Below are 56,546 nucleotides of genomic sequence, written 5' to 3'. Positions count from 1 at the left end.
TGGCCCCGAGTCGGCCCGTCTCCACGCGGGACATCGAGCACTTCGCGGCCACCGTCCGCGGCTACGAGTACTGGGGTCTGCCGGGCGACCAGAACGACTACGGCCTGGGTGACCTGGGCGGCTGGGCGCTGGACCTCCTGCAGCTGTGGGGCTCCTACCAGCACGCCAAGGCCGCCGATCCGAGCTTGGATCTGGCGGTGTACCTGCGCGCGCGACTTGGGGTGGTCGATGGAGAGGGTGGCTTCTCCTGGGGCGACGTCGTCGCGGACGCGGACGCGTACCTGATCTGGCGCGCGAAGCAGGAGAGCGGGAGCAGCAGCTTGTCGGGCGCGGCCCGCGGGCTGCTGAAGCTGACCGACAAGCAGCGGGTCCGGAAGTTCTACACCGACCGGTTCGGCGGCTCGGCGGACAACCTCGCCCAGGCGTTCGTGAACCTGACCGACAACGGCCCGGTCGGCCTGCCGCCGGACTTCGTGCTCGAGGAGTTCGCCGGGGCGGAGAGCCTGCCGTCCGCGGACGAAGCCCGGACCTGCGCTCTCGTCTACGCGCAGCTGATGCAGACTCAGGGCTGACCGATGACCCTTCTGCCCGGCCGGGAGACGCTGCTGATGACTGCGGACCGTACGGACGACCGCGTGCTGCTCCGCCGGGACCGGGCCGAGATCGGGCTCCTGGTGGTTCCGGCGGTCGGGGTGGTGCCGTTGCTGCTGGCCTGGATGGTGCTCGCGCAGCTGCTGGCGCAGGTCGATCCGAGCCAGGACAGCGTGGGGATCACCCGGGACGGCGACCCGCTCGGGGTTGGGGCGCTGGTGGCGGTCGTGGGTGCGGTGATGGTGGTGCTGCTCTTCGCGGGCCTGCCCCGGCCGGGGCGGCTGCGATCGGCAGCGGGTAGCACTCGGGGCGCCATCGCGCAGGGCGTTGGTGGCGTGGTGGTCGCGCTCGAGGCGTTCCTCATCAACCAGCTGCACTTCTACTTCAACGGACCTGGCGACGGCTGCACCTACCCGGGGTGCTGGCCGCTCCACGAGCAGTCCGCGGCGCTCGCCGCACCGGGAATCGTCACCGGGCTGTCCATGCTCCTGATGGCTCTGCTCGTACGCCGGGTCCCCTGGTGGATTCGCGCGCTGGTGCCGGTGGTCGTGCTGCTGGCGACCCTGGCCGTCCAGTACGCCGTGTGGGACTCGTACCTGATTCCGATCTTCGAAGGGGCGCCGCGATGATGAGACGACGGACCGTGCTGCAGGGGGCGTTGGCGGGGTCGGTGCTGGCCGGGGCCTCTGTTGACGTCGCGGCGGCGGCTCCAGCGGCGGGCATCACGCCGGTGGGGCCGGGCGGTGCGCGGGTGGTGCACGCGCCGGACGGTGCTGCCGTGGAGGTGCCGGCTGACCTCGGTGTCGAGCTCACCAGTACCGGCGTACCGGCTGGGGCGGTCATCAGCCTCTCGTACGACGAGCGCCTGTACGCCGCTGCCGCGCGGCCGGTGCTTGTGCGAGGCAAGCAGGTCGTAGCGCTCCAGGCAACGCAGGCAGCGACCGGTATCGCGCACGGGCGCCGCTTGGACCTGCAGCTGCCGACGCTGGCGCCAGGGACCTACACCGTCCACGCCGGCGGAGTAGCGCCTGCCCGCTACCCGGCTGACCTCGTTGCTGACCCGCTGGCGACCGAGGTGAAGGTCTCGCAGGGTGCAGTGACCGCCCGGGTGCTCAGCCGACCAGTGGCCGACCAGGGCCTGCCCTGGGGTGTCCAGCTCGGCGCCGGGTGGACCAGGGCGAGCTGGGGCGACGGCTACTACGTCTGGCGGCCAGGACTCGTGGCACTGCATTCCGTCGGGCCGGGCGTCGTACCGGCCGGGTCTCGCGTCCGGGTGACGCTGGACCGGCAGGTGTTCGAGTCGGTGCAGGTGACGAAGGTCCTGGGCCCTGACGGCGAGCAGATCGGTGGTGTGGGTCGCCGGAGCACGCTGGCCGGGCAGCCGACGGCCAGCTGGACCCTGCACGCTCCGCTCGCGGCAGGCGCCCGGATCGCCCTGTCGTTCGCTGCCGAGGCCCGCTCGCTGCAGGGCGCGCTGGAGTACGTCGAGCCGTCGCTGGTCGAGTTCATCGCGCCCAAGCAGTCCAGGACGCCTCAGCGCCTCACCGGCGCCGAGAGCCAGACCCGGGTGGACGACGTGTACTCAGCCGCCACCCAGGCCCGGTACGCCGGTAGCTAGGTGTGATGTCCAGGGACGTTGTCCTGCTGGTTGGCGGTGAGTCGGTCTGACAGATGAAGGCCTCCGGTTGTGAAGTGGAGCTGTCTAGTTCACCGCTTCACCCGACCGGAGGCCTTCGTGTCCCACGTTAACGCGACTCTGACTCCCCGCACCCGACTGCGCCTGGCGCGCCTGATCGTCGAGGACGGCTGGGCGTGCTCAGCGGCAGCGAAGATGTTCATGGTTGCCACCAAGACCGCCCGCAAATGGGCTCAGCGGTACAGGGACGAAGGAATCGCCGGGATGGCCGACCGCAGCTCCCGTCCGCACCACAGCCCCACCAAGACACCACCGCAACTGGTACGCCGGATCGTACGGTTGCGGTGGCGCCGACGGCTCGGCCCGGCCCAGATCGCCGGCCGGCTCGGTGTCACGGCCTCGACCGTGCACGCCGTACTGGTCCGCTGCCGGATCAACCGGCTGTCCAGGATCGACCGGATCACCGGCGAACCCCTGCGCCGCTACGAACACGACCACCCCGGCTCACTGATCCACGTCGACGTCACCAAGTTCGGCAACATCCCCGACGGCGGCGGCTGGCGCTACGTCGGCAAGCAACAAGGCGGCAAGAACAAATCCGCAACATCACGCCGAACCGGCCAGTGGAGCCCCGACCAGCACGCCCGAACCGGCATCAGCTACCTGCACACCGTCATCGATGACCACTCCCGCGTCGCCTACGTCGAAATCTGCTCCGACGAGAAAGCCACCACCGCGATCAGTGTCCTGCAACGCGCAGTGGCCTGGTTCGAAGGCCACGGCGTCACCGTCGAACGCGTCCTGTCCGACAACGGCGCCGCCTACCGTTCCCACGCCTGGCGCGACACCTGCACCGAACTCGGCATCACCCACAAACGCACCCGCCCCTACCGCCCCCAAACCAACGGCAAGATCGAACGCTTCCACCGCACCCTGGCCGATGGCTGGGCCTACGCCCGCCTCTACACCTCAGAAACCCAACGCCGCCAAGCCCTGCCTGACTGGCTCCACTTCTACAATCACCACCGAGCCCACACCGCAATCGCAGGCCAACCACCCATCACCCGCCTGACCAACCTCCCTGGACATCACAGCTAGGCGCCCAGCTGGCGCTTGACCTCCGCAGAGACCGCGCCGCCGTCGGCCTTGCCCTTCACCTTGGGCTGCAGGGCGCCCATCACCTTGCCGATGCCGCGCGGGCCCAGCTCGGCCGCGCCGGTGGCGGCGATGGTCTCGGTGACCAGGGCGGCGATCTCCTCGGCGGTGAGCTGCTCGGGCAGGTACTCGGCCAGGATGTCCGCCTCGGCCTGCTCCTTGTCGGCCAGCTCGGCGCGGCCGGCGTCGCGGTAGGCGGTGACGGACTCGCGGCGCTTCTTGGCCTCGGCGGTCAGGACGTCGAGCACCTCGGCGTCGGACAGCTCCCGGGCCTCCTTGCCGGCCACCTCCGCCTTGGTGACCGCCGTCAGTGCCATCCGCAGGGTGGACTTGCGGATGTCGTCACGGGCCTTGAGGGCCGCGGTCATGTCGTCGTGCAGGCGCTGCTTCAGCTCGGAGTTGGACATAGGGGAGATTGTGGCAGGCTGGAGCAATGAGTCTTCGGGGACCGGCCGTCACGGCACTGAAAGCCGCGGGCGTGATCGGCGCCGTCGGCGCCGCCTGCGTCGGGTACGCGGCGGCGATCGAGGTGCGCTGGTTCACGCTGCGCCGGTTCACGGTCCCGGTGCTGCCGCCCGGCGCGGACCCGCTCAAGGTGCTGCACCTGTCCGACCTGCACCTGATGCCTTCCCAGGAGAAGAAGATCCGCTGGGTCAACGAGCTGGCCCAGCTCGAGCCCGACCTGGTGGTCACCACCGGCGACAACATCTCCTCCCCCGACTCGGTGCTCCCGCTGCTGCGCGCGTACGGCGGACTGCTCGACCTGCCCGGCGTCTTCGTGTTCGGCTCCAACGACTACTGGAAGCCGCACTTCAAGAACCCGGCGAACTACTTGCTCCCGGCCAACAAGCAGAAGCACAAGCCGCACGGGCCGGACCTGCCGTTCGAGGAGATGCGGGCCGCGTTCACCGACGCCGGCTGGGCCGACCTGAACAACCTGAAGACCACCCTCAAGGTGAACGGGCTGCGCCTGGACTTCGCCGGCACCGACGACCCGCACATCAAACGCGACCGGTACGCCGAGGTCGCCGGCGAGGTCGACCCCGCGGCCGACCTGTCGATCGGCGTCACGCACGCGCCGTACCAGCGGGTGCTGAACTCCTTCACCGGCGACGGGTACCCGCTGATCCTGGCCGGGCACACCCACGGCGGCCAGCTCGCGGTCCCGCTGTACGGCGCCCTGGTGACCAACTGCGACCTCGACACCTCCCGGGTCAAGGGCCTCAGCACGTGGGGGTACGACGGCCGCCAGGCGGCCCTGCACGTGAGCGCCGGGCTGGGCACCTCGCCGTACGCACCGGTGCGGTTCGCGTGCCGTCCGGAGGCGACTTTGCTCACGTTGGTGCCCCGGATTCACGGTGCCGGCTAACTCGATTTCGTCCCAGCCGGGTGCGCATGTAAGCTGACTCCGGCTTCGGGCTGTGGCGCAGTTTGGTAGCGCGCGTCGTTCGGGACGACGAGGTCGCAGGTTCAAATCCTGTCAGCCCGACAGAAGAGGGCGGTGACTCGCGAGAGTCACCGCCCTCAGTCATTTCCGGGGCCGATCTACAGTGGCCGGGTGACGGCGTTGCAGCGGGTTGACCTCGGTGAGGTCGAGTACGAGATCGCGACCAAGGACATGGCGACCTGGGTCGCGGAGCGGTCCGACGGGAGCGCCGGGGACCGGTTGTTCCTGCTGAGTCATCCGCCGGTCATCACCTACGGGCAGCGGACCCCGCCGGCCGACCTGCCGCCCGAGACCGCGGGGATCCCGACGGTGGGCGTCGACCGTGGCGGCTTCGCGACGTACCACGGTCCTGGGCAGCTCGTCGGGTACCTGGTGATCGACCTGAAGCAGCGCGGGCCGGTCGACATCGTCCGCTGGGTCGAGAACGGGTTGATCGCGGCTCTGGGCGAGCTCGGGTTTCCGCTGGTACGGCGGGAGACGCCGCGCGGCGAGAGCAGCCTGGTCGGCGTCTGGACCGAGGACCACCGCAAGCTCTGCTCGATCGGGATGCGGATCCGGCGCGGGGTGACCAGCCACGGGTTCTCGATCAACGTCGACCCGGCGATGGACGTGTTTCACACGTTCACGACCTGCGGGTTGCACGACGTGACGATGGTGTCCCTGGCCGAGCTCGCCGCCGAGCGTGGTGTGCCGGTGCCGACCGACGCGCAGGTCCGCGACGCGGTCGCGACCGCCCTCGGAGCCGTCTGACCCAGTAGCCTGCGGCCATGGGCGACGCGGACGACGAGGTCACCCGGCAACTGCCGGAGGAGACCGGCGAGGCCCCCGGGACCGCCGAGGACCGGGGCCGGCGGTTCGACGTTCCGCCGCTGCCCCCGCTGCTGATCCTCCCCGTCGTCGGGATCCTGGCCGGGTTCGTCACCATCGGCGCGGTCTGGCTCAGCGAGCGCGGCTGCGAACGGTTCCGCGACACGTCGAACTGCGGCGCCTGGGGATTCCCGCTGCTGGTGCTGACCGTCGTCGTCGCGATCGTGCTCGGCGCGACCGCGCTCAGCCGGCTCGCGATGCCGCACCCGAAGCTCGTCGCGTTCCTCGGCGTCGGGTTCATGCTGCTCGTCGTACTGGCCTTTCTGGCCGACAACCTGTTCAGCACCTGGACCCTGCTGGTCGTCCCGGTGCTGACTGCGGTTACCTTCCTGCTCGCCCACCTGCTCGCCGGACTGCTGGAGCGCGCCGATGCCTGATCTGCCCCGCTACAAGGCCCACCGCACCACCACCCCGCCGTCGCTCGACGGCACGCTGACCGACCCGGCCTGGGCGGAGGCGGCCTGGACCAGCGACTTCGTCGACATCCGCGGCGACCAGCCGGCTCCGGCGTACCGGACCCGGGCGAAGCTGATGTACGACGACCAGTACCTGTACCTCGGCGCCCAGCTCGAGGAGCCGCACGTCTGGTCGACGATGACCGAGCAGAACACGTTCCTGTACGAGGAGAACAACTTCGAGCTGTTCCTCGACCCGGACGGCGACCGGAACAACTACTACGAGTTCGAGATCAACCCGCTCGGGACGATCTGGGAGCTGACCCTGCCCAAGCCGTACGCCGACGGCGGCGTCGCGATCGACCCGACCAACCTGCCTGGGCTGCGGACCGCCATCCATGTCGACGGGACGCTCAACGACCCGAGCGACAGCGACGCCGGCTGGACCGTCGAGGCGGCGTTCCCGTGGGCCGAGCTGGCGGCGTACAACACCGGAGCGACGCCGCCCGCGCCCGGTGACGAGTGGCGGATGAACCTGATGCGCGTCGAGTGGTCGCACGAGGTGGTCGACGGCGGCTACCGGAAGGGGTCGCAGCAGGACTTCTGGGTCTGGTCGCCGCAGTGGGCCGTCGACATGCACAAGCCCGAGCACTGGGGCGTGCTGGAGTTCTGAGGACCCCGTGCTCCGGTGGTTTGGCACCGGGGTGACAATGAGTGATGTGGAGTTCCGGGGCGGCGGGTACGACGAGGACCTGTCGTACCTGATCGACCTGGTCGAGCACCCCGATCCGTTGCGCACAGCAACGAGCTCTGCGCGGGCTGCTGTGCGTACGGCGGCCGAGGGCGATCAGGTGGTCGCCGCGATCGAGCGGGCCTGTGAGAGCGACCCGCGGATGGCGCTGCGGCTGGTGGCCGGGCTGTCGAGCTACTGGTGGTCGCGTGGGCTGCAGGACGAGGCGGCGGCTGCTGCTGAACGCGTGCTCGGGATGCTGGGGCGGACGGTGCCGGCGGGGTTGGAGGAGGAGTACCTGCTCACGGTGCTGCACGGGGCGTCGTCAGCCGAGCAGGAGCAGCTGGAGCTGGCGCAGCAGGTGGTGCTGGATGGTGCGGGGCCGTTCAAGTACCCGGTGACGGTGCTGCTGTGGGCGCTGGTCTTCGGGCCGTTCGAGTCAGCAGCTGTGGTTGCCGACGTACTGGCCAGGCACGAGCGAGACGGCGACGCGTGGACCCGGGCTGCTGTGGAGCTGATCAAGGGCTACCCCGGCCTGGTCGACATCGCACCTGCTGAGGCCGAGCAGTCGCTCCGCATCGCTCTGGCCCGCTTCCGCATGCTGGAGGACCGCTGGGCCATGTTCCTGGCGCTCACCGGCCTCCGCCAGATCGCCACCGACCTCCTCCCGATCACCACCGAGGCCGTGGACCTGGCGTCCGAGCTGGGCCTGGAGGAGGAAGCCGGCCTCCTCCTCTGCGAACGAGCCGAGCTCCACCTCCGCACCGCCACCCTGGACCAGGCCCGAGCCGACTTCACCGAGGCGCTGTCACTAGCCACCACCACCGACAACGCGGAGGCGGTCGCCGCCGCCCAGATAGGCCTGGCCCGCACCGCCCGCCACGCCGGCAACCTGGTCTGCGCCCGAGAACACCTGGCCCAACTCCTCGCCACCTGCCCGGACGACCTCCCCGACGCCCGCGAGGAAGCAGCCCACGAGCTGGAGGCCATCTGCGCCGCGGAGGCCACGGCCTAGCCGAACCGCGCCGCAGGCGCGGGGCGGGCGGGACATGTGGTGGGGTGACAGCAGCACCTGTGGGCGCGCCACATACCGCCGTACCGGCTGTGTTGGTGGCCACAGGGTGTGGGGGTCGCCGGGATGTGGTCGGCTGGTTAGAGTCGACTGATCTAGCCCTCGAACTGCAACGGAGCAGCGGATGGACAAGACGTACGGGTCGCCGCGGGACGCGGTGGACGACATCGGTGACGGGGCGAGCCTCGCGGTGGGTGGGTTCGGGCTGTGCGGGAACCCGATGCAGCTGATCGACGCCATCCACGCCAAGGGGGTGAGCGGGCTCAGCGTCGTGTCCAACAACTGCGGGGTCGACGACTGGGGGCTCGGGATCCTGCTCGCCGACAAGCGGATCGCGAAGATGACCTCGTCGTACGTCGGGGAGAACAAGGAGTTCGCCCGCCAGTTCCTGTCCGGGGAGCTCGAGGTCGAGCTGACGCCGCAGGGCACGCTCGCGGAGAAGTTGCGGGCCGGCGGCTGCGGGATCGCCGCGTTCTTCACGCTGGCCGGTGTCGGCACCCAGGTCGCCGACGGCGGGCTGCCGCAGAAGTACAACACCGACGGCTCGGTCGCGAAGGCCTCGGAGCCGAAGGAGACCCGCGAGATCGGCGGTACGACGTACGTGCTGGAGGAGTCGATCACCACCGACTTCGGGCTGGTGCACGCGCTCAAGGGCGACACCCACGGCAACCTGGTCTTCGACCGCAGCGCCCGCAACTTCAACCCGCTGGCCGCGATGGCCGGCCGGATCACGATCGCCCAGGTCGAGGAGCTCGTCCAGCCCGGCGAGCTGGACCCGGACGAGATCCACCTGCCCGGCGTCTACGTCCAGCGAGTGGTTGCTGTCGGCAAGGACATTGAGAAGCGGATCGAGAAGCGTACGGTGCAACCGCGCGCGGCGTACGACGCCCAGCGCGAGAAGCTGGAGGCCTGAGCCATGCCGCTGACCCGTGAGCAGATGGCCGCCCGCGCCGCCGCCGAGCTGGAGGACGGCTCGTACGTCAACCTCGGCATCGGCCTGCCGACGATGGTCCCGAACTACATCCCGGACGGCGTCACCGTGGTGCTGCAGTCCGAGAACGGCATCCTCGGCGTCGGCCCGTACCCGGTCGAGGGCGACGAGGACCCGGACCTGATCAACGCCGGCAAGGAGACCGTCACGACGTTGCCGGGGGCAAGCTTCTTCGACTCGTCGCTGTCCTTCGGGATGATCCGCGGCGGTGCGATCGACGCCGCGATCCTGGGCGCGATGCAGGTCTCGGCGACCGGCGACCTGGCCAACTGGATGATCCCCGGCAAGATGGTCAAGGGGATGGGCGGCGCGATGGACCTGGTGCACGGTGCCAAGAAGGTGATCGTGCTGATGGAGCACGTCGCCAAGGACGGCTCGCACAAGATCCTCGCCGAGTGCGACCTGCCGTACACCGGTCGCGGCGTCGTCAACCGGATCATCACCGACCTCGCCGTGCTGGACGTGACCGACGACGGCCTGCGGCTGGTCGAGCTCGCCGAGGGCGTCACCTTCGACGAGCTCCAGGACAAGACCGGCGCGCCGATCAAGCAATGAACCGGACGTCCGGGTGCTTCGGTGAGTCTCGCCAGGTGCCCGGACGGTTCCGGAGGTGCTGGTCGAAGAACGCCGGCAGGTAGGTGTTCAGCGTGTGCAGGATCCGGCGCGGGTCGACGGTGCCGATGGTGTTCGCGACCAGCTCGGGCGGGACGGTGAAGTGCCGCTGGAAGTGCGGGATCAGCGCCTGGTGGTCGATGAACGTGTAGTGCTGCCCGCGCGGGACGTTGAGGTCGCGCTTCCAGCCGGTCGAGTTGTTCCAGAAGCCGCGCCAGGAGGGGTCGGTGCGGTGGGTCTGCGGGCCGCCGTCCGGCCCGGTGCCGCCCGCACCGACCAGCAGGAACGGCCGATCGAGGCCCTGGGCAACGACCGGGCAGTCGGCGGGGTCGTCGTACCCGTAGCCGAGGGTGCCGTCGAGGTCGATCCCGGCTCGGACGCGCCGGTCGACGAGCATCACGTCGGCCGCGGTGATCCCGCCGGCCGAGTGGCCGTACGCGCCGACTCTGGTCAGGTCGAGGATCCCTCCCAGCCCTTCCGGCAGCCGTCGCCCGTCGGCATCCGGGTTCCTCCCGTTCGCCAGTTGTTGCAGCGCATCAAGCACGTGCCGTACGTCGGCCACCCGCGTCGCCCGCGCCAGCCGCGCGTACGGCTCAGCCGGCAACGTCTGCACGGCGACCCGCCCACCGGGGAACTCGACGGCGGCGGCTTCGTAGGTGTGGTCGACCGTCACCACGACGTACCCACGACTCGCCAGCTCGGCGACCATGATCGACCCCAGCCCACGCGGTACGCCGAAGCCCGGCGAGAACAGCACCACCGGTCGCCGCCCGCGACTCACCGGCGCCGACAACCCGGCGTACACCCGGGCGCCTGCCCAGTCGACGGCGTCGACGGGCTGTTGCAGCGCGATCGCCGCGCCCTCGGCGTACACCTGCGCGGTGAGCGGCGGAAGGTACGCCGCCCGCTCGGCCGGACGAGTCGCGGGGTACCAGACGCTGATCATCAGCTCCCGTGGACGCCCGGGAACGAAGGGGTCGTCCCGCCCGGCGTCGACGAGGTGGAGTTCGGTGGTGCCGACAGGAAAGGGGCCGGTGGGCCGAGAGAACCGCAGGGCTACGGGCGGTCGCCCGCCCGCTTGCGGGCCGGGCCAGTAGGCGCTTGGCTTGTGTAACCCCGAGGCCGAGGCCGCCGTAGGCGGCGAGGCGAGCAGGGCGGCGGTGCCGGCGAGGAGGACGCGTCGGGTCAGCATGGGCCCGAGCTTGTCCTCCTCGGCGTACGCCCGGCTGCTGTCGATCGCCAGTCAGCGCACCTGACGAAAGTCAGACCTGCTCGAAGTGGAAGCTCCGGATGAAGCAGTCGCGCGGCTGGTTGACCGCGAACAGGATGCACTCGACGACCGATTGGGCGGTGAGCGGCGAGCCCTCGTCGCGGGAGCCGTCCTGGGTGAAGTCGGGTGGGAAGAGGGAGATCACACGAATACCCTCGGGCCGCAGCCGGGCGGAGAGGATCTCCGCGTAGCCCGCCTGCGCATGCTTGGCCGCATAGAAGGCGGGATGCGCGGCCGAGCGGTGCTGACCAGGCTCCCCAGCAGCGGAGATCAGGTTCACCACGTCCGCGGCTCGCGATCGCCGGAGCAGCGGCAAGAGATGCTCGGTCAGCAGCACCGTCCCCGTCGCGGCCCCACCGATCGTGTCCGCGATGTCAGCCGGCGACGCGTCGCCCTCCAGGTAGCGCGCGCCGCTGTTCACCAGGACGTCGAGCCGCTCGAACTGCAACGCCGCGATCGACTCCGGCGACGACAGATCCAGTACGACGGCCCGAGCCGATCCCCCGGCGGCCCGGATCAGCGCAACCGTCTGGTCGGCGGCGGACGCCGTACGGGCGGCAGCGACGACGTGCGCACCCGAGGCGGCGAACGCGAGGGCGAGCAGGCGTCCGGTGTCCCGGCCGGCGCCGGTGATCAGCACGTGTTTCACACCGGCCAGGAGATCACTTCAAGGGCTCTCGAGGTCAACTCTGCTTCAAGCTTCCGGCCGCTGATCTTCTGTCGCTTGCCCGGCTCGGTGAGGATGGACGCATGGGGCTCGACGTGTTCGTGATCGGTGGGGTGGGGATCGACACGGTCGTCCGCGTCCCGGGGCTTCCGCTGGCCGACTGGGAGACGATCCACGTCGAACCGGTCGAGTCGTACGTCGGCCACACCGGCCACGGCGTCGCGCTCGGCTGCCACCGGCTCGGGCTCGACGCCGGTCTCGCCGACGTGCTCGGCGACGACGCGGAGGCGCAACGCATCCGTACGACGTACGAGGAGCTCGGGCTGCCGCTGACCTGGGCCGTCCACCCGAGCGGGACGCGGCGCAGCGTCAACCTGGTCGCCCCCGACGGCCTCCGCACCTCCCTGTACGACGGACGCCATCCCGCCGGCATGCGCGTCGACCCCCGGCTGTGGCGCGGCTGGATCGAGCACTCGCGGCACGTGCACGTCTCGATCATGGACTTCGCGCGGCGCGCGCTGCCCGACGTGCTGGCGGCCGGCCGCACGCTGTCGACCGACCTGCACGACTGGGACGGCGACAACGAGTACCACCGCGACTTCGCCCAGTGCGCGGACGTCGTGTTCGTGTCGACCAGCGCGCTGCGCGACAAGGCGGTCGACTGGATCTTCACCTGCGGCCGCGCGCAGGTCGTGATCGCGATGGCCGGCGCGGACGGCAGCTACCTGCACGTGCGCGGCGAGCCGCCGGTCCACGTGCCCGCGGTCAAGATTGCGGGGCGCCCGGTGGTCGACACGAACGGCGCCGGCGACGCGTACGTCGCCGCGTTCCTGACCACGTGGCTGGACGGTCGCTCGTACTACGAAGCCGCGACGGCGGGCACGATCGCGGGTGCGTGGGCGTGCGGTTCGCCGGGGACGCACACGGACCTGATCACCGCCGAGCAACTGATGCTGCTCAACCGCTAGCCCCGCGTCAGCGGTGGGTGCAGCGTGACCGCCGGGCCGCGGCGGAAGAGCTGCGCGGGGCGGCCGCCGTCGCGGGTAGTCGTCGCGCCGAGCGGTTCGACGAAGCCTTCGGTGCGGGTCGCCTTGCGGTGGAAGTTGCGCGGGTCGAGCGGCACGCCCCAGACGGCCTCGTAGACGCCGCGCAGCTCGGAGACGGTGAACTCGTCCGCGCAGAACGCGGTCGCGAGCGGTGAGTACTCAAGCTTCGCGCGGGCCCGCTCGACGGCGTCGGTGAGGATCCGGTGGTGGTCGAACGCGAGCCGCCCGGGATCGACGAGCACGTCGGCGACGGGGATCCAGGACGCCGAAGCCGCGTCCGACCCCGCCACCGGGGTCGGTAGATCCGGGACAAGTGCCAGGTGAGCAACGCTGACGACCCGCCCCCGCGGGTCCCGTCCAGGTTCGCCGTACGTCGCCACCTGCTCCAGGTGAATGCGCTCGGAGCCGACCCCCGTCTCCTCCGCCAGCTCGCGCCGCGCCGCCGCCTCCAGTCCCTCGCCCTCCCGCACGAACCCGCCCGGCAGCGCCCACCGCCCCTTGTGCGGCGGGATCCCGCGCCGGATCAGCAGCACCTCGAACGACCCGGCCTGGACGGTGAGGATCACCAGGTCTGTCGCCACACCCATCGGCTCGAAGTCCATACCGACCACCTTAATCGTCACCTTGACGAAAAGCGATCCGACGCCTTATCGTCAAAGTGACGACAACGAGGCCGGGGCGACCGGCCGTGAGGAGAGCACAGCGATGGCCGACATCACGCGGTTCCGTTTCATCAGTCACCTGCGGGCCAACCCGACCACCCACGTCCGGCACCTGCGGAACGGGAAGCTGGTGCACGACGGCGCCGGGCAGGCGTTCTGGTTCCGGGCGCTGAACTCGTCGCTGAGCGAGGTCCCGGTCGACGACCGCGAGCAGCCGCTGCTGTTCCACGGGCGGACCGTCGACTTCCAGGACGTCGTCGTCCAGGCGACCGTCACCTACCGCGTCACCGACCCGGCGCTGGCCGCGACCCGGCTCGACTTCGGCATCGACCCGGACACCGGGCGCTGGCGGGCGACCCCGCTGGAGCAGCTCGGTGGGCTGCTGACCGAGCTCGCGCAGCAGACCGCGCTCGACCTGCTCGCGCGGATGTCGCTGACCCAGGCGCTGTCCGAGGGGATGGCGTCGCTGCGGCTCGCGGTGAGCACGGGACTGCGCGAGGACCAGCGGCTGAGCGGGCTCGGTATCGGCGTCGAGGACGTGCGGGTGGTCGCCGTACGGGCGGAGAACGACGTGGAGCGGGCGCTGCAGACGCCGACCCGCGAGATGGTGCAGCAGGCGGCCGACAAGGCGACGTACGAGCGGCGCGCGATGGCGGTCGAGCGGGAGCGGTCGATCGCGGAGAACGAACTGCAGAACCAGATCGAGCTCGCGCGGCGGGAGGAGCAGCTGGTCACGCAGAAGGGCCAGAACGAGCGTCAGCGCGCGACCGAGGCCGCGGCCGCCGGCCGGATCGAGACCGAGGCGGCGGCGTCGCGCAAGCGAGCCCTCAGCCAGGCCGAGGCCGACGCCAAGCGCGTGATCGGTGCGGCCGAAGCCGCCGCGGAGAAGGCGTTGCTCGACGCGTACGCCGAGATGGACCAGGCCACGATCCTGGCCCTGGCGATCAAGCAGGGCGCCCTGCCGGAGATCGGCACGCTGAACCTGACGCCAGATCTGATCACCCCGCTGCTGAGCAAGCTGACTGGTGACCAGGCATGAGCCTCCCACCTCGCGCAGTACTCGTGCACCGAGCTACCGAGCTCAATGAGCTCGTAGCTCGGCACGGCACGCGCCAGCAGGCTGGGTTCTTCCTGCAGACCCGCGGGCGGGACCTGGCCGAGCTGGACGAGCGGCACGAAGCGCAGCAGAAGGCCCTCGCTGCCGTGTCGAGCGCTGTCCCGCTCGACTGGCGGCGGGCGGTGGTCGAGCGGGCGGATCTCGATCGCTTCGTCTTCGGCCCGGAGGACGTGGTGGTCGCGGTCGGGCAGGACGGGCTGGTGGCGAACGTCGCGAAGTACCTCGACGGGCAGCCGGTGATCGGGATCAACCCCGAACCCGCCCGCAACCCCGGCGTACTGGTCCCGCACGAGCCCGAGGCCGCCGCCGACCTGCTGCGCGCCCAGCACGTCGAGGAGCGCACGATGGTCGTCGCGGGCACGGACGACGGCCAGCGCCTGCTGGCGCTCAACGAGGTGTACGTCGGCCACCGGACCCACCAGTCCGCCCGCTACCGCCTCGCCTCGCCCGAAGGGCTGGAGGAGCGCCAGTCGTCCTCCGGCCTGCTGGTCGGCACCGGAACAGGATCCACGGGGTGGTGCCGCTCAGCCTGGCAGGAACGCCACAGCCGGCTCGCACTGCCCGGCCCGCTCGACCCGGCGCTGTGCTGGTTCGTCCGCGAGGCCTGGCCGTCGCCCGCCACTGGTACGTCGTACACCGAAGGCGTCCTGGCCGCCCGCGACCACCTCACCGTCACCGCCGAGGCCGACCTGGTCGTCTTCGGCGACGGCATCGAGGCCGACGCCCTGACCATCACCTGGGGGCAGCGCCTCGACATCACCGTCGCCGAGACCCGGCTGCGCCTGGTCCGCTGAAGTTTTTCCCGTGATCTCCACGGATGGTGACCGTCCGGGTGAGTTCCGTGCTGACAGCGGTGTCAGATCGCGCATAAGGTGCGTTCACCACAACGGCCCTGTCGAGGGAGGGCCGTGGTGCTCCACCCACCGCCCACAGGGGAGCTACTTGCATGCGCAGATCTCGATCGAGCACGGCCTTCCGTACCGGAGTGGCCCTGCTGGCGACCGCGGCGCTGGCGCCGATCGCGTCGCTGTCCGCGACCGCCGGTCCGCCGGCCAAACCGTTCGTCCAGGGGACGCAGACGGTCGCGGCGTACGACTACGACAACGCGATCCGGGAGCGGATCCAGGTCGACGTACCCGGTGTCGACGCCGACGCGAACGGTGTCAAGGACCAGGTCACCGTCGACATCATCCGGCCCGGTGAGGCCGCCCAGGCCGGGATCGACGTCCCGGTGATCATCCAGGCGTCGCCGTACTACGCGGGTGACCCGAAGAACTACTTCGACGCCGCCGGCACCCGGCAGGTGTACGGGAGCTGGCTCGACAACTACTTCGTCCCACGCGGGTACGCCGTGGCCTTCGTCGACATGCCGGGTACCTTCCGCTCGACCGGCTGCAGCGACGTCGGCGCGGACTACGAGGTGCTCGGCACCAAGGCCGTCATCGACTGGCTGAACAACCGCGTCCCCGGCCAGACGCCGGACGGCGCCAAGGCCAAGGCCGACTGGTCGACCGGCAAGGCCGGCATGATCGGCGTCTCCTGGAACGGCACGATCGCGAACTCGGTCGCCAGCACCGGCGTTCGCGGGCTGGAGACGATCGTCCCGATCGCGGCGATCTCGTCCTGGTACGACTACACCCGCGGCTTCGGCGTACCCTTCTACGACGAGTACATGGGCTTCCTGCACGACTACGTCAGCAACGACGCGTCACCGCGCTGCGAGGAGCTGACCGGCGAGATCGAGCAGGACTCCGACACCCGCACCGGTTCGTACAGCAAGTTCTGGGACCCGCGGAACTACCGGCTCGACGCGAGCAAGGTCAAGGCCAGCGTGTACGTCGTGCACGGGCTCGGCGACGAGAACGTGAAGACCCGGCACTTCGGCGAGTGGTGGGACGAGCTGGCCAAGCGCGGTGTGCCGCGCAAGATCTTCCTGCACCAGGGCGTGCACCTGGACGGCTTCAGCTTCCGCGACGAGTGGGTCGACAAGCTGCACCCGTGGTTCGACTACTGGCTGCAGGGCCTGAAGAACGACGTGATGAAGACGCCGCAGGCGACCGTGCAGCGCGAGGACGGTTCGTTCGTCGACGAGGCCCGCTGGCCGGCGGCCGGGGTCAGGACGACGAAGCTGAACCTGAGCAAGCCGCTGAACGCCAAGACCGGTGGGCTCTCGATCGCGGCCGCGTCGTCGGACCCGGTCAGCTTCACCGGGACCAGCGCGGAGTCCGTCGACTCCGTCGTACTGGACCCGACCACGCAACGGCCGGACCGCGCGGTGTTCCTCAGCAACGACCTGGAGCAGTCGGTCCGGATGTCCGGGACCGGTAAGGTCACCGTCCGGGTCAAGGTCAACAAGGTTGCCGCAGGCATCAAAGCGCGGCTGGTGGACTACGGTACGGCGACCCGCTACCGCGACGTCACCAACGTCCCGAACACCAGCGTCTGCTGGGGTGACGGCAACACCCTCGACACCGGCTGCTACGCCAAGACGCAGATCAACACCGCCGTCTCCGACGCGTCGGTCGCGGTCCGCACCCTGGCCGACATCGGCCACTACAAGTCGCTGAACCGCAAGGAGTCCCTGCAGTCCGGCAAGTGGTACGACCTGAGCTTCGAGCTGAACGCCGACGACGTCGTCTTCGCCGCCGGTCACCGCCTCGGCCTGGTGCTCACCGTCGAGCCCGACAACCCGTCCGTTCCCTTCACCGGTGCGACCGTCACCCTCGACCCGGCGAAGTCCTCCCTCACCCTCCCGCTGACCAGCGCCCCGGACCTGACGACCGCGGACACCCCGCAGTCCCGGATCCCGGCCGACTCGCTGGCCCAGCCGGAGCCCAGCCACGACCCCGTCGAGCTGATGCGCCAGTTCGTCGAGGCCAGCCGCTGATCCGGTGACAACACGAAGCCCCCGGCCTGGATCCAGGCCGGGGGCTTTGTGGTGCTGGTGTCAGGAGCTGATCGACCAGGAGTTGATGTAGCCGGTGTCGGCGCGGGCCACGTCGCGGACCTGGAGCTTCCAGGTGCCGTTGCGGGTCTCGTTGCTGACGGTCGCGGTGTACGTCGTGTTGACGTTGTCGGCCGAGTCGCTGCTGCTCGAGTTCTTCAGCCGGTACGACGAACCGTCGGGCGCGATCAGGTCGATCACCAGGTCGCCGCGGTAGGTGTGGACGATGTTGACCGCGACCTGCGCCGACGAGGTGTTTCCGGTGCAACCGGTCGCCGTCGCCGAGCTGGTGACGGCCGCGCCGGCGTCCGGGATGTTCACGTCGGTGTTGTTGGTGAACGGCCCGCAGGTCGGGCTCGGTCCGCCGCCGCCGAGCTGCGCGGCCGCGGCGGCGATCGCCGACGCGAACGTGCTCACCTGGGTGTAGACACCCGGCGCGCTCGGCCGGGCACACCCGTCGCCGTGGCTGACGATGCCGACCTGGATCCAGGCGCCGGCGTTGTCGCGGCGGAACATCGGGCCGCCGGAGTCACCCTGGCAGGTGTCGACGCCGCCGGTCGCGAGCTGACCGGCGCACAGCTCGGCCGGGAAGATCAGGTCGCTGTAGTAGTCGCCGGCGTCGCGGCACGACACGTCGTCGACGTACGGGACGTTCGCCTTCAGCAGGTAGCGCTGCTGCGCGCCGCCCTCGCTGGCCGCACCCCAGCCGGCCACCGTGAAGGTGCCGGTGTCGTACGTCGTACTGGTGGTGATCGGCAGCGTCGCCACACCGGTGATCGGCGTCGCGAGCTTGATCAGCGCCCAGTCGCCGCCGGTGCTGGTGCCGTAGGTGGGCGAGCGGTGGATGTACGTCGACTTCACCTTCGTCGCCGACGTGTCCTGCAGGTCGACCACACCGACGGTCGCGGTGACCGAGGTGTTGTTGCCGGTGGAACCCACGCAGTGCGCGGCGGTCAGCACGAGCTGATTGGTGTACATCGCTCCACCACATCCCATGGACAGCCTCACCATCCACGGAAACTCGCCTTGCAGCGCGCGGGTTCCACCGACGACTCGGGGGCCGGGCTCACCGTGGGCGGTGGTGGGCGCGGCGCTCGCCGAGTGGGCGGGCACGATGACCAGGGCGGCGGTCATCGCGCTCAGTACGGCGGATCGAAGGAACTTGGTCAGAAGCATGGGCGGTGCCTCCTCGAAAACTGCCTCGGTTGCACAGTTTGTACACCCTCCGGCACAGCCGGTGATGGCACGGGAGTGCGAGGGCACCGATGCGCCGGGATCGAGACCCAACCGAAACGGGCTACGCTGCCGCGGCCGCGAACTCAGGCCAGAATTGGAACAGCAGCCCGGCGGCGCTCAGGTGGTCCGTCGCCGGGCTGCTGGACCTCAATTCTCGCTCACAACTGCGCGGAAATGGTGGCCAGATGGTGACACGGCACAAGAATGCTGACAGGACAACAAATATCGCTCAGCGCAGCGGTCAGAACACGGACAGTGCGATCCGGATCTTGCGGGTCGTTCTACCCTGGAGTGGCGGTAGCCCACGGTGACCGCGCTCGGGAGGGAGGGGACAGCGATGAGCTCGACCGACACGGAGCGTGCCGAGCACCTGCGGGTGCTCGGGCTCAACGACGACGAGATCCTGGTCTACCAGCACCTGCTCCGGGCCGGCCCCTCGTCGATCGGTGAGCTGGACGGGGCCGTCGCCGGCCGCGCGGCCGGGATCGACGACGTGCTCGGCGGCCTGGTCCAGGCCGGGCTGGCGCGCCGGTCCGGGTCGGACCACTCGCGGTTCCTGCCGGTGCCTCCCGACGCCGGGCTGGAGGCGCTGACACTGCGCCGCGAGTCCGAGCTGAAGCAGGCGCGGATCGAGGTCCTGAACGCGTACGACGAGTTCCGCCGTACCGTGCACAACGAGTCGACCACGCACCTGATCGAGGTCGTCACCGGGACGGCGATCGTCGAGCGGATCAACCAGATCAAGGGCAGCGCACAGCGCGAGATCCTGGCCATCGACTCCCCACCGTACTACCTGGGCGCGGGCCCGAACCAGATGGAGATCGAGCAGCTGAACCGGGGCGTCACCTACCGGATCGTCTACTCGCCGGAGTCGGTCGAGGTGCCCGGCTACCTGACCGAGAACATCCTCCCCTGCGTCGAAGCCGGCGAGCAGGCGCGCGTTCTGCCCGACGTACCGGCGAAGCTGACCATCATCGACGGTTCGATCGCGTTCGTGTCGATGTCGGTGCGCGACACCGACGTGAACCGGTCCCTGCTGATCATCCGCCCGAGCAGCCTGCTCACCGCCCTGATCGGTATGTTCGAACTCTGCTGGCGCAACGCGCTGCCGCTGCACGCATCGGTCGGCGCCGAGGACGACCGCCTCGAACCCATCGAACGCCGCCTCCTGGCCCTGCTGGCCACCGGCGCCGCCGACGACACCATCGCCCGCACGCTCGGCATCAGCCGCCGCACGTTCTTCCGCTACCTCGAACGCCTGATGAACCGCACCGGCGCCAGCACCCGCTTCCAGCTCGCCCTGCACGCAGCCCGCGAGAACTGGTTGTAACGCTAAGAAAGCTGTAGCGGTGACGCAGATTCCGGCAAGCTGATCGCGAAACGTGCGGCACAGGATGCTCGCGAACAGGCTTGCCGGAATCTACGGACCTACTCCTCCTCCTCTTCCTCGAGGCGGCGGAAGTCCGTGACTTCTTCGTCCATGATGCGCATCCTCACCCTCCCTTCCCCCCAGCGAGATGTGCGCAGTCGACACCTAGAAGGCGACTGCCCGCATAGCTACAGTAAGACTTCAGACACAAGGGGGGAAGGCCGAGTTGTCGATCTTCATTCAAGGCGTCGTTACCAGCCTAATTGCTTCGATATTTTTCCTGTTCCTGCTGCGCATTATGCGACCTTCGATCAGGATAGCTCCACAACTCTCTGCAATGCCGAGAGATGAAGATGGAAGTATCCGCTACCGAGTCAAGATCTATAACGCTTCTCGTCGCTCCGCAGTAGATGTCAGGGTTTCAGTTTATCGAGTCCGGCGCCGCATTGTCCCCAACGGAGAGATCCAGGTGATGAAGGAAATCGACGTCATCGGGAAGCAGCCATCACCATTGTTACCAGGTCGTCGATCACTTAGGAGAGATCCCGAGCAACGATACGTAAAGAGGTATCGAATACGCGAGGACCTTCGTTCGGAGTGGACCGACGACCAGACCCAGTACATGCTAATCCGCGTTTACGCGAAGGACGAGTGGTCTGGGCTCGGCCGAACATTCGAACAGGTGTATCGAATTAGAAGTCTCTCAATAATCGATGGCACCTACGGTGTCGGATCCGACTTGGAGGTGCACGCGGTGGCGCCGTCAAGCTCCCTGAACTAGCGCGTTGTGAGGATTTTCGCGCGAAACCTCGGCGATCTGGTTCGTATCGAGCGCTGCTGGCTCTCACCGCCGACCGAAGCCCGAGTGAGCGGGCTTCGCCTTTGCTCAGCAGCAACTGCCGAGGAGCCGGAGCGAATCCGTTGGCTAACTCTTCATCGGGCCTGCGGACTTGCTGACTGGCCTTTCCTTAACAACAGCTGCCGGTGTCCCCGCAAGGGGCGCCGGCAGCTGTTAGTTGTTTGGCTCAGGCAGCCGGGGTGAACTCCTTGGCGACGACCTCGGCGATCTGCGCGGTGTTGAGCGCCGCGCCCTTGCGGAGGTTGTCGCCGCAGACGAAGAGCTCCAGCGCCTGCGGGTCGTCGAGGGACTTGCGGATGCGGCCGACCCAGGTGGGATCGGTGCCGACGACGTCGGCGGGGGTGGGGAACTCGCCCTCGGCCGGGTTGTCGAACAGGATCACGCCGGGGGCGTCGCGGAGAACCTCGCGGGCCTCGTCGACGTCGACCTCGCGGCCGAAGCGGGCGTGCACCGACAGCGAGTGGGTCGTGATCACCGGCACCCGGACACACGTCGCGGAGACCTTCAGGTCGGGCAGGTTGAGGATCTTGCGGGACTCGTTGCGGACCTTCAGCTCCTCGGACGACCAGCCGTCCTCCTTGAGCGAACCCGCCCACGGCACCACGTTCATCACCAGCGGCGCCGGGAACGGCCCGAGCGCGTTGCCGATCACCCGGCGTACGTCGCCGGGCGTCGTGCCGAGCTCACGGTTCCCGGCGACCTTCATCAGCTGGTCGTACAGCGCGTCGATGCCTTCCTGACCGGCGCCCGACGCGGCCTGGTACGACGCGACGACGAGCTGCTCCAGCTCGTAGCGGTGGTGCAGCGCGCCCATCGCGACGATCATCGACAGCGTCGTGCAGTTCGGGTTGGAGATGATCCCCTTCGGCCGGTTGCGGGCGGCCTCGGCGTTCACCTCGGGCACCACCAGCGGGACCTCGGGGTCCATCCGGAACGCACCGGAGTTGTCCACGACGACAGCGCCCTTCGCCGCCGCGATCGGCGCCCACTGCGCGGAGATCTCGTCCGGTACGTCGAACATCGCGACGTCGACGCCCTCGAAGGCGGCCTTGGAGATCGCGACCACCTCGACCTCCTCGCCGCGCACCTTCAGCCGTTTCCCCGCGGAACGCTCGGACGCGATCAGCCGGATCTCCCCCCAGACGTTCTGCCGGGTGGAGAGCAGGGTGAGCATCACCGTGCCGACGGCGCCGGTCGCGCCGACCACCGCCAGCGTGGGCAGGCCCGCCCGTTCGTCGATCGTGGGGTCCGCAGCGTTCACCGGGGTCACCGTCCTGTTCCTCCGTAGACGACGGCTTGGGTGTGCTCGTCGTCGAGGTCGAATGCGGTGTGCGCCGCGGTCACGGCGGCGTCCACCAGGTTCTCGTCCACCACCACGGAGATGCGGATCTCCGAGGTCGAGATCATCTCGATGTTCACGCCGGCGTCGGCCAGCGCGGAGAAGAACTTCGCCGAAACACCCGGGTGCGAGCGCATCCCGACGCCGATCACCGAGACCTTGCCGATCTGGTCGTCGTACAGCAGCTGCTCGTAGCCGACCTCGTCCTTCATCCGGGCCAGCGCGGACATCGCCCGCGAACCGTCGGCCCGCGGCAGCGTGAAGGAGATGTCGGTCCGGTTGGTGGCGACCGCCGACACGTTCTGCACGATCATGTCGATGTTGGTCTCGGCGTTGGCGACGGTCTCGAAGATCCGGGCCGCCTCACCCGGCTTGTCGGGCACGCCGACCACCGTGATCTTGGCTTCGCCGCGGTCCTGCGCGACGCCGGAGATGATCGCCTGTTCCATTTGATCCAGTTCCTTCGCATCGACGACCCAGGTGCCTTCCTTCTGGGAGAAGGAGGAGCGCACGTGGACAGGGACGTTGTAGCGCCGCGCGTACTCGACGCAACGCAGGTGCAGCACCTTCGCGCCGCACGCGGCCATCTCGAGCATCTCCTCGTAGGAGATCTTCGGGATCTGCTTGGCGGCCGGCACGATCCGCGGGTCCGCGGTGAAGATGCCGTCCACGTCGGTGTAGATCTCGCAGTAGTCCGCCTCGAGCGCGGCGGCCAGCGCGACCGCGGTCGTGTCGGAAGCGCCGCGGCCCATCGTGGTGATGTCCTTGGTGTCCTGCGCGACACCCTGGAAGCCGGCCACGATCGCGACGTGGCCCTCGGCGAGGGCGTCCTCGATCCGGCTCGGCGTGATGTCGATGATCCGGGCGTTGCCGTGCGCGGAGGTGGTGATCACACCGGCCTGCGAACCGGTGAACGACCGCGCCTCGTAGCCCAGGTTCGCGATCGCCATCGCCAGCAGCGCGGCCGAGATCCGCTCACCCGAGGTGAGCAGCATGTCGAGCTCGCGCGGTGGCGGCAGTGGTGAGACCTGCTGGGCCAGGTCCATCAGTTCGTCGGTGGTGTCACCCATGGCGGAGATGACCACCACCACGTCGTTCCCGGCCTTCTTCGTCGCGACGATCCGTTGGGCCACACGCTTGATGCAATCGGCGTCAGCGACCGAAGAACCGCCGTACTTGTGCACGACGCGTCCCACAGCTGTGTCTCCTCAAAGCTCGGTTCCCCAGCAGCACACACTGGTTGCGGTTACGCCGTGCTGTACGTCATTGGGCTGCATCAGGCGTGTTCTACGGTCTCATTCTAGCCGTGACCGCTTCGTTGTCTCCTGCCTGACCAGGACCTGGGCGACCCGTTCGGCGGCCGGCGGCGCGGCGCGCAGGAACGCGGGCCGCGGTCGGCCGGCGCCGGAGACCTTCCGGGCAGCGGAGCACTTGTTCATATAAGTCATGACTGAAATACTGGGCAGATGCACGCTTTCGACATCCTCGGGGACCCGGTCCGGCGCCGGATCCTGGAGCTGCTCGCCGACGGCCAGCTGCCGGCCGGGCAGATCGCCGCCACCATCGGCAGCGAGTTCGGGATCAGCCAGCCGGCGGTCTCCCAGCATCTGCGCGTGCTCCGCGACAACGGCTTCGCCACCGTCACCGTCGACGGCACCCGCCGCCTGTACGCCGTCGACACCGATCCGCTGCGCGAGATCGACGCCTGGCTCGACCGCTACCGCAAGTTCTGGACCAACCGCCTGGACGCTCTGGACACAGAGCTCCGCCGAGGGCGCCGCACCCAGCCGGAAGACTGAGGAGCGCCGCGAGAGGACGGCACCGGCGCGCCGCTCTGCACCTGAGCAGGTCAGGCAAGGGCGCAGGGTCCGCGAGGGAGCAAGTGGACGAGCGAGCAGGGTCGGCGAGCGGGGTCGGCGAGCGAGCAGGTGGGCGAGCGAGCAGGGTCCGCGAGCAAGCAGGTGGGCGAGCGAGCAGGGTCCGCGAGCAAGCAGGTGGACGAGCGAGCAGGGTCCGCGAGCAAGCAGGTGGACGAGCGAGCAGGGTCGCCGAGCGAGCAGGGGTCGGCGAGCGAGCAAGTCGGGCAAGGGCACCCGGGGGCGCCTTCGAACCTCAGGCGACCGCAACCTCTTCCACCGTCACCTCATCCGCCGGCCTGTGCGGTGGGATGTGCAGCAGCGACACCGTCGCCAGCAACGTCAGCACGGCCGCCATCAGCCACACGTAGCGCACCCCGAACGTCTCGACCACCAACCCGGCCAGCGCCGAGCCCAGCGCACCGCCGACCATCGCGCCGCTGCCCATCCAGCCGAAGATCTCCGTTCGCACCGAGTCAGGCGTCATCGCCCCCAGCCGCTCGTACAGCGCGCCGACGGTCGGCGCCAGCACGCAGCCCGACAGCAGCAACGCGACAGCGAGCGACACCGGCGACCAGGTCGCGAACACGCAGGCGAGCATCCCGACCGACACCAGCAGGCACCGCCGCCAGACGAACGAGTTCCGCCGCCCCGGCAGCGTCCCGACAACCAGACCGCCGAGCAGGCTGCCGACAGCCCACACCGTCTCCAGCACCCCGGCGATCAACCGGTCCCCATGGTCGTCGGCGAACGCGACGATCCCCAGCGACACCGACGCGAAGGCCGTCACGCAGAACGCGAACGCCAGGATCAGCGGCAACCGATGCCGGTGCCAGAGCAGTTGCGGCGCCGTCAGCCGCCGGACCGTCTCGTCGTGCCGCATCGCCGGCTGCTGCTGTACGCCGTACCACCACACCGACACCAGCGCGACCCCCGCGGCCGACAGCACCCCGGCCCGCGGGTTCACGAAGCTGACCACCAGCGCTCCGAGCATCGGCCCGATCGCGAACAGCACCTCCTGCGCGGTCGCGTCCAGCGCGTACACCGCCCGCAGCCGCGAGCCCTGCACCAGCCGCGGCCAGGCGGCCCGCAGCGTCGCGGTGATCGGCGACACGAACGCCCCGGCCAGCGCGGACACCGCCGGCATCAGCCGGTACCACTCGTTCGGCAGCAGGGCGAGCACGATCATCGCCAGGCTCCACGCCATCCCGGTCCCGATCACCACCCACTTGCCGCCCCGGCGGTCGGCCAGCCGCGACCAGATCGGCCCGCCCAGCGCCGTACCGATCGAGTAGGCGCCCGCGACCACGCCGGCCCAGCCGAAGCTGCCGGCCGCGTCCTTGGCCAGGAACGACATCGGCACCGCCGAGGCCATCACCGGCAGCCGCGCCACCAGCGCCGACGCCAGCAGCGAGGCCACCCCACGAGTTCTCCAGAGCGCGCGGTACGCCGACAGGTCCATAGCCCGCATTCTGTCCTGTCACTCCGACCCCCCGCCTCAGGATTTCTCCCTATCCGAAACAAACACTGTCCCTAGCTGCTAGCCAGAGCATATGCGAACATGTGTTCGTGTCCCAAATCGCCTCCATCCTGCACGCCGACCTCGACGCGTTCTACGCGTCGGTCGAGCAGCGGGACGACCCGCGCCTGCGGGGCCGCCCGGTGATCGTCGGCGCCGGCGTGGTGCTCGCCTGCAGCTACGAGGCGAAGGCGCTCGGCGTCCGGACGGCGATGAGCGGCGGTCAGGCGATGCGCCGCTGCCCGCAGGCGATCGTGGTGCAGCCGCGGATGTCGGCGTACTCCGAGGCCAGCAAGGCGGTGTTCAAGGTCTTCGAGGACACCACGCCGCTGGTCGAGGGGCTGTCGATCGACGAGGCGTTCCTCGACGTCGGTGGCCTGCGCCGGATCTCCGGTACGCCGGTCGACATCGCCCGCCGACTCCGGGCCGACGTGCTCGCGAAGGTCGGCCTGCCGATCACCGTCGGTGTCGCCCGCACCAAGTTCCTCGCGAAGGTCGCCAGCGGCGTCGCGAAACCCGACGGCCTGCTCGAGGTCCCGCCCGACCAGGAGCTCGCCTTCCTGCACCCGCTCGCCGTCGAGCGGCTGTGGGGCGTCGGCGAGGTCACGGCCGAGAAGCTCAGGTCGCGCGGGATCAGCAAGGTCGGTGACGTCGCGATGCTGCCCGAGGCCGCGCTGATCGCGATGCTCGGCCGCGCCTCCGGCCGGCACCTGCACGCCCTCGCGCACAACCGGGACCCGCGCCCGATCGAGGTCGGCAAGCGCCGCCGGTCGATCGGTTCGCAGCGCGCGCTCGGCCGCTCACCGAAGTCGGCCGAGACCCTGGACGCGATCCTGGCCGGCCTGGTCGACCGCGTCACCCGCCGGATGCGCTCCGCGGGACGCTCGGGCCGGACGGTCACGCTGCGCTTGCGCTTCGACGACTTCACCCGTGCGACTCGCTCCCACACGTTGCCTCAGGCAACCGATCACACGCGCACCCTGCTGGTCACCGCCCGCGCGCTGCTCGCCGAGGCGACACCGCTGATCGAGAAGCAGGGCGTCACCCTGGTCGGCATCGCGGTCGGCAACCTCGAGAACGAAGCGGCCCAGCAGCTGGCGCTGCCGTTCGACAAGGCCAGCAACGACGAGCTCGACAGCGCCCTCGACCACGTCAAGGACCGGTTCGGCACCAACGCGATCACCCGCGGCATCCTGCTCGGCCGCGACCAGGGCCTCACCGTCCCGATGCTGCCCGACTGACCTCGCCCCGATCCGACTCCCGTACGCCGTCCCGCCGCCTCCCCGCCACCGCAACCCCGACCGTCACCAGCGCCAGCACCCCGAACCCGGCCCCGATCCACCCCAGCACCGAGTACCCCGCACCGGCCTCGAGCGCCAGCCCACCGACCCACGGCGCCACCGTGATCCCGACGTTGAACGCCGAGATGTTCACCGCGGCCGCCAGCGTCGGCGCGTCCCCGGCCAGGCTGAACACCCGCGTGTTCACCGCCGGGTTGGTCGCGAACCCCGCCGTCCCGAGCAGCGCGATCGCGGCCACCGCGACGACCGGCTGCGCGGTCCAGATCGCCAGGACGACCGACAGCACGACCACACCCACCAGTCCGGCGACGAGCGTGCCGAACGGTCGCCGGTCAGCGTTCCGCCCACCAATCGTGATGCCCACCAGCGCTCCCACGCCGTACAGCGCGAGCACTCCCGGGACCCACTCGTCGGTCAGCCCGGTCACCTCGACCAGCAGCGGCGCCAGGTAGCTGAAGATCACCAGCAGCGCGCCGACCGACAACGCCGTCGTCCCGTACGCGAGCCACAGCTTCCCGTTGACCATCGCCCGCAGCTCGTCCTTCATCCGCGGGATGCTGTCCGCCGCACGACCGCCCGGAACCGTCGCCACCACCCCGGCCATCGCGACCGCGGACATCGCCGCGACTCCCCAGAAGGCCGCGCGCCACCCGAGATGCTGGCCGACCACCGTCCCCAGCGGCAGGCCGAGAATGGTCGCCACCGTCAGCCCGCCGACCAGGATGCTCATCGCGCGGCCACGCCGGTCGGCGGGCACCAGGCCGACGACCGTGACCGAGGCGACGGCCCAGAACCCGGCGTACACGAAGGCTCCGACGACGCGGGTGACCAGCAGGATCTCGTAGTTCGGCGTCAGCGCACCGGCCACGTGCGCGAGCACGAACACCGCGAGGAAGCTGAGCAACGCCGTACGCCGTGACCAGCGCAGCGTCGCCACCGCGAGCAGCGGCGCTCCGACGAGCATGCCGATCGCGAACGCGGAGATCAGCAGGCCGGCGCTCGGGATCGAGACGCCGAGATCGGTCGACAGCTCGGGCAGCAGCCCGGCGAGCATCAGCTCGGAGGTCCCCTGCGCGAAGATGGCAAGGGCCAGCACGAAAATGGCAGGCGGCATCGAAAATCCCCTTCGAAAGAACAAGTCAGACCAGCGCGGTCAGCGCGGTCGCCGCGACCGCGGCCAGCGCGGCCCGGTCGGTCCCACCGCGGGCCAGCACTCGCATCCCGCTGATCGTCGCGACGACGAACTGCGCCAGGCTGCGGGCGTCCTTGTCCGCAGCGATCTCCCCGTCACGCTGGCCGGCCTCGATCACCGTCGTCAGCGCGTTCAGGCGGACCACCTCGTCGGCCCGCAGTTGCTCGGCGACCACCACGTCGTACGCCGCGAGCTCGATCAGGGTGTTGACCACCAGACATCCAGGCGGCTCACCGGCGGGCGGGTCGACGGCGGCGTCCAGCACCGCGCGGAGCTTGTCGAGCGCCGGACGCTCACCGGCCAGCAGAGCCAGCGTCGCGCCGGTCTTCGCGTCGATGTACCGCGCCAGCGAGCGCTCGAACAGCTCGTGCTTGCCGGCGAAGGTGTTGTAGATGCTGCTCCGCCCGAGCCCGGTCGCCGCGCACAGGTCCTGCGTCGAGGTGCCCTCGTAGCCGTTCGCCCAGAACGCGCGCATCGCCGCGTCGACCGCGGCCTCCTCGTCGAACATCCTCGGTCGGGCCATGACAACGAGCGTAGCACGGTTTTGGATCGACCAGTTCAAAACTCCCGCGGGTAGCCGATCTCGGCCAGGTCCTCCTTGAGGTCGGCCAGCTTCCGGTTGCGGTTGAGCAGCGTCACGACGTACTCGGTCAACGGCATCAGTGCGTACACGTGCCGGATCGCGTCGAGGTCGAGCGCCACCTCGTAGCGGTCCTCCGCGAGCGGCAGGTAGCCGTCCGGCCCTTCCGTGAGCACCCCGAAGAGACGCTCGGCGCCGTCGTCACCGCTCGGCGCGACCGGCCCGCTGACCCACCGGTCGTCGGCGGGCGTCCGCCAGAACGCGACGGTCGCGTTCAGCAGCCCGTCCTCGGCGTCCCGGAAGGCCGGCTCGTCCCGCGCCGCGTGCAGCACGTCCGGTACGCCGTCGAGCAGCCCCGGCCACAGCTCACCGTTGTTCCCGTACGGCGACATCTCCGACTCGTGGGCGAACCCGCGCGCGAAGACACCCTCCGGCGCGAACACGATCGAGAACTCGTCCCCCGACCCGTCGACCATCAGCGCGGCCTCCTCGGTCTCCGACCAGCGCGCGTCGAACGAGTAGTACCGGTACGCCGGGTCCTCGCAGACGATCAGGTCGAGGACGGCGAGCGCGCGGCTGATCCGCCGTACGGTCGCGACGTCGGGCAGCCGGGGCAGCAGTTCGTGAACAGACACGCCGCCATTGAAGCGGGCCAGTCATCGATGCCGTGAAGCACCCCGGGACCGCGGCCGATTTCGGCCGCGGTCCCGGGGTTCGTGCGATGGTCAGCGGACCAGCTTCCACGGCCCGTTCGGCGTTCCCGGAACCTGGTTGCGGGTGTACCACTTGGCCTCGTACACGTGGCCCTGGTAGCTCACCCGGTCACCGCCCTGGTACACCTTCGAGGCTGTCCACGCGGCCGGGCTGTTGTCCGGCGGCGTCGGCGCCAGCTCCTCCCAGGGCCCGTTCGGGTTCCCCGGGGCCTGGTTGCGGGTGTAGTAGCGAGCGCGGAACGTCTTGCCGTCGTGCAGCACGACGTCGCCGCTGTTGAAGATCCGCGACGCCGTCCAGATGACGTCACCGTCCTCGGTGAGCGCCAGCTCCTGCCACGCACCGTTCGGCGCGCCCGGCGTGCTGCCCTTCGACGTCCACGGCGCCAGGTACGGCTTGCCGTTGTAGCTCACCTTCGCACCGGCCTGGTAGAGCGTGCTCTTGTTCCACGCCGGAGGCAGGTTGACCGTCGCGGTGACAACTCCCGCCGCCGCCTCCAGGCTGTCGCTACCGGAGTACGACGCAGTCAGCGCGTGCGTGCCCGCCGCGAGCCCCACCGGCAGGGCGAACGTCGCGCTGCCGTTGGACAGCGTCGCCGAGCCGCGCACCGTCGTACCCTCGCGCAGTTCGACCGTACCCGTGACCGGCAGCGCACCCGCGGCGACCTTGACGGTCACCTGCGCCGCCGTACCCCAGTCGACCGGCGCCGACGTCGCGGTGACGGTCGGCTTGCCCTTCGGCGTCCGGAAGACCGCGGGCTGGGCGACCGCGACACCGTCGTCGGCGCTCTTGGCCGAGACGATCCACGCGTACGACGTCGCGGGCGCGAGCCCGCTCCACGACACCGTGGCCGTGCCGTTGGCCGCGACCTGGTCGGTCCCGACCACCCCGGTCGGCACGTACGCCGCCAGCGAGTCGGTGGTGAACGAGGTCTTGCGGGTGGTCAGGTCGACCGGCAGCGTCAGGTTGTCCTCCGAGCCGTTGTAGCGCGGCTTGGCCTGGCTGCCGTCCTGGCGCAGGTCGTACTCGGTCGCCCCGAAGTTGCCCAGGAACGGCGAGTAGGTGTCGATGTGCAGCTCGGACCGGGCGACGTCGAACTGCAGCAGCCGCAGGAAGCTCGCGCCGAACTGCAGCCGGTCGGTCGCCTTGTGGTCGGGCTTGCCGTCGCCGTTCACGTCGATGTTGCCGGCGGCATCGACCTGCTTCGGCCACAGCTCACCGGCGGGCACCGTGTAGAACTGGTAGTCGGCGAGCAGCTCGACGACGTCGTGCGTAACGGTCGCGCCGATGTTCGTCTTCAGGTTCGTGCCGACGCCGTGCTCGTGACCGGCCAGCACCAGGAAGACGTTCGGGTTGCTCTCGACGACCTGCTTGTACAGCGGAGATCCGTCCGGTGCCGAGAACGCGGCACCGCGGCCGTCGGGGTTGGCCGACGGCTTCAGGTAGTCGTGCGACAGCAGGATCCCGTTGCGGTCCTTGAACCGCTTGAAGATCGAGTCCGCCCACTTGGCCTCCTGCGGCGTCACGCCGTACGAGACACCGACCGCGACGAAGTCCAGACCGCCGGCCGAGAACAGCACGTAGTTGTTCTGGTTGTCCTTGCCGGGCGTGATCGATCCGTCTGGGTTCGTGACCTCGTCCCATGCGTGGTACTCAGTACCAGTCGGCCACGACTTGGCCACCTGGGTGTAGCGGTCGGCGCTGAACATCTTGCTGAATCGCGACTCCGGACCGGTCTCGGCGCCGAGCTGGTTGTCGTGGTTGCCCGCGATCACCTGGTTGACGACGCCGTTCTTGTCCAGGATCTCCTGGTAGCCGGAGGCGACCTGGAGCTCCTTGTCAACCTCCTCGTTCAGCCCGGGCCGCTGCAGCGAGCCGTCCGGGTTCTTGGCCAGTGGGTCGTAGTAGTCGTTCTCGATGATGTCGCCGGTGTGGGCGGCGTACGCGATCTTGCGGCCGGCCGCGTTGTCGGCGATCCACTGCATCTCGTTGCGGTACGCCGACGCCCAGATCGCCTGCTCCTCGGCGGTCATCACGTCCGACGGCTCGGCCTTGCCGTCGAAGTCCTCGTACGTTCCGCCGGCCGCGCCCTCGGTGATGTACTGCGTGTCGGTGAAGTGCGCGAGCGAGAAGTCGTACGTGCTCGGGTCCTCGAACCGGTCCTTGTCGTTCTGCGCCGTCGCGTCCCGCGGCGACAGGTCGTCGGCGAACGGGTCCTCGCCGGTGACCAGGACGTGCACGGTGTCGCCGTCCAGGTACTCCGCCGGCAGCTGCGCGGTCAGAACGGTCGAGTGCTCGGCCTGGCCGCGCGAGCTGGTCAGCACGACCCACTTGCTCTTGTCCCAGACCCGCAGCCCGACGACGCGCGTCGGGTCGATCGTGCCTTCCCAGCGCAGGGTCGGGGTCTGGTTGGTGGCACCGAGCTTCACGTCGTACCGCTGGAAGACGACGTCCCGCGACGACACCGAGTCGATCGTCTTACCGTCGAGCGGCTTGAGCGAATCGACCGCCACGTTGGCGTCGTGGGCCACGTCCAGCGTCGTCGGAACCGCCGAGGCCTCACCCTGGTAAACGGCCGTCGGCAGGACGACGTCCGCCTTGGTGAACGTCGCCGTCAGCGGTACGCCGGCCTCGCCGGGCACCTTCGCCGACAGCGTCGCCGACTGGTCGTTGACCCCGGCAACAGTCGCCGCGAGATCGGTCGGTACGTCGGGGATGCTGGCGCTGCTGAAGGTGATCTGCCGGGTCGCGATGTTGCCGAGGACGTCGGCCGCCGTGACCGCGAGCACGTGGTTGCCGGCCGGGAGGCCGTGACCGATCTGGTCGCCCTCCTTGACCGCCTTGCCGTCGAGCGTGAGCACCGGCGTACCGGCGACGCCGGAGGCGTCCTTGACCTTGACGGTCAGCGCGACCGTCGAGGTGAGCCGCTGGCCCTGCGCCGGGACGCTGTCGTCGACCTCCGGCGCGGAGTTGTCGACGGTGAAGCCGCGGGTCGAGACCTTGTCACCCACGGTCGCCTCGACGGTGTGCGCGCCGTCGGCGAGCTGCTTCGTGTCGACGTCGGCGCGCAGGCCGAGCGGCTTGGCCGGCGTACCGTCGGCGGCCGTGACGTCGAACAGGATCGTCTTGTCCAGCACGGAGTTGTGGGTGCTGCCGCAAGTGCCGTCACCGACGTACACGGTGACCGGCGTACCGGCGGGGTAGCTGCCCGAGCCGATCGTGACGGTGGTCTGCGCGATCTCGTGGCTGAGCAGCGTGGCCTTGCCGCCGGCCGGCGCGAGCTCGAAGTCGCGCAGGGTGAAGTCGTCGTAGTTGTCGCAGCCACCCGGCTTCGCGCTGCCGTGGTCGCTGCCCGCGACGAACTCGAGCACGTTGACGCCCGGGACCAGCCACTCGTTCGGGAAGGTGAGGTCCGCGGTCTCCTTCTCCCAGATGCCCAGGTCGAGCGGGATGCCGTTGATCCGCACCTTGTTGTCGAACCCGTTGTCGGCGCCGTTGCCGCCGATGAACACCCGCAGGTGCGCGTCGCCGCCGCTGCCGAGGGTCGCGATCGAGCGCGTGGTCGGCGCGCCCGCGATGTCGAAGTGGAACTCGGCCTCGTTGTTCGGGCCGCAGGTCCCGTCGCCGAGCGCGAGCGTTGCCGCGGTCGCCTGGGCCTTCGTCGTGGTCGTGCCGGTTGTCGTGAGCAGGTACGTCGTACCGGCGGTGACCGTGCCGTCAGCGCTGAGGGTCGGCTGGGTGACCTTGAAGTCGTCGTGGTTCGCGCAGGTCGCGCCGTTGGCGGTGCCGTTGTAGTCACCGGTCTTCAGCTGGACGACGTTGTCGCCTGGCTTCAGGAAACGCTGCGGGAGCTTGATGCTGACCGTCTCGGTGCCCTTGACGCCGTAGTCGCCACCGAGGTCGACGCGGTTGCCGTTGACCAGCAGGTAGTTGTGGTACCTGGCCTCGACCGAGTTGCCGGCCTCGACGGTGACGCCGAAGGTCGCCGTACCGGCCTGCAGGGTCTCCGCGTTCTCCGCGGGCTTGTCGTCGATCGCGAGCGACTCGACGACCTCCTGGCCGCCGTTCGGGATCGCGGCGATCACCGGCTGGGCGCCGCGGATGACGGAGCCGTCGGCCGGGGTGATCTTCGCGGCACCGGGCGGCGCGTTGTTGACCTGCACGGTGACGCCGCGGGTCGCACCGGACGCTGTGGTCGCGACGACGGTGTGGGAGCCGTTGGAGAGCGCAGTGGTGTCCAGGTCCGCGCTCAGCCCAGCAGTAGTGCCGCCGGGCTCGCCGGAGACGATGAACGTGAGGTCCTCGGTCAGCGGGTGCTTGCCGCTGCCACAGGTGCCGTCGCCGAAGCTGTAGCTGAAGGCGTTCTGCTCACCGTCGACCACCACGCCGAGCAGGCTCAGGCTGATGCTGCTGAGCGGGAAGTCGTCGTAGTTCGGGCAGCGGGCGCCCTCGCCGTTCGGCAGCACCTCGTAGCCGACGGCGGCTGTGTTGGTCGTGTCGACCCAGTTGGCGCCGGCGTGCACGGTCACCGTGTTGCTGCCCGGGTGGAGCCACTCACCGGGGAGGTCGAGGGTGCCGACCTGGCCGCCGGGGATGTCCGGGAAGTAGACCCGGTCCGCTTCCGCCGTACGGCCGTTGACGGTGATGTAGTTGTGGTAGCGGGCCTCGGTGCCGTTGCCGCCCATGTCGAAGGCGAAGTGCGCCGTACCGGCGGTCGGCTGGGTGTCGGCGGCGATCCCGTCGACGGTCAGCGCGGTGACCGAGTCGTTCTCGACGGTCGGCTCGGCGACGACCTTGACCGTCCCCTCCAGGGTCTGGCCGTCGCGCAACGTCAGTGTCGGCGCGTTGGTACTCGGGGGCGCGACTTCGGCGCCGGCGACGGACGGCACCAGGACGGCGCCGGATCCGGCCACGAGCGCGCAGGCGAACGCGGCCCAGAGGACCCGCGTCCGCTTCCCTCCCGCGCGCGATCGGTGAGTCATGGCTCGATGTCTCCTTAGGTGGCGAGCAGATGGATCGCGGCGGTCGCGGTCAGGCCGGCCCCCGCCAGCGTGATGCCGACGGCCGCGAGAACAGGGGCGACCTTGGTCGCGCGGGCGAGCAGCGTGTGGGTGCGGCCGGCGGTGACGACGACCGAGCTGCCGGCGACGGCGAGCAGGCCGACGCCGAACAGGACGACGGCCATGCCGAGGCCGAAGGTGATCACCAGGAGCAGCGCGAAGCCGGCGCGGCCGATGAAGAGGCCGGCGACGAGGATGAGGAAGGCCGACGGAGAGGGGGTGAGGCCGCCGGAGATGCCGAGCATGAGGAGGCCTGGGCGCTTGGTTTGCTCGTGGCCGTGGCCGTGGCCGTGCCCGTGTCCATGTCCGTGGCCGTGGCCGTGTCCGTGGCTGGTGCTGCTGTTGCGGAGGTGGCGGCGTACCAGCCAGATGCCGGTGGCGACGACCAGCAGGCCGGCGACCAGCTCCAGCCAGGTGGTGAGCTGCTGCAGCGACACGACGTCAGCCAGCTGCAGGAACGTCCACGCCAGCGCGATGACCAGCACCGACACCGTGTGCATGACCGCTACCGATCCGCCCAGCCAGGCGGCGTCCCGGACGCGTCCCCGCTCTCCCACCAAGTACGCCGCCGCCAGGCTCTTCCCGTGCCCCGGCATGACCGCGTGGCCGGCTCCAGCGATGAACGCCAGCCCGAACGCGACCGGCGGCACGCCCGGCGAGTGCACGAACGCCTGCAACTGCTCCGACAGGTTCATGCGATCGCCTTGCGTCGCCGTACGACGAAGAGTGCCGCTGCTGCAGCCAGCACGACGCCACCGATCACCGCTGACAGCTGGATCGCAGCACTACGACCTGTCTGTACGGCGACCTGCTGCTGCTCAGCTGGCACGTCTCCGAGCAGCCACTCGTGCGTGGTCCGGTCGCTGCCGTACACCGCGCGCTCGCCAGCCGGCCCGGTCGCCAGCGTCTGATACGCCGGATTCAGGTCGGTCAGCGTGCGGACGTCGACCAGCGCCTTACCCACCGGACCTGTGCAGGTGTAGTCGACGATCGCGCCGGCTTTGGCCACGTCCTTGACCGGCTGCACCTTGCCGACGCAGCGCGCGTCGCCGCTGGTCACCGAGATCTGCCGCAGCAGGTAGTCGGCGAACTTGCCCGACGGCCCGACCGCGGCCGCGTCGGACGGCCGGAAGAACACGGCGCCGTCGAGCATCACCCGGTCGCGCGGCAGCAGCTCGAGCGCGATCCCCAGCAGCGTCAGGTCGTCGAGGCCGCCGACCTTCCAGTGCACGCGGACGACGTCCGGCCGGGCCAGCGCGACGGTGACGGTCTGCGGGTCGCCGAACGGGTGGGCCGCGGCCGGCGTGACCGATGCCGCGGCCAGTCCCGCGGCGAGCACGGCGATCGCCGGGACCCGCTTCCATCCGGACAAGGGCAACGCTCCAGGTCAGAGGATGCTGCAGCGTCAACAAACGCGAGCGGCTGAACTCTGTCCGGCAGGCGGTAACTCGGTCCCGCGCTCCAGTGACCCGGACGCGACCGGACGGTGAACGTCTGGCGGGTTGACCTGCGGATGCGGTCAGTAATTGACGTCGAACAGGCGTCCGGCGTACCAGTTGAGGGCTGCGCGGAGCTCGCCGATCTGGCGGAGCCGGCGGCGGCTGGTCGCGCCGTGGGCGACCGGGAAGACCCGGTGCCCGCCGTGGAACCGGTGCGGCGACGCCGGCAGCTCGGCGGCGCGCGCGGGGTCGAGCCAGACGACCAGCCAGACGCGGCGGGGTCTGCCGACCAGACGGATCCGCGACACCGCCGACCACGGGACGGATCCGGTCCGGCCGGAACGCGTCGCTGTCAGCCCGTCGGCGTTCACCACGAGGCGCACCGTGCGGGCGAACAGGAACGGCACCCGGAACGCGAGGACGGCCAGGCCGATCAGGCTGAGCAACCACCAGAACAGGGCCTGACCGTGAAAGCCCACTTCCGCGGCGTACGAGGAGAGGTAGCCGGTCGTGCTGGTGAACGCCAGCAGCCACAGGGTCATCAGGACCGACCAGGTGCGGCTGGTGCGGAACGTGGAGCCGACGGGCTGTGGTTCGGTCGGCGGACGTTCGGCGGGCAACAGTCGGGTTGGTGCCACGGTCTGCATTATCGTTGCTGTTGGCAACTGAACCGCCGGGCTCAGCATCCCCAGCACCTGTTGCGGCGTCGGCCTGTGCTCCGGCCTCCGCTCCAGGCACCCACGCACCACCGCCGCAACCTCCTCGGGCAACGGCGGAATCTGCGCCTGCCCCTGCACCACCCGAGCCATCATCACGCTCAGCGGCCCCCGCCCGAACGGCCCCTGCCCGCTCGCCGCGAACACCAGCACGCCGCCGAGTGAGAACAGGTCCGACGCCGGCCCGATCGGCTCGCCGGTGATCTGCTCGGGCGACAGGTAGCCCGGCGTACCGACGACGATCCCGGTCGCGGTCAGGTTCACGTCTTCGAGCGCCCGAGCGATCCCGAAGTCGATCACCCGCGGCCCGTTGTCGGTGAGCAGGATGTTCGACGGCTTCAGATCGCGGTGCACCACCCCGGCGCGATGGATCGCGACCAGCGCCTCGGCGAGCCCTGCGGCGACGTACCGGAGTCTGTCCGGCTGCAACGGCCCCTGCGCGTCGACCGCCTGCTGCAACGTCGGCCCCGGCAGGTACTCGGTCGCGAGCCACGGCCGCTCGGCATCGGGATCAGCGTCGACCACGGCCGCCGTGTACGCACCGCCGACCCGCCTGACCGCCGCGACCTCCCGCGCGAACCGCGCCCGAAATCCCGGATCGTCGGCCAGCTCCGGCCGAACCACCTTCAGGGCGACCAACCGGCCACCCGGCGACCGCGCGAGATGCACCGTCCCCATCGCGCCGCTCCCGAGCCGCCCCTGGACCACGAACGGACCAACCACCGCTGGACCTTCGTGCTCCACGCGCGCCCCCTCGCCCTCACCGGCGCCTCACGCTATCCCACCCGGGGGAATATCCGGAGGCCTTCTTTTGCTCCGTTGAGGCGGTTGGTCGTTTTGGTTTCTGAGAGGGATGATCGTGGTGAGCGCACCGGCGTTCCCGCTGAACTACTTCGGTATCGCGTTCGGTCTGACCGGCCTGGCCGGCACCTGGACGGCCGCGAGCGACGCACTCGACGTCAGCCGAGCCGCGGCCAACGTGCTCTGGCTGGTCGCCCTGACAGTCTGGCTGGTCAGCCTGGTCCGCTACTTCCGTGGAGCCCGTACGCCGAGGCAGGTGCTCGCCGACCTCGAGCACCCGGTACTCGGCCCCTTCGGCTCCCTCGTGCCGACCGCCGGCATGCTGTACGGCGCGGCGCTGAGCCACTACGCCTTTGCTGCTGGGCGCGCGGTTGTGCTGGTGATGTTCGTGCTCGGTCTGGCGGTGGCGACGCTGTTCTTCACCCGGCTGCTGGTCCGGCAGCGTGACATCGACCAGCTGCACGCCGGGTACCTGCTGCCGACGGTGGCGGCCGGTCTGATCGGTGGGCAGAGCCTGGCGACCGTCGGACTGCCTCAACTCGGCTACGGCTCGTTCGGCGTCGGCATCCTGATGTGGCTGCTTCTCGGCGCTCTGCTGCTCGGGCGGCTGGCCTTCCGGCCGGCGCTACCCGCGGCGCTGGTCCCGACGCTGGCGATCTTCGCGGCGCCGCCCGCCGTCGGCGGGAACGCCTGGTTCGCTCTCGAAGGGCGACCGGACCTGTTCCAGCACGCGCTGCTGGGCGCGTTCGTGCTGCTGGTCCTGGTGCAGCTCGCGCTGGTCCCGACGTACGCGCGACTGCCGTTCGGGCTGGGCTTCTGGGCGCTCACGTTCACCACCGCGGCCAGCGGCACGTACGGCATCCACTGGCTCGTCGCAGCCGGCGTACCGGGCGCGGACGTGCTGACGGTCGTCGTACTGGTGCTGGTGACCGCGGTGATCGGCTGGATCGCCGCACAGTCCGTGCGGCTCGTGCTCAGCGGCGCTGGACGGCTTCCTCGGCGACCTCGACCAGTTCGCGGTCGGACGCCTCGGTCTCCGCGTCGTGCGCCGGCTCCAGCCGGTCATGCGCGATGAGCGACTGGATGGCGCGCAGTACGGCGCTGGCCGCCGCGCCCCAGGTGGAGACGTAGGAGAACTGCCACCACCACAGCGCCTCGATGATCCGGCCGGACTGGTAGTGCGCGAGCCCGTGCACCAGGTCGGTCGCGATCGCGGTCAGGTCGTCGGAGAGCCGGTTCACGGTGATCTCCGGCGGTGCGGCGTACGGGTCGAAGACCTCGGCGTACTCGTCGAGGCCCTCGAACAGCACCGCCAGGCGGTCCCGCATCGCGTCGAGGTCCGGGTCGGGCCCCGCGTCGCTCTCGAAGCGCTCCGCCGGGACGAAGTCCTCGAACGCACCGAGGCGACCGCCGGCCAGCAGCAGCTGGCTGACCTCGAGCAGCAGGTACGGCAGCGAGGCGAGTCCCTCGTCGACGCCTTCCTCGTCCGGCTGCGCCGCGATGTCGCGCACCGAGATCAGGAAGCTCTGCACCTGGTCCGCGATCTGCTCGGCGAACTCGGTCAGGTCCTCGTTGTCGGTGTCCAACGCGCGTTCCGCAATATCGGTTGATTCAGTCATCGATCGATCGTCGCCCTTCAAACGCCCGTCCGAGTGTGACCTCGTCGGCGTACTCGAGATCACCGCCTACAGGTAGTCCACTGGCCAAACGAGTCACACGCAACCCCATGGGCCTGAGCAACCGGCTCAGGTACGTGGCGGTCGCCTCACCTTCGAGGTTCGGGTCGGTGGCGAGAATGATCTCGGTCACCTCACCGCTGGCCAGCCGTTGCATGAGTTCGCGGATCCGCAGCTCGTCCGGCCCGATCCCCTCGATCGGCGAGATCGCCCCGCCGAGCACGTGGTACCGGCCGCGGAACTCACGGGTCCGCTCGATCGCGACCACGTCCTTGGCTTCCTCGACCACGCAGATCAGCGCGAGGTCGCGGCGCGGGTCACGGCAGATCCGGCACTGCGTCTCCTCGGAGACGTTGCCGCAGATCTCGCAGAACTTGACCTTCTCCTTCACCTGGACCAGCACGTGCGCCAGCCGGCGGACGTCGGTCTCGTCGGCGGCGAGCAGGTGGAACGCGATCCGCTGCGCGGACTTCGGACCGACGCCGGGGAGCCGGCCGAGCTCGTCGATGAGGTCCTGGACGGCCCCTTCGTACACGTCAGCCCTGGTTCTGACCGGGCTCGGAGCCCGGCCGGGTGAACCCGAAGCTCGGGCCCTGGTCGTTGCCCGGCAGCTGCTTGCCCGCCTGGTTGCCCGGCAGGCCACGGTCGGCGCCGTCGTCGTTCGGCACCACGTCCGCACCGGCGCCACCACCGAAACCGGGCAGACCTCCACCCAGCCCACCGGCCAGCGGCCCCATCGCGCGGGCCGCGACCTCCTTGGCGTTCTCGGAAGCATCCCGTACGGCGGCCACGATCAGGTCGGCCAGCGTCTCGGTGTCGTCGGGGTCGACCGCCTGCGGGCTGATCGACAGGCTGAGCAGCTCACCGGTCCCGGACACCATCGCGGTCACCAGCCCACCACCCGCGGTGCCTTCGACCTCCTGGTTCTCCAGGTTGGCCTGAGCCTCCATCAGCTGGTTCTGCATCGCCTGGGCCTGCGCGAGCAGCTCGGACATGTCAAAGCCCCCGCCCTGCCCACCGCCACCGTCGAACACGCGCGATCTCCCGTCGGCCTCTTCCGCTTGCCCCTGAGCCTAGCCGGTCGCCCCGACAACCCCAGCGCCGGTCAGTGACCGAGCGGAAACCGATATGTGTCCACATCCTGTGGACCTGGTTTATCCACAGGATGTGGACAACATGTGCACACTCAAGCGGCGAAGCCGCCGCTCAACTTACCCACACCCCGTCCCCAGCCCTGTGGACAACCTGTTGAAACAAAACAGCCTGCCCCCTTCCGGGACAGGCTGCCTCAGCTTCTGGGATGGCTCAGTTGGGTTCTTCGTTGATGATCTGGGCCCCGAGCGTCTCCCGCAACAGATCGGTGTGCGACCGGGAATCCTCCTCGAGTACGACGTCGTCGTCCCCGATCGCCTCGGCCTCTTCCTCCGGAGTCAACGGCGCCTCCTGAACCTCCGGCGCCGCCGCAGCCTTCCGAGCCTGCTCAGCCGCCACCGCAGCCTCAGCCGCCCGCCGCTTACTGGCGGCCTGCCGCTCCACCTCCGGCGCCGCCGAAGGCGCCGGCGGACCGCCGGCTTGCTGCCCGGCCTGCACCGGCACGCGAACCTCAGCCGGAGGATCCGCTACAGCAACCCCGGCACCGGCCGCACCAGCCACAGCTCCGCCTGCCGCAGGCCCGCCCACAGCCCCAGCACCACCGCTGCCGGCGCCGCCATGACCCGCACCAGCCCCAGCCGCCGCTCGGTCACCCGCACCAGCCCCGGTCCCGGCACCGGCCCCGGCCGCTACTCGGCCATCGGCACCGACCCCGGCACCCACTCCTCCAGCCTCCGGCCCCGCAGCCGCACCCGCTCCAGCACCCGCCGCCCCGGCGCCATCCGTACCAGCCGCAGGCCCACCCACAGCCCCAACTCCACCAGGCGCTCCACCACCGTCAGCCGCGCCATCCCCCCAGCCGGCACCCTGGTGACCGTCGGCGCCCGCGTGACCAACCTCCGCACCGCCAGCACCCGCGTGACCAGCCGATCCACCACCCGGCCCTACCGGACCACCACCGTTCCCCGCCGCAACATCACCGTGCGCAGCCCCACCGGCACCTTCACCCCAGCTCGCAGCATCGCCACCACTAGCCGACCCAACCGAGCCCGGCGCCGAGTCACCCCAGCCACCGCCCTGTCCAGCACTCTGGTGCACGCCACCCGGCCCAGCACCGCTCATCCCACCCGCAGCATCCGCACCGCCGCCGAACCCACCGGCCCCACCAGCAGACCCCGCATCCGCACTACCTCCGCCGTACTGCCCCCCGTCCTGCGTCCCCTGATCCCAGGAAGAATTGGAAGGCGCGCTAGGCGGCGCGGAGGGCGGCGGCACAGCCCCCGACCCAGCCCCCGGGTCCGTCGAAGGATCCACCACGGCCTCGACCCGCCGGTTCAACCCGATCGTGTCGATCATCGCCTGCCGCAGGATCTCGTCACTGCCCGACCGAGCGAAGCTCTCCCGAGCCCCCGCGTTCACCAGCCCCAACGTCAACGTCTGGTCATCAACAGCGATCACCTGAGCGTTCTGACTCAGCATGATCCAAGCAAACCGCCGCTTGCTCTTCACAGCCTCGAGCACCTCAGGCCACAACCGCCGAACATCAGCCAGCCCCACAGCCCCCGTGGAAACCGGCGCCGCAACAGCCGGCGCCACCTGAGCAGCCGCTGGCGACTGCCCACCTACTCCAGCACCAGCCCCCGATTCATCCCCCCAAGCCCCACTCCGAGAAGCCCCACCCGAACTCCCGACACCCCCAGAGCCACTGGCCCCCGCTCCCGCGAACTGGCCACCACCAGCGCCACCACTCCCGGCTGCGGCGGCCTGGCCGCCGCCTACCCCGCCGTTCCCCGCGCCCCCGGCTTGCGCACCACCCGCTCCCGTGGCCTGCGCACCACCCGCGCCACCAGACCCCAGTCCAGCGCTCTGGGCACCACCCGCTCCAGCAGACTCCACGCCACTCGCACCCGCCGAGCCGCGTCCGCCTGCTGCACCTGCTCCACCGGACTCCGCACCAACCGCTCCCGCCGAGCCGCCTCCACTCGCCGCCGCAGCCCCGCCACCTACGCCACCGGGACCCGCAGCCCCAGCCGCGCCAGCTCCCCCCGAGCCCGCACCAGCGGACCCCGCGCCGCCAACTCCGCCCGCACCCGCAGCCCCTGCAGCTCCAACTCCACCCGCAGCCCCTGCGCCGCCAGCCCCAACCGAGCCTGCACCACCAGAGCCCGCGCCCGCTCCACCAGCCGGCGAACCTCCACCAACCGCTCCATCCCCCGCGCCACCAGCGACCCCACCCGCCGACCCAGCGCCACCGCCCGAACCCCCAGGCCGAGCACCCGCCCCAACACCCCCGGGACCGCCCGCACCAACAGCCGCAGCACCGGCAGACCCACCCGCAGGCACCCCGGCACCAGCGCTCCCCACCGACCCAGCGTCCGCCGTACCAGCCGGCACCCCGATCGTGAGCCGCCGCTCCATCCGATCCAACCGAGCCTGAATCCCGTTGGTCGAGTCATCAGCCCCCGGCAGCAGCACCTTCGCGCAGATCAGCTCCAGCTGCAGCCGAGGCGCAGTAGCCCCCCGCATCTCCAGCAACCCAGCGGCCACGATGTCCGCCGCGCGAGTCAGCTCAGCCGCACCGATCCCGGCAGCCTGCACCTGCAGCCGCTCGCCCTGATCCTCAGCCGCCTCGATCAACCCCGACGCGACAGCGTTCGGCACCGCCGACAGGATGACCAGATCCCGCAGCCGCCGCAGCAGATCCTCCGCGAACCGCTTCGGATCCTGCCCGGTCTCGATCACCTTCTCGACAGTCTCGAACACGGCCCGGCTGTCGTGCGCCGCAAACCCGTCAACACAAGCGTCCAGCAACGAGTCCGGCGTGAACCCGAGCAGCGCCACCGCCAGCTCGTACGTCACACCCTCCGGCCCAGCCCCACCGATCAGCTGGTCCAGCACACTCAGCGAGTCACGCACCGACCCGGCACCGGCCCGTACGACCAACGGCAGCGCGGCCGGCGCGATCGCCACACCCTCCGCCTCGCACAGCGTCGCCATGTAGTCCCCGAGCGCCTTCGGCGGCACCAACCGGAACGGGTAGTGGTGCGTCCGGGACCGGATCGTCCCGATCACCTTGTCCGGCTCGGTGGTGGCGAAGATGAACTTGAGGTGCGGCGGCGGCTCCTCGACCAGCTTCAGCAGGGCGTTGAAGCCCTGCGTGGTGACCATGTGCGCCTCGTCGATGATGTAGATCTTGTACCGGCTCTCGACCGGCGCGAAGAACGCCCGCTCGCGCAGGTCCCGCGCGTCGTCCACACCACCGTGCGACGCCGCGTCGATCTCGATCACGTCGATGCTGCCCGGCCCACCCCGCGCCAGGTCGGTGCACGACTTGCACACCCCGCAGGGCTCGGCGATCGGCCCCTTCTCGCAGTTGATCGCCCGCGCCAGGATCCGCGCACTCGTCGTCTTCCCGCAGCCGCGAGGCCCAGAGAACAAGTAGGCGTGGTTCACCCTGTTGTTGCTCAACGCGTTCCGCAACGGTGCCGTGACATGGTCCTGCCCGATCACCTCGGCAAACGTCTCCGGGCGATACCGGCGGTACAACGCAAGAGGTGCTTCCACGCCCGCAACCCTAGCGCCGCCCGCCGACATTTCCTCCCCAGCCCACCACCCCGCGATTCCAGCGCGCGAGACGGCGACCACCGGCTGCCGACCGGCTCAGCCCAGCGGGCCGTCTTCCTCCAGCAACCCGTGCAGGTACGTCCCGTACCCCGACTTCGCCAGCGTGTCCGCGCGCGCCAGCAGCCCGGCGTCGTCGATGAACCCGCGTCGCCAGGCGATCTCCTCCGGGCACCCGATCTTCTGCCCCTGCCGCATCTCCACGGCCCGGACGAACTCCCCGGCCGCCATCAACGAGTCGAACGTCCCGGTGTCCAGCCAAGCGGTCCCCCGCGGCAGCACCTCGACCTGCAGCCGCTTGGCCTCCAGGTACACCTCGTTCACCGACGAGATCTCCAGCTCACCGCGCGCCGACGGCTTGATCTCCTTCGCGATGTCCACGACATCCGCGGAGTAGAAGTACAGCCCCGGAACCGCGTAGTTGCTCTTCGGCTCCTTCGGCTTCTCCTCGATGCTCAGCGCCCGCCCCTCGGCATCGAACTCGACCACCCCGTACGCCGTCGGGTCCGCGACCCGGTAGGCGAACACGACGCCGCCGTCGACGTCGTTGAACGTCTGCAGGTGCACCCCGAGCCCGGGCCCGTAGAAGATGTTGTCGCCGAGTGCCAGCGCGACCGGCTCGTTCTGGATGAACTGCTCACCGATCAGGAACGCCTGCGCGAGCCCGTCCGGGCTCGGCTGTACGGCGTACGAGATCTCCATCCCGAACTGCGAACCGTCCCCGAGCAGCCGCTGGAACTGCGCCGCGTCGTCGGGCGTGGTGATGACCAGGACCTCGCGGATGTTGGCCAGCATCAGCGTCGACAGCGGGTAGTAGATCATCGGCTTGTCGTACACCGGGAGCAGTTGCTTGCTCGCTGCCATCGTGAGCGGGTGCAGTCGGGTGCCGGAACCGCCGGCCAGGATGATCCCTCGCATGCGACCGCACCTTACCGACGTTCCCGGTCCATGCCACATCGACCACTGGTCCGCCCGCGGCATCCGGTCACGGCCGGAACGCCGCCAGCGTCAGTACGCCGTACCGTCGCCACACGACCGGGTCCCGGTTCTCCAGCCGGTTCAGCTGCAGCACGGCCCCGCACAGCAGCACGCGAATGTCGATGACCGACAGGTCCGCCCGCACCTTGCCTGACGGTTTCGCGGCGTCGATCAGCTGCCCGTACAGGTCCAGCACCGGCGCCGGCCGGACGGCGCGCAGGTCAGTCAACGCGTCCGCCAGCAAGCGATCTCCGGCCATCCGCTCGAACAACTCGAGGACGCAGCCCGCGAACGCCTCGTAGGCATCGGGCTCCGACAGGGCCGCCCGAGTCCGCTCCTCCAGCAACCGAAACCTGTGCTGCACGACGGCCTCGACCAGCGCTTCCTTGGTCGGGTAGTTCCGGTAGATGGTCGGTTTCGTCACCCCGGCCCGCTCGGCGACCTGCGTCATGCTCGCCCGCAATCCGAGCTCCGCGAAGACCTCGTGCGCAGCATCCAGGATCCGCTGATGGTTCCGCACCGCGTCCACTCGTTTCAACGGTCTGTCGGACACTCGCCACCCTTCGCTCCGGACCACCCGAAATAAACGTACCCCAAGGTACGTTTAATCGTTGTCGATCTCGTTTCACTGTCTGGAGAACTAGAGCATGGATCTGCACCTGTCCGGCAAGACCGCCCTCGTCACCGGCGCCTCCCGCGGCATCGGCGCCGCGATCGCCGAGTCCCTGGCCGAGGAGCAGTGCAACTTGCACCTCGCCGCCCGCAGCGGACCGTTGCTGGAAGAGCTCGCCGAGCACCTCCGTACGACGTACGGCGTGACCGTCGCGACCACCGTCGCCGATCTGCGAGACCCGGACGACTTGGCCCGCCTCGCCGCCACGGCCGCCGACGCGGACATCCTGATCAACAACGCCGGCGACATCCGCGGCGGCACCCTCGACGCGATCACCGACGAACAGTGGCGCGACGGCTGGGAGCTGAAGGTGCACGGCTACATCAACCTCACCCGCCTCCTGTACGCCGAGATGAAGCGGCGCGGCCAGGGTGTCGTCATCAACATCATCGGCAACGCCGGCGAGAACCCCGACAGCCGCTACCTGTCCGGCAGCACCGGCAACGCCGCCCTGATGGCGTTCTCCCGGGCTCTCGGCGGTCGCAGCCTCGCCGACGGCGTCCGCGTCCTCGGCGTCAACCCCGGCCCTGTCGCCACGGACCGCATGGTCGCCCACCTGAAGGCGGCCGCCGCAACCAAGTTCGCCGACGAGAGCCGGTACGGCGAGCTCACGGCGCACTACCCGCTCGGCCGCCCCGCCGTCCCACGCGAGATCGCCGACCTCGTGACCTTCCTGGCCTCGGACCGCTCCAGCTACACCAGCGGCACCATCATCACCGCCGACGGCGGCGCCTCCACCGCGGCATCCCTCTACTGACCTGCCAGAGGAAACCCCATGACAACGACCCCCACAAACGCGAACCAACCGGCCGACACGCCCTCGATGCCGGAGCCGGACCCGCAGCCGCTCACCGCCCAGCCAGGCGTGGCCGGACCGCTCGCCGCCCAACCAGGCGTAGCCGGGCCGCTCGCCGCTCGGCCAGGCGTGGCCGACCAGCAATCCGGCCTCGACAGCCCGGTCGGCGAACACCCTGCCCACCAGACCCGGCAGCCCCTCCCTGCGTCCGATCCTTCCGCCCTGCCCGCGGGCCGGCGTACCGGGACCGGCCGGCTCGCAGGCAAGGTCGCGCTCCTCGCCGGCGCCACCAGCGGCATCGGACGCGCAACCGCCGAACTCTTCGCCCGCGAAGGCGCCCACGTCGCCATCGGCGGCCGCCGCGAACAGGAAGGCAAACAGCTCGCGACCACCATCGCCTCCACCGGTGGCCAAGCCATCTACGTCCACCTCGACGTCACCGACGAGGCGTCCGTCGAGCAAGCCGTCCGCATCACCGTCGACACCTTCGGCCGCCTGGACACCGTGGTGAACCTCGCCGGCGGTTTCTCCACCGGCGACGGCCCGGTCACCGAGGCATCCGTCGACCTGTTCTGGGACCAACTGAAGACCGACCTTTTCGGCACCTTCCTCTGCAATCGTTTCGCCATCCCGGAGATCATCAAGTCGGGCGGCGGCAGCGTCGTCAACATCGGCTCGATGCTCGGCTTCGGCTCCGTCCCGAACCGCGACGCCTACAGCAGCGCGAAGGGCGCAGTCCACACCCTGACCCGCTCCACCGCCCGCCGCTTCGCCGAGGACAAGGTACGCGTCAACGCGGTCGCCCCTGCCGGAGTCCGCACCGAACGCATGGCCAACATCCTCGCCATGAGCCCCGCCGCCCGCGCGATGGCCGACGCCCACATCCTCGGCCTGATCGAACCGGAAGAGGTCGCCCAGACCATCCTCTTCCTGGCCTCCGACGAGTCCAGGAAGCTGACCGGCCAGGTCATCGCCCTCAACGGCGGCATGTTCGACTGGGAATAGCTCACTCCAAGTGGTACTCCGCAAACCTCGTCCGCAGATCCTTCTTCGAGAACTTCCCCACCGACGTCTTCGGCACCTCGTCGATGAACTCCACCGCATCCGGCAGCCACCACTTCGCCACCAACGGCTCCAGGTAAGCGAGGATCTCCGCTCCCGTCACCGACTCACCCTCCTGCAGCACCACACACGCCAGCGGCCGCTCGTCCCACTTCGGATGCGGCACCCCGATCACCGCCGCCTCCTTCACCGCCGGGTGCGCCATCAGCAGGTTCTCCAGCTCCACCGAGCTGATCCACTCCCCACCCGACTTCACCAGGTCCTTCGTCCGGTCCACCAGCCGCACCGACCCGTACTGGTCGATCGCGGCCACGTCGCCGGTCTTCATCCACCCGTCGTCGGTGTTCAGCTCCACCCCGGCATCCGGCCGGTAGTACTCCGCCGCGATCCACGGCCCGCGCACCTGCAGCTCACCGGTCGCTTCGTCGTCCCACGGCAACGGCGTCGTCGACCCCGGCTCCACGATCCGGACCTCGACCCCCGGCAACGGCAACCCTTGCCGCGCCCGCAGCTTCGCCTGCTCGTCCTCCGGCAACCCCTGATCCCGCACCGGAACATGTGAGGCCGTCGCCACCGGACTGGTCTCCGTCATCCCCCACGCCTGCAGGATCGGCTTGCCCAGCTTCTCCCGGAACGCCTCCGACAGCGCCAGCGGCACCGCCGACCCACCGCACGGGATCCGCCGCAGCTTCGGCAGCTCGACCCCGTCGAGCAACGGCAGCAGCCCCTGCCAGATCGTCGGTACGCCCGCCGACAGCGTGACCTCCTGCTCCTGCAGCAGCTTCAAGATCCCCTGCGGCGACATGTCCGGCCCCGGGAACACCAGGCTCGCCCCCGCCATCGGCGCCGCGTGCGCGAGCCCCCACGCGTTCGCGTGGAACATCGGCACCACCGGCATCACCGTGTCGGTCTCGTGCAGCCCGATCCCCGCGTTGGTCAGGACGCCGATCGAGTGCAGCCAGGTCGACCGGTGCGAGTACACGACGCCCTTGGGGTTGCCCGTCGTACCGCTCGTGTAGCACATCGCGGCCGCCTGATTCTCGTCCTCGACGTGGAACTCGACCGGCTCCGCCGCGGCCAGCAGCTCCTCGTAGTCGTGGAACCGGTCGTCGTCCGGCAACTCGGCCGCCTGCGCTCCTTCCGGCAGGTCGTCCATCACCACGACATGGCGCAGTAGCGGCAACCGGTCGAGCAGCGGCAGGAACAGCCCCAGCAGCGACCGGTCCACGAAGACGACCTCGTCCTCGGCGTGGTTCGCGATGTACACGACCTGATCCGGGAAGAGCCTGATGTTGAGCGTGTGCAGGACGCGCCCGGTGCAGGGCGCGGCGAAGTACAGCTCGAGGTGCCGCCCCGAGTTCCAGGCGAACGTGCCGACCCGGCCGTCCGCGCTGATCCCCAGGTTGTCCAGCACGCCGCCCAGGCGTCTGGTCCGCGCGGCCCACTCGCCGTACGTCATGGTCACGGGCGCTGGGCCCCCGGTGTGCACGGTCTTGTCCGGGAAGAACTGCTCCGCCCGGCGGAAGATGGTGTCCAGGGACAGCTGGTAGTCCTGCATCAGACCCTTCATGGCCCCACTGTGCCAGTTCCGGTGGCGCCTTGACCATGACCGCAACCGGCCCTTTTCCGGAACATTCCGGCCCCTCGACAGATAGATGTCGTGACATGCGTGTCGTGTAATCTATTAGCCGATGACGCCCGCCGAAGAGCTGCGCTACCTGGCGCTCGCGATCCAGCGCGAGGGAAACCGCCTGTTCGCAGCCGATCTGCGCCCGCTCGGGATCACCCCGTCGCAGGCCGAGGTCCTGCGCGTCCTGCGCGATCACGGCCCGCTGACGCTCAACGCGCTCGGCGGCTTGCTCGTCTGCGAGACCGGGACCAGCCCGAGCCGCCTGGTCGATCGACTGGTCGCCCAGGGCCTCGTCCGCCGGGAGACCGACAAGGTCGACCGCCGCTACCTCGCGCTCACCCTCACCTCGCGCGGCCGCCAGCTCTGCCGGCGTGTCGCCACCGCCGAGGACCGCCTGCACCGCCGAATCGACGACCTGACCGCCGGCCTGCCCGTCGACGAAACCATCAGCACGCTGCGAGCCGTCGCCGAGGCCTTCCCGGCCGGCGCCGCCCTGGCTCGCCGGCGCGACACCGTGAAGGAGAAGTAGTCATGGAGTACGCGAGCTCGACCATCCCCGCCTCCCGGGACGCGATCCGGCGCGCACTGCTCGACGCCCACGCCCTCCCGGAGTGGAACGAGGCCTTCGTCTCCGTCGACGGCCCAGCCGCGGCAACCGTCGGTACGCCGTACGCGCTGCGCGTGCGCCCTCGTTTCACCGGCGAGCTGCGCTACACGGTGATCGAGCCGGACCGCGTCGAGTTCGTCTGGGAGGTGCCCGGCTTCCACGAGACCGCCAGCTGGATGCTCGGTCCGGACGGCGAGGTGACCCACGCGTTCAGCCAGTCGGGGCCGCTCGCAACGGTCCTGCGTCCGGCGTACCGGGGGATCGCCGCGGTACGCCTGGGCCGCCTCACGAACCGCCTCACCCAGCTGGCCCGCGCCGCCTGACCTCTCTATTAGTGGAAGTGCGCTCCCGGCTTGCGGTAGCCGCGGAGCAGGTCGCGCGAGATGATCAGCCGCTGCATCTCGTCCGTGCCCTCGAAGATCCGCCAGAGCCGGACCTCGCGGAACCAGCGCTCGATCGGCAGCTCCTTCGTGTAGCCCATGCCGCCGTGGATCTGCAGCACCCGATCGGCGACCCTGTTGACCGTGTTGGTCCCGTACAGCTTCGCGACCGCGCTGTCGTGCTGCGGGTGCCGCCCCTGGTCGACCACCCACGCGGCGTACAGGACGAGCCAGCGCGCGGCCTCCAGCTCGACCTCGGAGTCGGCGATCATCCACTGGATCGCCTGGTTGTCCGCGATCGCGCGGCCGAAGGTCTCGCGGCTGTTCGCGTGCTCGATCGCCAGCTCCAGCAACCGCTCGCAGGCGCCGATCCCGCGTGACGGGATCAGGAACCGGCCTTTCATGATCCAGCGCATCGCCAGCTCGTAGCCCTGCCCGATCTCGCCGAGCACGTGGTCGGCAGGCACGCGTACGTCGTCGAAGTTGAGCGTCGCGGGCACTGCCTGGCCCATCGTCACGATCGGGTCCGACGTCCAGCCGCGCTCGCGGTCGACCAGGAACGCGGTGAACCCACCCTTCGAGCCCTTCTCCGCGTCCGTCACCGCGATCACGATCGCGAAGTCGGCCTCGTTGCCGCCGGTGATGAACGTCTTCTCGCCGCGGATCACCCACTCGTCGCCGTCGCGGCGCGCCGTCGTACGGATCGCTCTGGTGTCCGAACCGGCGCCCGGTTCGGTGATCGCGAAGCAGGACCGGCGCTCGCCGGAGATGGTCGGCAGCAGGTACTCCTTGCGCTGCTCCTCGTTGCACTCGTAGAGGATGTTGTCGGCCTCGCCACCGAACGAGAACGGCACGAAGGTCCGCCCGAGCTCGCTCGTGATCAGCGCCTGGTCGACCGCGGTCAGGTCCATCCCGCCGTACTCCTCGGGCGTGCTCAGACCCCAGAAACCGAAGCCTTTCGCCTTCTCCCGCAGGGCTTTCACGACATCGGGCTCGACACCGGGCAGTCCTTCGCGCTCGCGCCGCAGCACGTCGTTCTCCAGCGGCATCAGCTCCCGCCGGACGAACTCCCGGGTGGTGGCCCGGATCGCCTGCTGTTCCTCGGTGAGCGAGAAGTCGACCATGCAACGCCTCCAGGGTTCTGCGTCCGGAAGAATGCCGGAAAAGGTCCGGTTGAGGTCCTACTGCGCAACCCTAGGCCGATCTAGCTTTGAAAACATGTTGACCGAGATTCGCGGGACCCGCCTGTACGTCGACCACCGCGGCGCGACCGACGCGCCACCTCTGCTCTACCTGCACGGCGGCCCAGGCGCGGGCTCGTACGACTTCCTCGCCTTCCAGGGCGACCGGCTGGCCGAGCGACTACAGCTGATCGGCGTCGACCAACGGGGAGTCCAGCAGTCCGACCCGATCGACGGCCCGGTCACCGAGGACATCGTGATCGCGGACTGCGAAGCACTGCGGGAGCGCCTGGGCTTCGAGCGCTGGGCGATCCTCGGCCACTCGTACGGCGGCCGCCTGGCGCTACGGTACGCCGCGAACCATCCGTCGTCGGTCAGTCAGGTGATCTTCGAGAACCCACCGTGGGACATGGTCCTGGCGACCCGGACGCTGGTCGAGGCCGCCAAGCCGCTGCTCACCGAGATCGGCCTGCTGGACGAAGCCAATAGGCTCCTGTCCTGGTCCGGGCCGGCGACCACGGAAATGTGGAGCGACCGCACCACGCTGCTCCAGCAGCTCGGCGACCGCCGCATGGAGATCTACCTCGGACCAAGCTCGCGCGACCTGGTCCTCCCCGCCGGCGACCTACCCCAGGAGATCCAGGAACGCGCCGGGTACTTCGCCCAGACCATTGCCCAGAGCACCAGCTTCAACGAGTCGCTGCTCCCGCTGCTGTCTCGTCTGACGCAGCCCGCCCTCCTCATCAAAGGCGAGCACGACCCGGTCACAAGCCCGGAGGAGATCCATCATTTCCAAGCCGACGTCCCGCACGGCACCTACCGCCTCTTCGAGGGAGCCGGCCACTTCGTCCACGCCGAACAGCCTGAGGAGTACACCCGTGCCGTCACCGACTTCGTACTCCGCTGAGCCGACTCTCTCCCACTCAGAGGGCGATCGGGACCGCGCGCTTGTGAATCGTGCGGCGGTGGTAGCCGATGATCGTCTCGGCCGCCTCGGGCTCGATCTCGCGCCCTTCGAGGAAGTCGTCGATCTGGTCGTAGGTCACCCCGAGCACGGTCTCGTCCGGCACCCCCGGCCGGTCGGACTCGAGATCAGCCGTCGGGACCTTGCCGGTGATCTCGGGCTCCGCTCCGAGCCGCTCACCGACGGCCCGCACCCGGCGCTTCGTCAGCCCCGACAGCGGCGTCAGGTCACACGCCCCGTCGCCGTACTTCGTGAAGAAGCCCATCACGGCCTCCGCGGCGTGATCGGTCCCGACGACCAGCCCACCGCGCGCACCGGCGACGGCGTACTGCGCGATCATCCGCTGCCGGGCCTTGATGTTCCCGGTGTGGAAGTCGGCCCGCTCGCCGAGCCCCGCGTGCGCGACCGACGCGACCATCGCGTCGGTGGCCGGCTTGATGTCGACGGTCAGGGTTTCGTCGGGCTTGATGAACCCGAGCGCCCGCTGCGCGTCGTCCTCGTCGAGCTGCACGCCGTACGGGAGCCGCATCGCGACGAAGCTCGCGTCACCACCCTCAGCGCGGACCCGCTCGACCGCGAGCTGGCACAGCCGTCCCGCCGTGCTCGAGTCGACCCCGCCACTGATCCCCAGCACGTACGCCGAGGAGCGGGCCAGCCGCAGCCGGTCGACCAGGAACCCGACCCGGCGCTCGATCTCCAGATCCGCATCGAACGACGGCGTCACCCCGAGCTCGGCGATGATCAGTTCCTGCAGGTAGCGACGGTCCTCGCTCATCGATCTCCCTCACCGTTCGAATCCCGGCCTCCAGTATCCAAGTCGGCACCCGGCGGCCCGTCCGCACCCCCGCCGCGAGCCGCGGCCGGAGCCGATTCCCGATCCACGCCGCCGATCCCGTACACTCTTGGCTGGTTCCCCGCGTGGCGGTATCTCGCCCAACTCCCCCAGGGCCGGAAGGCAGCAAGGGTAAGTGAGCTCTTCCGGGTGCGCGGGGAATCCTCATGTCCGGCCCCGGTCAGGTACGTCCTCCCCGCCGCGGAAACCGAAGAGTCTCCTTCTCGCCAGGTGCGGTCTGCCCGCTTGGCCGGCGACCTAGGGTGGACCGCGTGAACAAGCCGTCGTTCGGACCCTTCGGGATCACCACCGGCCTGACCAGCTCACCGGACTCCCTCGAAGCCGCCCGCATCGCCGAAGACCTCGGCTACCCCGCGATCTGGCTCTCCGGCGGCCCCCTGCCCGGCCTCCAGACCATCAAGGACCTCGTCGAGGCCACCAGCACGATCAGGTACGTCAGCGGCATCCTGTCGATCGACACCTACCCAGCCGACGACGTCACCTCGACGTACGCAGCCATCGAGTCAGCAACCCCAGGCCGCTTCACCGTAGGCCTGGGCGGAGCCCACGGCCCCCACCCCCTCGCCAGCATGACCACCTACCTCGACCAACTAACCGGCGTCCCCAAAGCCCACCGCCTATTGGCCGCCCTCGGCCCCCGAATGCTCGAACTCGCCCGCACCCAAACCGCCGGCGCCTACCCCTTCTTGGTCACCCCCGAATACACCACCGAGGCCCGCCGCCTCCTGGGCGACGACAAACTCCTGGCAGTCAGCCACCTGGTCGTCGTAGAACCAGACCCCGACAAAGCCCGAGCCATCGCCCGCAACACCCTCAGCTTCTTCACCACCCTCCCCGGCTACGCCGCCAACCTCCACCGCATGGGCTTCACCGACACCGACTTCAGAACCCTCCCCAACCACATGGTCGACGCTCTGACGGCCTGGGGCACCCCACCCCAAATCGCCGCCTCCCTCCACCAACACCTGGAAGCCGGCGCCGACCACGTAGCCCTCAACGTCATCACCGGCGTAACCGGCCCCCAACCAACCACCCAATGGAGAGCCTTGGCCTCCGCCCTCCTCTGACCCACCCAGCACCACCGTCGGCCCCAAGCCCAGCAGCCAGCCGTCAGGCATCGCCTCGGATCGTCGTTGCACTCGGCTCTCGGCTCTCGGCTCTCGGCTCTCGGCTCTCGGCTCTCGGCGGAGCTAACGCTTCTGCCGGGCGAGCAGTTCGGGGATCCAGTGTTCGCCGTACCGGCTCTGGAGGTCCGCCCGTTGCCAGTCCTCTCCGGTGACCACCCCACGGCACAGCGACGAACCGCACGCGCATTCCATCCGCCAGCCAGCGACACCTGTGCTCGTGCCGTAGTCGCTGGTCAGCTCGTCCCCAGCGGCGAGATCCCGGCGAGCCGTCAGCGTGACAGCATTGGTCCACCAGCTGTTCGGATCGCAACTGTGGTTGCCGTATGCAATCACCGGCCGCGGATCGTTCGGCAACACCAGGTGAAGATCATCCTCAAGCGTGATCGTGTCCACCGGCGGCTTCTTCATCAGCTCCGCCAGCTCAGCCGTCGACACCTTCCGCCCAGCGAGTACCGAGACCACCTCACCCGCAGCGATCGGCGCCGTCGCGAACAGCCCTCGCCCGGCGATCCCGGAGTCCCGAACGACGAGATGCGGATGCCCCCAACACAGCGCCTTCTCGTACAGCCGAGCGCTCGACGTCAGCTTGTCGTACCGATACGGCCGGACCTCCCCAGTCGACTCGAAGCCCTGGCTGATCCAGAACGGCGCAGCCACTTCCGCGTTCGTATCGACCACAGCCAGCCTCAACCGCCGCACCTCCGGCCACTCCTCAGCGACGTACTGCTCACCCAGCCCGTACGTCGCACCACCAACCCCACGCCCCTGGCGATCCCCACGGACCTCGAGCAGCCCAATGAACGCGTACGACGGCTCCGGATAACCGCGCAGCAGATCAACCACCGCAACCAACTCGTCCCCGTCGAAGGCGCCAAGCACCACCTTCGCGTCCTCCGCCAGCCCCTCCGGCCGCATCATCAGCAGACTCTGCGCATCCGCCGCCCCCGGCGGATATCCAGTGATCCGCTCCGTGTACCCCGCGTCCGACTCGATCAACGCCTGCAGAGCGTCCACATCAGCAGCCCCTAGCGCACGGATTTCCATACGCTCTCCAGCTCGTCCACGCTCCCGGACATGATCACCGGCACATGCTCGGTCACCACCTCAGCCGGCCAGTCCCACCAAGCGATCGTCAGCAACCGCTCGACATCCGCATCACTGAACCGCCGCCGAATCACCTTCGCCGGGTTCCCCCCGACGATCGCGTAGTCCGGCACATCGTCCACCACCACCGCACCGGTCGCCACAATCGCCCCATGCCCGATCCGCACCCCCGGCATCACCTTCGCGTCGAGCCCGAACCAGACATCGTTCCCCACCACGGTGTCCCCACGCCCCGGCAACCCGCTGATCAACCCGAAGTGCTCGCTCCAACTCCCACCCATGATCGGAAACGGATAAGTCGACACCCCGTCCATCCGATGATTGGCCCCGTTCATCACGAACGTCGTCCCGGTCCCCAACGCGCAGTACTTCCCGATCCGCAACTTCTCCGGCCCGTAGTGGTAGAGCACGTTCCGCGTCTCGAACGCCTCCGGATCATCCGGGTCGTCGTAGTACGTGTACTCGCCCACCTCGATCAACTCCGACCGAACCAGCGGCTTCAGCAAAACCACCCGCTCAGCCCCCACAACCGGCCGCAACACCCCAGGATCAGGAACTCCACTCATCCCTCGACCCTAAAACCCAATCCGTCCACCCAGCCTCCCGTTTTCCTCCCGTCCGGGCTCCAGTCGGATCCTCCTCACCCAGCGCCGGAGGCGCTGTCGTAAGGGCCTCTGCATCGACTGAAGGCGAGAGCGCGCGGCAGTCGAGCGGCTGTTGCCATGCCGCCTGTGCGAGGCCCCCCCCGTGGACGGCTCCACGGACGATCGCGCTTGTGAGCATGTGATACCGCACAGGCAGCCGGCCGATGCGCCCGGCGCCCCGGTTGAGGCCGAGAGCAGATTGCTGCGTCGAATCGGGAGGCAACCGGTGACGACGTGGGGTGGACGTAGACCGGTGGGGACGTGAGCGATGGGTGGGCACACGCGAGCGATGGGTGGGCGCTGGTGAGGGATGGGCGACCGCACGAGGTGGCGGGGGCGTGGCGGTTTGGGGGAGTGGACGGTGCGGACGTGGACGGGTGCGGACGTGGGCGGGCGCGGACCTGGACCGTCTGGGACGCGGGCGGGTGGGACGTCGGTGGGTGGGACGTGGGTGGGTGGGACGTGGGTTGGACTGAGCGATGGGAGGCGCATGGGCAGGTGGGGGCGTGGGCGGTCTGAGGGACGCCGAGAGCGCGGACGTGTGCGGGTGACGACGAGGCCGAGTGGAGGACTTGAGCGGGCGGAGGCGTGGGCACGGGCACGGGCACGGGCACGGGCACGGGCACGGGCACGGGCACGGGCAGGATGTGGGCGGATGACCAACTCGCTGGGGAGCGTTGTGGCCACGCCGCGCCGGTGCTGGAACGCGCTTCGAGCGAGCTCGGCCCGGGTCTCAACCCCCGATTTCCCCCCGCCCACCCCGCTCGCGTATCCTCTCCGCTTGGAGGATTCGCCTAGAGGCCTAGGGCGCACGCTTGGAAAGCGTGTTGGGGGCAACCCCTCACGAGTTCGAATCTCGTATCCTCCGCCACCCTCCGAGGGGCCGATTGACCGGTGTTTCCGCTGGTCAGAGCAACATCCGGCCACTCGCAGAGAACGAACACACTGTGGGGCGGTTCCCGATCTGGGAACCGCCCC

At 69.7% G+C, this 56,546-nt stretch carries 55 protein-coding genes, 2 tRNA genes, 1 other RNA gene and 1 pseudogene (1 of these 59 only partly in view); 28 read left to right on the top strand and 31 right to left on the bottom strand.

Translation table 11 applies throughout. The annotated features are described in order from the left end of the window. The 4 genes from AB0M01_RS30905 to AB0M01_RS30890 all read left to right on the top strand — a co-directional run. Positions 1–572, top strand: the 3' end of a protein-coding gene (locus AB0M01_RS30905) for a glycoside hydrolase domain-containing protein (RefSeq protein WP_363675727.1). 1,777 nt of this gene lie to the left of the window's left edge; the window shows 572 of its 2,349 coding nt (coding positions 1,778–2,349); its start codon lies beyond the left edge, outside the window; its stop codon occupies positions 570–572. Between the two features lie 3 nt (positions 573–575). Then, positions 576–1,220 (top strand): hypothetical protein, encoded by a 645-nt coding sequence (locus AB0M01_RS30900; protein WP_363675725.1) that lies wholly within the window; start codon positions 576–578, stop codon positions 1,218–1,220. Further along, positions 1,217–2,209: a hypothetical protein gene (locus tag AB0M01_RS30895; protein WP_363675723.1), complete on the top strand. Its 993-nt coding sequence runs from the start codon at positions 1,217–1,219 to the stop codon at positions 2,207–2,209. The genes AB0M01_RS30900 and AB0M01_RS30895 overlap by 4 nt, the downstream gene beginning before the upstream one ends. 117 nt (positions 2,210–2,326) lie before the next feature. Beyond that, complete coding sequence (locus AB0M01_RS30890) at positions 2,327–3,325, top strand: IS481 family transposase (RefSeq protein WP_363676005.1); 999 nt, start codon at positions 2,327–2,329, stop codon at positions 3,323–3,325. On the opposite strand, the gene AB0M01_RS30885 is transcribed toward AB0M01_RS30890, so the two are convergent. Beyond that, positions 3,322–3,789 (bottom strand): GatB/YqeY domain-containing protein, encoded by a 468-nt coding sequence (locus AB0M01_RS30885; protein ID WP_344176794.1) that lies wholly within the window; start codon positions 3,787–3,789, stop codon positions 3,322–3,324. The genes AB0M01_RS30890 and AB0M01_RS30885 overlap by 4 nt on opposite strands. Before the next feature lie 26 nt (positions 3,790–3,815). Between AB0M01_RS30885 and AB0M01_RS30880 the strand changes: the two genes are divergently transcribed. The 8 genes from AB0M01_RS30880 to AB0M01_RS30845 all read left to right on the top strand — a co-directional run bounded on the left by AB0M01_RS30880 (position 3,816) and on the right by AB0M01_RS30845 (position 9,439). After that, positions 3,816–4,751 carry a metallophosphoesterase gene (locus AB0M01_RS30880; protein ID WP_363675720.1) on the top strand — a complete coding sequence of 312 codons (936 nt, stop codon included), beginning with the start codon at positions 3,816–3,818 and terminating at the stop codon, positions 4,749–4,751. A 46-nt stretch (positions 4,752–4,797) separates the two neighbouring features. Beyond that, positions 4,798–4,871, top strand: a tRNA-Pro gene (locus tag AB0M01_RS30875). A 69-nt stretch (positions 4,872–4,940) separates the two neighbouring features. After that, entirely contained in the window at positions 4,941–5,579 is a 639-nt protein-coding gene (lipB, locus tag AB0M01_RS30870; protein ID WP_363675718.1) for a lipoyl(octanoyl) transferase LipB, read from the top strand. Between the two features lie 17 nt (positions 5,580–5,596). Then, positions 5,597–6,073 (top strand): hypothetical protein, encoded by a 477-nt coding sequence (locus tag AB0M01_RS30865; RefSeq protein WP_363675716.1) that lies wholly within the window; start codon positions 5,597–5,599, stop codon positions 6,071–6,073. Then, on the top strand, positions 6,066–6,764 hold the full coding sequence (locus AB0M01_RS30860) for a carbohydrate-binding family 9-like protein (RefSeq protein WP_363675714.1): 699 nt from the start codon (positions 6,066–6,068) through the stop codon (positions 6,762–6,764). The genes AB0M01_RS30865 and AB0M01_RS30860 overlap by 8 nt, the downstream gene beginning before the upstream one ends. Before the next feature lie 37 nt (positions 6,765–6,801). Continuing rightward, entirely contained in the window at positions 6,802–7,836 is a 1,035-nt protein-coding gene (locus tag AB0M01_RS30855; protein WP_363675712.1) for a hypothetical protein, read from the top strand. Positions 7,837–8,017: 181 nt separating this feature from the next. Further along, complete coding sequence (locus AB0M01_RS30850; protein WP_363675710.1) at positions 8,018–8,806, top strand: CoA transferase subunit A; 789 nt, start codon at positions 8,018–8,020, stop codon at positions 8,804–8,806. A gap of 3 nt (positions 8,807–8,809) precedes the next feature. Further along, positions 8,810–9,439, top strand: coding sequence for a CoA transferase subunit B (locus AB0M01_RS30845; protein WP_363675708.1), 630 nt, complete (start codon positions 8,810–8,812; stop codon positions 9,437–9,439). Here the strand turns inward: AB0M01_RS30845 and AB0M01_RS30840 are convergent. Beyond that, complete coding sequence (locus AB0M01_RS30840; protein ID WP_363675706.1) at positions 9,429–10,688, bottom strand: hypothetical protein; 1,260 nt, start codon at positions 10,686–10,688, stop codon at positions 9,429–9,431. The genes AB0M01_RS30845 and AB0M01_RS30840 overlap by 11 nt on opposite strands. Before the next feature lie 70 nt (positions 10,689–10,758). After that, positions 10,759–11,415 (bottom strand): SDR family oxidoreductase, encoded by a 657-nt coding sequence (locus AB0M01_RS30835; RefSeq protein WP_363675704.1) that lies wholly within the window; start codon positions 11,413–11,415, stop codon positions 10,759–10,761. A gap of 101 nt (positions 11,416–11,516) precedes the next feature. Between AB0M01_RS30835 and AB0M01_RS30830 the strand changes: the two genes are divergently transcribed. Next, positions 11,517–12,401: a carbohydrate kinase family protein gene (locus AB0M01_RS30830; protein ID WP_363675702.1), complete on the top strand. Its 885-nt coding sequence runs from the start codon at positions 11,517–11,519 to the stop codon at positions 12,399–12,401. Here AB0M01_RS30830 and AB0M01_RS30825 read toward each other — a convergent pair. Continuing rightward, positions 12,398–13,081 (bottom strand): NUDIX domain-containing protein, encoded by a 684-nt coding sequence (locus tag AB0M01_RS30825; RefSeq protein WP_363675700.1) that lies wholly within the window; start codon positions 13,079–13,081, stop codon positions 12,398–12,400. The genes AB0M01_RS30830 and AB0M01_RS30825 overlap by 4 nt on opposite strands. Before the next feature lie 103 nt (positions 13,082–13,184). On the opposite strand from AB0M01_RS30825, the gene AB0M01_RS30820 reads away from it, so the two are divergent. From AB0M01_RS30820 to AB0M01_RS30810, 3 genes are all read left to right on the top strand, one after another. Next, positions 13,185–14,180 carry an SPFH domain-containing protein gene (locus AB0M01_RS30820; RefSeq protein ID WP_363675698.1) on the top strand — a complete coding sequence of 332 codons (996 nt, stop codon included), beginning with the start codon at positions 13,185–13,187 and terminating at the stop codon, positions 14,178–14,180. Then, positions 14,177–15,052, top strand: a complete 876-nt coding sequence (locus tag AB0M01_RS30815) for a hypothetical protein (protein WP_363675696.1) — start codon at positions 14,177–14,179, stop codon at positions 15,050–15,052. The genes AB0M01_RS30820 and AB0M01_RS30815 overlap by 4 nt, the downstream gene beginning before the upstream one ends. Before the next feature lie 152 nt (positions 15,053–15,204). Then, positions 15,205–17,145, top strand: a complete 1,941-nt coding sequence (locus AB0M01_RS30810) for a CocE/NonD family hydrolase (protein WP_363675694.1) — start codon at positions 15,205–15,207, stop codon at positions 17,143–17,145. Between the two features lie 60 nt (positions 17,146–17,205). Here AB0M01_RS30810 and AB0M01_RS30805 read toward each other — a convergent pair whose 3' ends face one another. Continuing rightward, complete coding sequence (locus AB0M01_RS30805) at positions 17,206–18,378, bottom strand: trypsin-like serine protease (RefSeq protein ID WP_363675692.1); 1,173 nt, start codon at positions 18,376–18,378, stop codon at positions 17,206–17,208. Positions 18,379–18,775: 397 nt separating this feature from the next. On the opposite strand from AB0M01_RS30805, the gene AB0M01_RS30800 reads away from it, so the two are divergent. Then, a complete protein-coding gene (locus AB0M01_RS30800; protein WP_363675690.1) occupies positions 18,776–19,768 on the top strand; it encodes a helix-turn-helix domain-containing protein in 993 nt (330 codons plus the stop codon). A 1,064-nt stretch (positions 19,769–20,832) separates the two neighbouring features. Here AB0M01_RS30800 and AB0M01_RS30795 read toward each other — a convergent pair. Together AB0M01_RS30795 and AB0M01_RS30790 are read right to left on the bottom strand one after the other, a co-directional pair. Next, entirely contained in the window at positions 20,833–21,936 is a 1,104-nt protein-coding gene (locus AB0M01_RS30795) for an aspartate-semialdehyde dehydrogenase (protein ID WP_363675688.1), read from the bottom strand. Continuing rightward, positions 21,933–23,201 (bottom strand): aspartate kinase, encoded by a 1,269-nt coding sequence (locus AB0M01_RS30790; protein ID WP_363675686.1) that lies wholly within the window; start codon positions 23,199–23,201, stop codon positions 21,933–21,935. The genes AB0M01_RS30795 and AB0M01_RS30790 overlap by 4 nt, the downstream gene beginning before the upstream one ends. 270 nt (positions 23,202–23,471) lie before the next feature. Here AB0M01_RS30790 and AB0M01_RS30785 point away from each other — a divergent pair, with 270 nt between their 5' ends. Continuing rightward, a complete protein-coding gene (locus AB0M01_RS30785) occupies positions 23,472–23,804 on the top strand; it encodes a metalloregulator ArsR/SmtB family transcription factor (RefSeq protein ID WP_363675684.1) in 333 nt (110 codons plus the stop codon). Positions 23,805–24,117: 313 nt separating this feature from the next. Here the strand turns inward: AB0M01_RS30785 and AB0M01_RS30780 are convergent, their stop codons facing one another. Next, a complete protein-coding gene (locus AB0M01_RS30780; RefSeq protein WP_363675682.1) occupies positions 24,118–25,323 on the bottom strand; it encodes an MFS transporter in 1,206 nt (401 codons plus the stop codon). A 107-nt stretch (positions 25,324–25,430) separates the two neighbouring features. On the opposite strand from AB0M01_RS30780, the gene dinB reads away from it, so the two are divergent. Beyond that, a complete protein-coding gene (dinB, locus tag AB0M01_RS30775) occupies positions 25,431–26,621 on the top strand; it encodes a DNA polymerase IV (protein WP_363675680.1) in 1,191 nt (396 codons plus the stop codon). On the opposite strand, the gene AB0M01_RS30770 is transcribed toward dinB, so the two are convergent. The 7 genes from AB0M01_RS30770 to AB0M01_RS30740 form a co-directional block, all read right to left on the bottom strand. Continuing rightward, a complete protein-coding gene (locus AB0M01_RS30770) occupies positions 26,596–27,795 on the bottom strand; it encodes a Cmx/CmrA family chloramphenicol efflux MFS transporter (protein ID WP_363675678.1) in 1,200 nt (399 codons plus the stop codon). The genes dinB and AB0M01_RS30770 overlap by 26 nt on opposite strands. 25 nt (positions 27,796–27,820) lie before the next feature. After that, the gene (locus tag AB0M01_RS30765; protein WP_363675676.1) at positions 27,821–28,396 is read right to left on the bottom strand and encodes a TetR/AcrR family transcriptional regulator; all 576 of its coding nucleotides are present in this window, start codon (positions 28,394–28,396) and stop codon (positions 27,821–27,823) included. 35 nt (positions 28,397–28,431) lie between these two features. Then, positions 28,432–29,088 (bottom strand): hypothetical protein, encoded by a 657-nt coding sequence (locus AB0M01_RS30760; protein ID WP_363675674.1) that lies wholly within the window; start codon positions 29,086–29,088, stop codon positions 28,432–28,434. Positions 29,089–29,178: 90 nt separating this feature from the next. Beyond that, positions 29,179–34,146 carry a carbohydrate-binding protein gene (locus AB0M01_RS30755; RefSeq protein ID WP_363675672.1) on the bottom strand — a complete coding sequence of 1,656 codons (4,968 nt, stop codon included), beginning with the start codon at positions 34,144–34,146 and terminating at the stop codon, positions 29,179–29,181. A gap of 14 nt (positions 34,147–34,160) precedes the next feature. Next, a complete protein-coding gene (locus tag AB0M01_RS30750; RefSeq protein ID WP_363675670.1) occupies positions 34,161–34,919 on the bottom strand; it encodes a cobalt transporter in 759 nt (252 codons plus the stop codon). Next, positions 34,916–35,596, bottom strand: coding sequence for an LPXTG cell wall anchor domain-containing protein (locus AB0M01_RS30745; protein ID WP_363675668.1), 681 nt, complete (start codon positions 35,594–35,596; stop codon positions 34,916–34,918). Before AB0M01_RS30745 ends, AB0M01_RS30750 begins: the two co-directional genes overlap by 4 nt. Positions 35,597–35,743: 147 nt before the next feature. Beyond that, positions 35,744–37,123 (bottom strand): serine/threonine-protein kinase, encoded by a 1,380-nt coding sequence (locus tag AB0M01_RS30740; RefSeq protein WP_363675666.1) that lies wholly within the window; start codon positions 37,121–37,123, stop codon positions 35,744–35,746. A gap of 118 nt (positions 37,124–37,241) precedes the next feature. Between AB0M01_RS30740 and AB0M01_RS30735 the strand changes: the two genes are divergently transcribed. Next, entirely contained in the window at positions 37,242–38,255 is a 1,014-nt protein-coding gene (locus tag AB0M01_RS30735; RefSeq protein ID WP_363675664.1) for a hypothetical protein, read from the top strand. On the opposite strand, the gene AB0M01_RS30730 is transcribed toward AB0M01_RS30735, so the two are convergent. From AB0M01_RS30730 to AB0M01_RS30680, 11 genes and pseudogenes are all read right to left on the bottom strand, one after another. Further along, on the bottom strand, positions 38,155–38,799 hold the full coding sequence (locus AB0M01_RS30730) for a DUF5063 domain-containing protein (protein WP_363675662.1): 645 nt from the start codon (positions 38,797–38,799) through the stop codon (positions 38,155–38,157). The genes AB0M01_RS30735 and AB0M01_RS30730 overlap by 101 nt on opposite strands. After that, entirely contained in the window at positions 38,792–39,391 is a 600-nt protein-coding gene (gene recR, locus AB0M01_RS30725) for a recombination mediator RecR (protein WP_077017959.1), read from the bottom strand. The genes AB0M01_RS30730 and recR overlap by 8 nt, the downstream gene beginning before the upstream one ends. A gap of 1 nt (position 39,392) precedes the next feature. Beyond that, positions 39,393–39,890 (bottom strand): YbaB/EbfC family nucleoid-associated protein, encoded by a 498-nt coding sequence (locus AB0M01_RS30720; RefSeq protein ID WP_363675659.1) that lies wholly within the window; start codon positions 39,888–39,890, stop codon positions 39,393–39,395. Between the two features lie 271 nt (positions 39,891–40,161). Beyond that, entirely contained in the window at positions 40,162–40,452 is a 291-nt protein-coding gene (locus AB0M01_RS30715) for a hypothetical protein (protein ID WP_363676025.1), read from the bottom strand. Positions 40,453–40,475: 23 nt separating this feature from the next. Continuing rightward, entirely contained in the window at positions 40,476–40,625 is a 150-nt protein-coding gene (locus AB0M01_RS30710) for a hypothetical protein (protein WP_363676023.1), read from the bottom strand. Between the two features lie 12 nt (positions 40,626–40,637). Further along, entirely contained in the window at positions 40,638–40,883 is a 246-nt protein-coding gene (locus tag AB0M01_RS30705) for a hypothetical protein (protein ID WP_363676021.1), read from the bottom strand. A gap of 840 nt (positions 40,884–41,723) precedes the next feature. Further along, entirely contained in the window at positions 41,724–41,903 is a 180-nt protein-coding gene (locus AB0M01_RS30700) for a hypothetical protein (RefSeq protein WP_363676019.1), read from the bottom strand. Positions 41,904–41,951: 48 nt separating this feature from the next. Continuing rightward, complete coding sequence (locus AB0M01_RS30695; RefSeq protein WP_363676017.1) at positions 41,952–42,281, bottom strand: hypothetical protein; 330 nt, start codon at positions 42,279–42,281, stop codon at positions 41,952–41,954. A gap of 55 nt (positions 42,282–42,336) precedes the next feature. Then, positions 42,337–43,542 (bottom strand): annotated as a pseudogene (locus AB0M01_RS30690) (DNA polymerase III subunit gamma and tau); the annotation flags it as partial. 66 nt (positions 43,543–43,608) lie between these two features. Further along, complete coding sequence (gene rfbA / locus AB0M01_RS30685) at positions 43,609–44,487, bottom strand: glucose-1-phosphate thymidylyltransferase RfbA (protein WP_363675657.1); 879 nt, start codon at positions 44,485–44,487, stop codon at positions 43,609–43,611. A gap of 67 nt (positions 44,488–44,554) precedes the next feature. Then, positions 44,555–45,067: a helix-turn-helix domain-containing protein gene (locus tag AB0M01_RS30680; RefSeq protein ID WP_363675655.1), complete on the bottom strand. Its 513-nt coding sequence runs from the start codon at positions 45,065–45,067 to the stop codon at positions 44,555–44,557. 127 nt (positions 45,068–45,194) lie between these two features. On the opposite strand from AB0M01_RS30680, the gene AB0M01_RS30675 reads away from it, so the two are divergent. Beyond that, the gene (locus tag AB0M01_RS30675) at positions 45,195–45,977 is read left to right on the top strand and encodes a short-chain dehydrogenase/reductase (protein WP_363675653.1); all 783 of its coding nucleotides are present in this window, start codon (positions 45,195–45,197) and stop codon (positions 45,975–45,977) included. Between the two features lie 66 nt (positions 45,978–46,043). Further along, entirely contained in the window at positions 46,044–47,021 is a 978-nt protein-coding gene (locus AB0M01_RS30670; protein ID WP_363675651.1) for an SDR family oxidoreductase, read from the top strand. Position 47,022: 1 nt separating this feature from the next. On the opposite strand, the gene AB0M01_RS30665 is transcribed toward AB0M01_RS30670, so the two are convergent. Continuing rightward, the gene (locus AB0M01_RS30665) at positions 47,023–48,648 is read right to left on the bottom strand and encodes a long-chain fatty acid--CoA ligase (protein ID WP_363675649.1); all 1,626 of its coding nucleotides are present in this window, start codon (positions 48,646–48,648) and stop codon (positions 47,023–47,025) included. A gap of 121 nt (positions 48,649–48,769) precedes the next feature. On the opposite strand from AB0M01_RS30665, the gene AB0M01_RS30660 reads away from it, so the two are divergent. Then, complete coding sequence (locus AB0M01_RS30660) at positions 48,770–49,237, top strand: MarR family transcriptional regulator (RefSeq protein ID WP_363675647.1); 468 nt, start codon at positions 48,770–48,772, stop codon at positions 49,235–49,237. A gap of 2 nt (positions 49,238–49,239) precedes the next feature. Continuing rightward, positions 49,240–49,638: a hypothetical protein gene (locus AB0M01_RS30655; RefSeq protein WP_363675645.1), complete on the top strand. Its 399-nt coding sequence runs from the start codon at positions 49,240–49,242 to the stop codon at positions 49,636–49,638. A gap of 8 nt (positions 49,639–49,646) precedes the next feature. On the opposite strand, the gene AB0M01_RS30650 is transcribed toward AB0M01_RS30655, so the two are convergent. Beyond that, entirely contained in the window at positions 49,647–50,819 is a 1,173-nt protein-coding gene (locus tag AB0M01_RS30650) for an acyl-CoA dehydrogenase family protein (RefSeq protein ID WP_363675643.1), read from the bottom strand. Between the two features lie 94 nt (positions 50,820–50,913). On the opposite strand from AB0M01_RS30650, the gene AB0M01_RS30645 reads away from it, so the two are divergent. Continuing rightward, positions 50,914–51,783 carry an alpha/beta hydrolase gene (locus AB0M01_RS30645; protein ID WP_363675641.1) on the top strand — a complete coding sequence of 290 codons (870 nt, stop codon included), beginning with the start codon at positions 50,914–50,916 and terminating at the stop codon, positions 51,781–51,783. A gap of 16 nt (positions 51,784–51,799) precedes the next feature. Here AB0M01_RS30645 and nadE read toward each other — a convergent pair whose 3' ends face one another. Further along, positions 51,800–52,615 (bottom strand): ammonia-dependent NAD(+) synthetase, encoded by an 816-nt coding sequence (nadE, locus tag AB0M01_RS30640; protein WP_363675639.1) that lies wholly within the window; start codon positions 52,613–52,615, stop codon positions 51,800–51,802. Between the two features lie 130 nt (positions 52,616–52,745). Here nadE and ffs point away from each other — a divergent pair. Both ffs and AB0M01_RS30630 read left to right on the top strand, forming a co-directional pair. Then, positions 52,746–52,842: signal recognition particle sRNA small type (ffs, locus tag AB0M01_RS30635), an RNA gene on the top strand. Between the two features lie 102 nt (positions 52,843–52,944). Continuing rightward, a complete protein-coding gene (locus tag AB0M01_RS30630) occupies positions 52,945–53,760 on the top strand; it encodes a TIGR03620 family F420-dependent LLM class oxidoreductase (protein ID WP_363675637.1) in 816 nt (271 codons plus the stop codon). 123 nt (positions 53,761–53,883) lie between these two features. Here the strand turns inward: AB0M01_RS30630 and AB0M01_RS30625 are convergent, their stop codons facing one another. Further along, positions 53,884–54,864 carry a GNAT family N-acetyltransferase gene (locus tag AB0M01_RS30625; protein WP_363675635.1) on the bottom strand — a complete coding sequence of 327 codons (981 nt, stop codon included), beginning with the start codon at positions 54,862–54,864 and terminating at the stop codon, positions 53,884–53,886. Continuing rightward, positions 54,846–55,490 carry a CatB-related O-acetyltransferase gene (locus AB0M01_RS30620; protein WP_363675633.1) on the bottom strand — a complete coding sequence of 215 codons (645 nt, stop codon included), beginning with the start codon at positions 55,488–55,490 and terminating at the stop codon, positions 54,846–54,848. Before AB0M01_RS30620 ends, AB0M01_RS30625 begins: the two co-directional genes overlap by 19 nt. Before the next feature lie 861 nt (positions 55,491–56,351). On the opposite strand from AB0M01_RS30620, the gene AB0M01_RS30615 reads away from it, so the two are divergent. Continuing rightward, a tRNA-Ser gene (locus AB0M01_RS30615) sits at positions 56,352–56,439 on the top strand. The last annotated feature ends 107 nt before the right edge of the window (positions 56,440–56,546 follow it).

Origin of the sequence: Kribbella sp. NPDC051770 (assembly GCF_040681455.1) — a bacterium.
Classification (GTDB): Bacteria; Actinomycetota; Actinomycetes; order Propionibacteriales; family Kribbellaceae; genus Kribbella.
Note: the sequence above shows the minus strand (reverse complement) of the source record. Positions and strands in the feature narration are given on the sequence as shown.

Excerpts from the sequence above, each read along its gene's own strand:
- AB0M01_RS30655 (WP_363675645.1), top strand. The coding sequence starts at position 49,240 with ATGGAGTACGCGAGCTCGACCATCCCCGCCTCCCGGGACGCGATCCGG.
- AB0M01_RS30810 (WP_363675694.1), top strand. The coding sequence starts at position 15,205 with ATGCGCAGATCTCGATCGAGCACGGCCTTCCGTACCGGAGTGGCCCTG.
- AB0M01_RS30830 (WP_363675702.1), top strand. The coding sequence starts at position 11,517 with ATGGGGCTCGACGTGTTCGTGATCGGTGGGGTGGGGATCGACACGGTC.
- AB0M01_RS30765 (WP_363675676.1), bottom strand. The coding sequence starts at position 28,396 with ATGGCCCGACCGAGGATGTTCGACGAGGAGGCCGCGGTCGACGCGGCG.
- AB0M01_RS30805 (WP_363675692.1), bottom strand. The coding sequence starts at position 18,378 with ATGCTTCTGACCAAGTTCCTTCGATCCGCCGTACTGAGCGCGATGACC.
- AB0M01_RS30780 (WP_363675682.1), bottom strand. The coding sequence starts at position 25,323 with ATGGACCTGTCGGCGTACCGCGCGCTCTGGAGAACTCGTGGGGTGGCC.
- AB0M01_RS30650 (WP_363675643.1), bottom strand. The coding sequence starts at position 50,819 with ATGGTCGACTTCTCGCTCACCGAGGAACAGCAGGCGATCCGGGCCACC.
- AB0M01_RS30885 (WP_344176794.1), bottom strand. The coding sequence starts at position 3,789 with ATGTCCAACTCCGAGCTGAAGCAGCGCCTGCACGACGACATGACCGCG.
- AB0M01_RS30840 (WP_363675706.1), bottom strand. The coding sequence starts at position 10,688 with ATGCTGACCCGACGCGTCCTCCTCGCCGGCACCGCCGCCCTGCTCGCC.
- AB0M01_RS30755 (WP_363675672.1), bottom strand. The coding sequence starts at position 34,146 with ATGACTCACCGATCGCGCGCGGGAGGGAAGCGGACGCGGGTCCTCTGG.
- AB0M01_RS30800 (WP_363675690.1), top strand. The coding sequence starts at position 18,776 with ATGAGCTCGACCGACACGGAGCGTGCCGAGCACCTGCGGGTGCTCGGG.
- AB0M01_RS30730 (WP_363675662.1), bottom strand. The coding sequence starts at position 38,799 with ATGACTGAATCAACCGATATTGCGGAACGCGCGTTGGACACCGACAAC.
- AB0M01_RS30895 (WP_363675723.1), top strand. The coding sequence starts at position 1,217 with ATGATGAGACGACGGACCGTGCTGCAGGGGGCGTTGGCGGGGTCGGTG.
- AB0M01_RS30770 (WP_363675678.1), bottom strand. The coding sequence starts at position 27,795 with ATGCCGCCTGCCATTTTCGTGCTGGCCCTTGCCATCTTCGCGCAGGGG.
- AB0M01_RS30665 (WP_363675649.1), bottom strand. The coding sequence starts at position 48,648 with ATGAAGGGTCTGATGCAGGACTACCAGCTGTCCCTGGACACCATCTTC.
- AB0M01_RS30820 (WP_363675698.1), top strand. The coding sequence starts at position 13,185 with ATGGCCGACATCACGCGGTTCCGTTTCATCAGTCACCTGCGGGCCAAC.
- AB0M01_RS30620 (WP_363675633.1), bottom strand. The coding sequence starts at position 55,490 with ATGAGTGGAGTTCCTGATCCTGGGGTGTTGCGGCCGGTTGTGGGGGCT.
- rfbA (WP_363675657.1), bottom strand. The coding sequence starts at position 44,487 with ATGCGAGGGATCATCCTGGCCGGCGGTTCCGGCACCCGACTGCACCCG.
- AB0M01_RS30880 (WP_363675720.1), top strand. The coding sequence starts at position 3,816 with ATGAGTCTTCGGGGACCGGCCGTCACGGCACTGAAAGCCGCGGGCGTG.
- AB0M01_RS30785 (WP_363675684.1), top strand. The coding sequence starts at position 23,472 with ATGCACGCTTTCGACATCCTCGGGGACCCGGTCCGGCGCCGGATCCTG.
- AB0M01_RS30900 (WP_363675725.1), top strand. The coding sequence starts at position 576 with ATGACCCTTCTGCCCGGCCGGGAGACGCTGCTGATGACTGCGGACCGT.
- AB0M01_RS30855 (WP_363675712.1), top strand. The coding sequence starts at position 6,802 with ATGAGTGATGTGGAGTTCCGGGGCGGCGGGTACGACGAGGACCTGTCG.
- AB0M01_RS30675 (WP_363675653.1), top strand. The coding sequence starts at position 45,195 with ATGGATCTGCACCTGTCCGGCAAGACCGCCCTCGTCACCGGCGCCTCC.
- AB0M01_RS30825 (WP_363675700.1), bottom strand. The coding sequence starts at position 13,081 with ATGGACTTCGAGCCGATGGGTGTGGCGACAGACCTGGTGATCCTCACC.
- AB0M01_RS30625 (WP_363675635.1), bottom strand. The coding sequence starts at position 54,864 with ATGGAAATCCGTGCGCTAGGGGCTGCTGATGTGGACGCTCTGCAGGCG.
- AB0M01_RS30645 (WP_363675641.1), top strand. The coding sequence starts at position 50,914 with ATGTTGACCGAGATTCGCGGGACCCGCCTGTACGTCGACCACCGCGGC.
- AB0M01_RS30850 (WP_363675710.1), top strand. The coding sequence starts at position 8,018 with ATGGACAAGACGTACGGGTCGCCGCGGGACGCGGTGGACGACATCGGT.
- AB0M01_RS30845 (WP_363675708.1), top strand. The coding sequence starts at position 8,810 with ATGCCGCTGACCCGTGAGCAGATGGCCGCCCGCGCCGCCGCCGAGCTG.
- AB0M01_RS30815 (WP_363675696.1), top strand. The coding sequence starts at position 14,177 with ATGAGCCTCCCACCTCGCGCAGTACTCGTGCACCGAGCTACCGAGCTC.
- AB0M01_RS30670 (WP_363675651.1), top strand. The coding sequence starts at position 46,044 with ATGCCGGAGCCGGACCCGCAGCCGCTCACCGCCCAGCCAGGCGTGGCC.
- AB0M01_RS30860 (WP_363675714.1), top strand. The coding sequence starts at position 6,066 with ATGCCTGATCTGCCCCGCTACAAGGCCCACCGCACCACCACCCCGCCG.
- nadE (WP_363675639.1), bottom strand. The coding sequence starts at position 52,615 with ATGAGCGAGGACCGTCGCTACCTGCAGGAACTGATCATCGCCGAGCTC.
- AB0M01_RS30750 (WP_363675670.1), bottom strand. The coding sequence starts at position 34,919 with ATGAACCTGTCGGAGCAGTTGCAGGCGTTCGTGCACTCGCCGGGCGTG.
- AB0M01_RS30865 (WP_363675716.1), top strand. The coding sequence starts at position 5,597 with ATGGGCGACGCGGACGACGAGGTCACCCGGCAACTGCCGGAGGAGACC.
- AB0M01_RS30660 (WP_363675647.1), top strand. The coding sequence starts at position 48,770 with ATGACGCCCGCCGAAGAGCTGCGCTACCTGGCGCTCGCGATCCAGCGC.